Source organism: Streptomyces sp. NPDC026246, assembly GCF_055567995.1.
The window spans coordinates 107,717-155,446 of sequence record NZ_JBVHPJ010000016.1; the positions used below are offsets into that span (position 1 = coordinate 107,717).

The window sequence follows — 47,730 nt, forward strand, 5'->3', positions numbered from 1 at the left end:
GTGCGAGCGGTACTCCAGGAAGTCCCGGCCGTCGTGGGTGAAGGCGACCTCCTGACCGAAGTTGCACTTCTCGGAGCCGGGGAAGTCGTGCACGCCGGCACCCGCCCAGTTGCCGAGCAGGAAGGCGAGCGGGACGAGGTCCTTGTGGAGGTCGGACGGGATCTCGATCATGGGAACTTCCTAGACGGGGGTCAGCGCTGGCCCTGGTACAGCTTCTTCACGGTCAGTCCGGCGAAGGCGAGGACGCCGACGGCGACCAGGACCAACAGGATTTCGAAGAAAAGCTCCACGGGGTGCTCCTTGAGCGGGGGTGCGAACGGTTGCACAGGGCCGAGGCCAGCTTACGCGGGCCCTGTGCGCACTACGATTCCGGCTATGGCGAACAAGCTGGTGATCAAGGTGACGGCGGGGGCCGACGCCCCCGAGCGGTGCTCCCAGGCGTTCACGGTGGCGGCGGTGGCCGTCGCGAGCGGCGTCGAGGTCTCCCTGTGGCTGACGGGCGAGTCCGCCTGGTTCGCCCTCCCCGGCCGCGCCGCCGAGTTCGAGCTGCCGCACGCCGCCCCGCTGCCGGACCTGCTGGACTCGATCCTCGCGGCCGGCCGCGTCACGCTGTGCACGCAGTGCGCCGCCCGCCGCGACATCACGGAGAAGGACGTGCTGGAGGGCGTGCGGATCGCGGGCGCGCAGGTCTTCGTCCAGGAGGCGATGGCGGACGGCACGCAGGCCCTCGTCTACTGAGACGCCGCCCACCCGGCCACTGAGCAGACGCTCACCTCGGACGCTTCTTGCCGTCCAGTTCCTCCCACCACTCGTCGGACGTGGGATCTCCGGACGGGTCGTCCCACCAGCGGTCCTCGGGCCCGCGCCGGTTCGCGACCATGGCCGCCACGGGCGGGATGACCATCGCGACGACGCACATCCCGACGGCCACGGGGACGGACCACAGCCGCACGACACCCCAGGCCAGGACGAAGAGGCCGATGCACAGGCCCATCATCGCGAAGTACGTCCGCCGCCTCCGTGCGTACATGCCTCCAGCGTAGGTCCGGGCGCGCCGAAGGGCCGCACCCCAGGCGTCCAACCCGGTGGGTGCGGCCCCTCGAGGACCTGGCCGTCAGACGGCGATCGCGACCTCGGCCAGTCCGCCCTGCTGAGCGACGACCGTGCGGTCGGCGCTGGCGCCGGGCACGAGGGCACGGACGGTCCAGGTGCCCTCGGCCGCGTAGAAGCGGAACTGTCCGGTCGCCGAGGTCGGCACCTCCGCCGTGAACTCGCCGGTCGAGTCCAGCAGGCGGACGTAGCCCACCACGGGCTCGCCGTCCTTGGTCACCTGACCCTGGATGGTGGTCTCACCGGGCTTGATCGTCGAGGCGTCGGGGCCGCCGGCCTTCGCACCGCACATGTCGTACTCCTGAAGGGGGTCTGGAGAGGTCGGTCGGGTTCGCTTACTTCGCAGCGCCGAGCTCGATCGGCACGCCCACGAGGGAGCCGTACTCGGTCCAGGAGCCGTCGTAGTTCTTGACGTTCTGGACGCCGAGCAGCTCGTGCAGCACGAACCAGGTCAGCGCGGAGCGCTCACCGATGCGGCAGTAGGCGATGGTGTCCTTGGCCAGGTCGACGCTCTCCGCCTCGTAGAGGGCCTTGAGCTCCTCGTCCGACTTGAAGGTGCCGTCGTCGTTGGCGTTCTTCGACCACGGGATGTTCCGGGCGCTCGGCACGTGGCCGGGGCGCTGGGACTGCTCCTGCGGCAGGTGGGCCGGGGCGAGCAGCTTGCCGGAGAACTCGTCGGGCGAGCGCACGTCGACCAGGTTCTGCGCGCCGATCGCGGCCACGACGTCGTCGCGGAAGGCGCGGATGGCGGTGTTCTGGGCCTTGGCCTTGTAGTCCGTCTTCGGACGCTCGGGCACCTCGTCGCCGGGGACCAGCTCGCGGGCGTCGAGCTCCCACTTCTTGCGGCCGCCGTCCAGAAGCTTCACGTTCTCGTGGCCGTAGAGCTTGAAGTACCAGTACGCGTACGAGGCGAACCAGTTGTTGTTGCCGCCGTAGAGGACGACGGTGTGGTCGTTGGCGATGCCCTTCTCCGACAGGAGCTTCTCGAAGCCCTCCTGGTCGACGAAGTCACGGCGGACCGGGTCCTGCAGGTCCTGGGTCCAGTCGATGCGGATCGCGTTCTTGATGTGGTTCTTGTCGTACGCGGACGTGTCCTCGTCCACCTCGACGATCGCGAGGTCCGTGTCGTCCAGGTGCTCCTGAAGCCAGTCGGCGTCTACCAGGACGTCGCTGCGGCTCATGCTCTTTCTCCTCCGGGGCAGTTACGGCGGGGCGTGCGAGGTCTGCGGGCGCGCGTCCGTGTCGGGGGCGGCGCACGGGTGCCCTTGATGCAGGGCGGCGGGGATGCGCGCACCGGCGAGCAGGCCGGCGCGGTCGCTCAGAAGGTGCGACAGAGCATGGCGGCGACGCGGCACAGGTCTACTGCCCGCCGCTTCGTGAGATCCGCCTGTCGCTTCATGGCCTCGATCGTAAGGACGGCAGGGCGGCCATGTCACCGGCGTGTCGCATGCTGAGACGGGATGATCCGCCATGTGGGATCACTGAGCCGTCGAGCCGCTCGCCGCACGGGTTCCGCCCGGGCCGGTCCGTCCGGCGCATCTGCGCTGCGGACGCCGCCGTCTCGCCCACCGGACAGCCCTGGTGGGAACGGTGTGCCGGTCCGCTACCCGGCGAGCCGGACGTCGGAACCCTTCACCGAGATCTCGACGCCGTCGGGGGCGGCCTGGACCTTGTCGAGCTCGATGCCGCCGGGCAGGCCGTCGATCTTCTGCTGGAAGTCGGTGATGGTGCGCACCCGGTTCTCCGCGAGGTTCACCCCGGCGAACTTCGGCAGGCCGTCGGCCTTCACGCGCACCGTCCCGTCCACCACCGTCACCGTGCTGAGCACGGCGACCGGCTCGGGCAGCCTGGTGCCGAGGACGGTGGCCTCGACGGCCACCTTGATCTTGCCGTTGCCGCCGTCGGAGAGGCCGACGACGTTGGCGGTGACGCCCGGGGCGATCTGCGTGGGCTCGACCTTCGCGGTCTTCAGCAGTTCGTCGTAGGCGATGGTCGCGGTGCCGGTGGCGGTGGCCGCCGTGGCGGAGCTGTAGTCGCCGGAGAACTCGACGCCCTTCATGTCGGCCTGGAGGTCGTCGATGCGGATCTTGCGGCCGCCGTCGCCGGCGGCGGCCTCGTAGTTCTCGATGCCCACCTCGACGTCGTCGAGGGAGCCGCCGACGACCTGGGTGAGGAACGGGAAGCCGTTGATGCTCACGTCCGGGGTCGACGACAGATTCTCGGTCGACTTCAGGCGGTCGGCGACCTCGTCCTCGGCGAAGTTGACCGCGAGGCGGTCGGCGATCACGAACAGGCCGCCCAGGACCACGACGAAGATCAGCAGTATTCGCAGTGCGCGCATGCGGTGTTTCCCCCACCTAGGCGGTTGTGACGGCGTCCCTCGACGACCGGGCGGCCGTCCCTGGCGTGAGCGTAACTCCGCGAGCAAGGGCGGCCGCCGGATTGTCGATCATCTGTGACAGGCCGGGCGGGGCCGGTCCGGGCGGCAGATCGTGGGGGGAGGGAACCGGGGGAGGGAACCCCCCTAGCCCAGCGCCCGGCCCAGGACGTACACCGCCGGGGCCGCCGCGGCGAGCGGCAGGGCCACGCCCGCGGTGAAGTGGACGAAGCGGGAGGGGTAGTCGTAGCTCGCGGCGCGGTGCCCGATCAGCGCGCACACCGCCGCTCCCGCGCCCAGCACCGCACCCGGCGTGCCCAGGTCCGTCATCGCCCCGGCCGCCGCGCCGCCACCCGCGCCCGCGAGCAGCGCCACCACCACGGACGCCGGGGTCGGCAGCGGCAGCGCCCGCGCCAGGACGGCCACCGCCACGGCGACCGCGCCCACCGTCACGGCGTCCGCGTCGGCGGCGAGGTAGCCGCCGGCCACGATCGCCAGCGCCGAGGCCGCGACCGTCGCCATCAGCCCGTACATCCGCTCGTCGGGATCGGCGTGCGAGCGCAGTTGGAGCACCAGCGCGAGCAGCACCCACACCCCGAGCGCCCCGAGGATCGCCGCCGGCGACCGGTCCGAGGCGAGCAGCGCGGCGTCCGCCGCCAGCGCCCCGGCGAACCCGAGCGCGATGCCCTGCCGCGCCGGCCACATGCCGTTGAGCCGGAACCAGCCCGCGGCGGTCACCGCCTGCAGCACGACCAGCGGCACGAGCAGCGCGTACGTCCCGACCGCCGCCGCACCGGCCAGCAGCAGGCCCAGCAGCGCGGTCAGCGCGGCGGGCTGCATCCCCGGCTCGATGATCGGCGAGCGCCCCTCCGCGCGGGCCCGCTGCGCGTCCGTGAGGCGGGTGTTGCCGCCGACCGTGGCCGGGCCGTACTCGGGGGCGGCCTGAGCGGCGCCGCCCGGGGCTCCGGCGGCCACCGGGCCGTCGGGCGGGGCATACCCGGACTGCGCCGGGTACGCCGTCTCCGCCGGGGCCGGTGCGGACACCGGCTGCTGCGTCTGCGTCTCCCAGGTCTGCCCCTGCCACTGCTGCGTGTACTGCTGCGCGGCCTGCGGGTCGTCGTACCCCTGGTACCCCTGACCCGGCCACGCCTGGTGCTGCGGCTGCTGCTGCTGCGCCTGGTGCTGCGGCTGGTGCCCGTAGGAGTCGTAGGGCCGGTAGCCGTCCTGTCCGTCGTACCCGTCGTGTCCGTTGTACGGCTGGTCGGTCATCGTCACCCTCCTGCGAACGGCGGGAGCACCTCGACCGTGCCGCCGTCGGCCAGCCGTACCGTCTCGTGCCCGCGGGTGCCCACGGGGTCGCCGTCCACCAGGAACGAGCAGCGCAGCAGGACGCGCTCCAGCTCCCCGGGGTGCCGCTCGCGCACGCCGGCCAGGGCCTCGGCGAGCGTGGCGGCCTCGTACGGCTCCTCGGCCACTCCGGCCGCGGCCTTGGCGGCGGCCCAGTAGCGCACCGTGACCTTTGGCATCTGCTTCCTCAATCGCACAGTCGCAGCGGACTCACATCGACATTCGCACGGGTCCACCCGACGGTGAACCCCGTCAGGCTAGCCCGACCGCCGGACCGCCCATGCCGCGATCCGGTCCAGGAGCTCCTCGCCGACCGCGTTCTCGGCATGCCCCATGCCGGGCTCCAGCCACAGTTCGCCCTGGTCACCGGCCGCGGCGGCCAGCATGCGCGGGTGGTCGAGCGGGAAGTAGCCGTCGGCGTCGCCGTGCACGATCAGCAGGGGCGTGGGCGCGATCCTCGGCACCGCCTCCACCGGCGACAGCGGCACCGGGTCCCAGTCGCGGTGGTGGATGCGGGTGCGCAGCCCGTAGCGGCTCACGACGCGGCCCTCGGGGCGGGTCACCAGCCAGTGCAGCCGCCGCATCGGGGCGGTTCCCCGGTAGTACCAGCGGGCCGGGGCGCTCACCGACACCACCGCGCCGCTGTCGCCGGGATGCAGCGCCGCGTGCCGCAGCACCACCGAGCCGCCCATCGAGAACCCGACCGTCACGACACGGCGGTACCCCAGCTCCCGCGCCCAGCGCACGGCGGCCGCCAGGTCCGCCACCTCCCGGTCGCCGACGGTCGACCGCCCGCCGGAGGCGCCGTGCCCCCGGAAGGAGAAGGTGACGACCGCGCCGTACCGCGCGAAGGCCCGGGCCACCCGCCGCACGTGCGGCCGGTCCACGGCCCCGGTGAAGCCGTGCGCCACGACGAACACCAGGTGGCCGGAGGGCGTACCGGCGGCGTCGGACGCGGCGGCTCCCGGCTCGTGGAGGGCGTCGATCGTCACCCCGTCGGACGTCCGCAGAAACGTCCGCGACGGCCCGCGAACGGGTGTTCCCGCGGCCGTCTCGGGATGCGGACGATCGGTGGAACGCGCCACATGACCTGCCGGACCAGAGCTCATGTGGGCTATTCTGCTGGGCAGAGGACTCGGGCAGCGTTGCCCCCGGGTCCTTTTGTGCTTTCGGAAGCGTTGTATACGACGCGGGAAACCGCAGGTGTACGGGGCCTTCGGGATCGCAGAGCCCGTGCTGTGCCAACCAGCGTCCTCGCAGGGACCGAGGAGGAACCAGACGTATGAGTTCTCTGCTGCTCCTGACCAACGCCCTCCAGCCGTCGACGGAGGTGCTCCCCGCACTCGGCCTGCTCCTGCACAACGTGCGGGTGGCCCCCGCGGAGGGCCCCGCCCTCGTCGACACCCCCGGCGCCGACGTCATCCTCGTCGACGGCCGCCGGGACCTCCCGCAGGTCCGCAGCCTGTGCCAGCTGCTGCGCTCCACCGGGCCGGGCTGCCCGCTGGTCCTGGTCGTCACCGAGGGCGGTCTCGCCGCCGTCACCGCCGACTGGGGCATCGACGACGTCCTGCTCGACACCGCCGGGCCCGCGGAGGTCGAGGCGCGGCTGCGGCTGGCCATGGGGCGGCAGCAGATCGGCGGCGACGACTCCCCCATGGAGATCCGCAACGGCGACCTGTCGGTCGACGAGGCGACGTACTCCGCCAAGCTCAAGGGCCGGGTGCTGGACCTGACCTTCAAGGAGTTCGAGCTGCTGAAGTACCTCGCGCAGCACCCGGGCCGGGTCTTCACCCGCGCCCAGCTGCTGCAGGAGGTGTGGGGCTACGACTACTTCGGCGGCACGCGCACGGTCGACGTGCATGTACGGCGGCTGCGCGCCAAGCTCGGCCCCGAGCACGAGTCGCTGATCGGCACCGTGCGGAACGTGGGTTATCGATTCGTTACGCCGGAGAAGCCGGAGAAGCCGGAGAAGAGGGAGCGGGCCGCCGAGGAGGCGAAGGCCAAGGCCGCCACCGCCGCGAAACCGGGCAAGCCGGACGAGTCGGCCGCGCTGGACGCCGTCGAGGCACGCAGCCGGGCGTGAGGGGCGCATCCGGTCGCCGACCTGGGTCTCGTCCCGCACGAGGGCGTCGCCCGGACGGCGGTCGGGATATCGTACGGACCCTCCTTCACGCCCTGCCCGGAGCGGGTATATCCGCGTAGACTCCGCGCGTGGCCAAGGTGACTCGGGATGACGTGGCGCGGCTGGCAGGGACCTCCACTGCCGTGGTCAGCTATGTCATCAACAACGGACCCCGGCCGGTCGCCCCGGCCACGCGCGAGCGTGTCCTCGCCGCGATCAAGGAACTGGGGTACCGGCCGGACCGGGTGGCCCAGGCGATGGCGTCCCGGCGCACGGACCTCATAGGCCTGATCATCCCGGACGCCCGCCAGCCCTTCTTCGGGGAGATGGCGCACGCGGTCGAGCAGGCCGCCTCCGAGCGCGGGAAGATGGTCCTCGTCGGCAACACGGACTACGTGGCCGAGCGCGAGGTCCACTACCTGCGCGCCTTCCTGGGCATGCGGGTGTCCGGGCTCATCCTCGTCAGCCACGCGCTCAACGACCTGGCCGCCGCCGAGATCGACGCCTGGGACGCCCGGGTGGTGCTGCTGCACGAACGCCCCGAGGCCATCGACGACGTCGCCGTCACCACGGATGACCTCGGCGGCGCCGAGCTGGCCGTCAGGCACCTGCTGGAGCACGGCCACGCGTACGTCGCCTGTATGGGCGGCATAGCGGAGACGCCCGCCGTCGGTGACCCGGTCTCCGACCACGTCGAGGGCTGGCGCCGCGCGATGGACGACGCCGGGATCCCCACCGAGGGCCGCCTCTTCGAGGCCCTCTACAACCGCTACGACGCCTACCAGGCCGCCCTGAAGATCCTGTCCGGCCCCGACCGCCCGCCGGCGATCTTCTGCTCCACCGACGACCAGGCGATCGGCCTGCTGCGTGCGGCGCGCGAACTGCGCATCGACGTGCCCGGCGAGCTGGCGGTGGCCGGGTTCGACGACATCAAGGAAGCGGCACTGACCGACCCGCCCCTGACCACGATCGCCTCGGACCGTCCGGCGATGGCCCGGGCCGCGGTGGACCTCGTCCTCGACGACGGACTGCGGGTGGCGGGGTCCCGGCGCGAGCGCCTGAAGGTCTTCCCGTCGCGGCTGGTGGTCCGCCACTCCTGCGGCTGCGCGTAACCCGCCCGGCCCCACCCGCGGCGCCTTTATATCGGGCATACGCACTTCTGTCGGGCTTCTCAGTGAGCACTCAGGAAGCTCTCATGGTCGGGCTGCACGCTCGATGCCATGACCGAGAGCTTCCACCGCAGTGGCGAGTACCCGAACCCCTACGAGGGTCAGCAGCAGGCCCCGGTGAACCCCGAGTGGCCGCCCCCGCCGGCGTACGCCCCGGCGCACGCTCCGCAGAAGCGCACCCGCGGGCCCGTGGCCCTGCTCGCCGCCGTGGCGATCGTCGCGGCCGCGATAGGCGGCGGCACCGCCTACGGCATCCAGGAGCTGGCCGGCAACGACACCGTCGCCTCCAGCTCCACCAGCACCAACGTGGTGCCCTCCAGCCAGAAGGGCACGGTCGCCGGGGTCGCCAAGGCGGTCGGCCCCAGCATCGTCGAGATCAGCGCCGACTCCAACGCCGGGTCCTCCACCGGCTCCGGCGTGATCATCACCAGTGGCGGCGAGATCGTCACCAACAACCACGTCGTCTCCGGCGCCTCGAAGATCCGGGTGACGACCAGCGACGGCAAGACGTACTCCGCGAAGATCGTCGGCACCGACAGCAAGAAGGACCTGGCGCTGATCGCGGTGCAGGACGGCTCCGGCTTCAAGGCCGCCACGCTCGGCGACGCGGCCGGCGTCCAGGTCGGCGACCAGGTCGTGGCGATCGGCTCGCCCGAGGGCCTGTCCGGCACGGTGACCAGCGGCATCGTCTCGGCCCTCGACCGCGACGTCACGGTCCCGACCGAGGAGGACCAGCAGCAGCCCCAGCAGGGCGACGGTCAGTGGCCGTTCGAGTTCGGCGGGCGTCAGTTCAACGGTGACACCGGCAACGACACGACGACGTACAAGGCGCTCCAGACCGACGCGTCCCTCAACCCGGGCAACTCCGGCGGCGCGCTGATCGACATGAACGGCAACATCATCGGCATCAACTCCGCGATGTACTCGCCCACCAGTCAGGCCTCCTCGTCCTCCGACGCGGGCAGCGTGGGCCTCGGCTTCGCCATCCCGATCGACACGGTCAAGGCCGACCTCGCGAAGCTGCGGGCGGGCTCGACGGACTGATGCCTCCGCCGGACGGAGGGCGCCCGGCCCCGCGCCCAGTCGTGCGACGCTGAGAACGTCAGAGCACCCCCGCCCCACCACACCCGAGGACCCCCCGCCCATGAGCCCCGCAGACGGCGACCGTGACACCCAGCGCATCCTGATCGTCGACGACGAGCCGGCCGTACGCGAGGCGCTCCAGCGCAGCCTGGCCTTCGAGGGGTACGGCACGCAGGTCGCGGTCGACGGCGCGGACGCCCTGGAGAAGGCCGCGGCCTACCGCCCCGACCTCGTCGTCCTCGACATCCAGATGCCGCGCATGGACGGGCTGACCGCCGCGCGCCGCATCCGCGCCGCCGGCGACACGACTCCGATCCTGATGCTCACCGCCCGCGACACGGTCGGCGACCGCGTCACCGGCCTCGACGCGGGCGCCGACGACTACCTGGTCAAGCCCTTCGAACTGGACGAGCTCTTCGCCCGGATCCGCGCCCTGCTGCGCCGCAGCTCCTACGCGGCGGCCGTGGGCGCGGCCGGCCCGGCCGACGAGGACGTGCTGGCCTTCGCCGACCTGCGCATGGACCTCGCCACGCGCGAGGTCACCCGGGGCGGACGCCCGGTGGAGCTCACCCGCACGGAGTTCACGCTCCTGGAGATGTTCATGGCCCACCCGCGCCAGGTCCTCACCCGGGAGCAGATCCTCAAGGCCGTCTGGGGCTTCGACTTCGAGCCGTCGTCGAACTCCCTGGACGTGTACGTGATGTACCTGCGGCGCAAGACCGAGGCGGGTGGCGAACCGCGCCTGGTCCACACGGTGCGCGGGGTCGGCTACGTGCTCCGCCAGGGCGGCGCCGAGTGACCAGGCTCGTCCGCCGCTTCCGCTCGCTGCCGATCCGCTCGCGCCTGGCGCTGCTGGTGGCGGCGGCGGTGGCGTTCGCCGTGGCGGCGGTGTCGGTGACCTGCTGGTTCATCGTGCAGGGCAAGCTGTACGACGAGATCGACGACGACCTCAGCTCGTCGGTGGGACCGGTGCACCCGGACGAGTTCCGGGACCTCGTGGCCGCCTGCCCCCAGACCCCGTCCGACGCGCTGGGTGTGGGCTCGCGGCCCAAGAGCTACGGGCAGTTGGTCGGGGTCGACGGCAAGGTGTGCCTCTTCCCCAGCTCCACGGCCCAGGTGCAGGTCAACGGTGTCGACAAGACCGTGGCCAAGGCCCCCGACCCGAACGTGCGGCACTTCCGCGACGGTACCGACACCGACGGCGACAAGCTGCGCGTCATGACCACGTCCCTCGTCGTCAAGGACGACTCCCTGCGGCCGGGCGTGGCCGCGGACTACTCCCTGGTCGTCGCCCTGCCGCTGAAGGGCACCCAGTCCACGCTCAACGAACTGGCGCTGATCCTGCTGCTGGTGTCGGGCGTGGGGGTCCTCGGCGCGGGAGCGGCGGGGCTGGCCGTCGCCCGGGCCGGGCTGCGGCCCGTCGACAGGCTGACCGAGGCCGTCGAGCACGTGGCCCGCACCGAGGACCTGAACATCCGCATCCCCGTGGAGGACGACAGCGAGGACGAGATCGCCCGCCTGTCCCACTCCTTCAACTCGATGACCTCGGCCCTGGCCAGCTCCCGGGACCTGCAGCAGCAGCTGATCGCGGACGCCGGCCACGAACTGCGCACCCCCCTCACCTCGCTGCGCACCAACATCGAACTCCTCGGCCGCAGCGAGGAGACCGGCCGTCCCCTGCCCGAGGCCGACCGCAAGGCCCTGCTGGCCTCGGTGAAGGCCCAGATGACGGAACTGGCCGCACTCATCGGCGACTTGCAGGAGCTGTCCCGCCCGGACACCGGCCACCACTCCGGCCGGACCCGGATCGTCGCCTGGCACGACACGGTCGAGGCGGCGCTGCGGCGGGCCCGGCTGCGCGGCCCGGACCTGACGATCACGGCGGACGTCCGGCCCTGGTTCGTCCGCGCGGAACCGTCCGCCCTCGAACGGGCGGTGGTCAACATCCTGGACAACGCGGTGAAGTTCAGCCCGGAGGGCGGCGTGATCGACGTACGCCTGGCCGACGGCACCCTCACGGTCCGCGACCACGGCCCGGGCATCCCGGCCGACGAAATCCCCCACGTCTTCGACCGCTTCTGGCGCTCCCCGAGCGCACGCTCCCTGCCGGGCTCGGGCCTGGGCCTGTCGATCGTGGCCCGCACGGTGCAGCAGGCGGGCGGCGAGGTGACACTGTCCCCGGCGGAGGACGGGGGCACCGTGGCGACGGTCCGGCTGCCGGGGGCGACGGTCCCGCCGCCGGAGGACCTGCCTACCGGCTGACGTACGCGACGAACAACGCCCAGGGGCTCGCGCCGAAGACGAGGACGGGTCCGTCGGGGAGTTTGCTGTCCCGGACGGGGGTCATGCCGGGGTAGTTGTCGGCGACTTCGAGGCAGTTGGAGGCTCCCCCGTCGCTGTAGGAGGACTTGCGCCATGCGGCGGTGGTGAGGTCAAGGGCTCGGTTCATGATCTGCACTCCTCCAGAAGGCGCTTGATGAACGCCGTCGACTCCGCCGGACTCAGCGCCGCGTCCCTGACCAGATCGTAGGACAAGCGGTACGACAGAACCCGGTCCGGATCGTCGATCAACTGCCCGATCCCGTTGCCCTCCACATAGGCGACCGGATCTCCGACCCGTTGCCACAACAAGATGAGGTCACTGTTCATGAGGTCGTGCACACCGGCCGCGTAAGGCAGCACCTGGATCACGACATTCGGCCGTTCGGCGGTGTCCGTGAGGCGGGACAACTGATCCGCCCACACCCTCGCGTCGGGAACGGGCCGCCGCACGGCCCCCTCGTCGAGGATCACCCGCACACTCGGTGCTGAAGCGCGGTAGAGCAACTCCTGCCGCCCCATCCGCGCGGCCACCTGTTCCTCGACTTCCTCGCTGTTGCCTGCCGTTGTCTGGGCGCCGGACAACCCTGACAACACCACACGGGCGTACTCCTCCGTCTGCAGGAGCCCCGGCACCCGCAGCTGGAACATCCACATGACCCGTGCCGTGGCCTCCAGGTCCATGAACGCCTTGTACTTGTCCTTGATGACCTCGCGGCGCGCCTCGCGCCACTCGCGGACCAGCAGGCCACCGGACCCGTAGTAGCTGTCCAGGTCCTCCATCACCGCCCGCTTGGACAGCCGCTCCCCCTTCTCCAGCCGGCTCAGGTAGCTCTTGTCGTACCCCGTGTCCTCGGCCAACTGCCCGAGCGACTTGCCCGACTGCTCGCGCAGGAACCTCAGCGTGCGTCCCAGGACCGCCCGGCCCGACGCGTCCGTGCCGTCAACGACGTCCTCCACGTCACCCCTCCCCGTTGCCTGGGCCGCCAGACAACACCTGGCAACTTCCGCAGCCTACGGGCCGTCCGTGACGATGTGGGCACGAACGGTGATCACCGCTCGACCTCCCCCTGCCCTGCCCGAGAAGGGTCCCCTCCGTGCGTCTGCGTACCGCCGAACTCTGCGAGTGCGTCCTGCTCTTCCTCGTCCGGCTGCTGCTCCCCGCCCGGGGGCGGCACCGCGCCGCCGGGCCCGTCCGGCGGGAGCCGGCCGTGCCGCACTCCCCGCCGTCCCCGCGTCCGCCCGGGGAACCCCTCCTGATGGACACCCCCCTCGTACGGCCCTACCTCCGCGCCCTGGAGGTGTCCGCATGAGGCTGCTCCCCTGGACGGGCGCCGACGGCCAGGCCTGTTACCTCAGCACCGACGACCCGGACAGCACGCTCTCCCGCCTCGCCGACGACGTCGAGGAAGCCCAACTGGCTTGCGCGGAACAGGTTCTCGACGGCGCCAGGGCCGTACTGCGCGACGGCAAGGCCGGTGAACACGCCGTTCGCTTCGCGCTCGTCAGAGCCGTGGAGTCACTCGACGACACCCTGCGCGTCGCGGTCAGCCGAGGCCGGCGCCTCCACCCCGGCGACGAGTGACGTGTCGGTGGAGGCCGATCGTGCCAACCGAGAGAGTCCCCGCCCCCCTCGCTACGACCCCACCGACAACCCCGACCCCGACACCCGCACCCGGATGCCGTCCCGCTCCACCCGCACCTCCTGCAACCGCACGGTCCCCTGCTCCGGCTCCGGGAGTTCGAACGCCAGGGACAGCCGCTCGGCCAGGACCGGACGGGTCAGGCCGGACAGGGCGTCGAGCAGGTTCGGGTCGAGGCCGAGCCGGCGCAGCACCTGCGGGTTGTCCAGGGCAAGGTCGATGAGGTTCAGGCGCTGGGCCTGGCGCGCGAAGCGCGGGGAGCCGGTCAGCTCGGTGAGCTTGCCGTCGTCGGCCAGGGCCTCCCGCACGGTCGCCGCGGGCACCCCGAGCCGCCGCACGAGGGCGGGAACGGACAGCAGGGCCTTCGCCTTGCGGGTCTGACGGGCCAGGTCGGCGCTGCCCCGGGGCGTGAGGTGCAGGCCCTGCGCGGGACCGGTGCCGGGCCGGTAGGTGGCCAGGTCGCCGATGTCGAGCCGCATGTCGCCGATCTCGGTGGTGATGCCGCGCTCGCCCTGCCGCCGGATCCGGGCCTCGGCGTGCACCCGCAGATCGTGCCCGGCGACCGGCAGGGTGCCCTCGGCCCGCACCCGGTCACGGCCCTCGCCGGTGAACGCGACCTGGGAGGCGCCGAGTTCACGGTTGAGGTCGGCGAAGGACAGCTGCACCTCCCCGTCGAAGCGGGGGACACGCGCGCCGCGCACGGAGGTGAGGCCGTCGGCGTCCAGGCGGACGTCGTGGGCCGTGGCGGAGACCTTCGCCAGGGAGACGCGGTCGGCGGCGACGTCCGGGACGGTCACCGTCACCGACTCCAGCCGCTCGCCCGCGACTTGGGTGAGGAAGGGGAAGCCGCCGATCTCCACCTCGGGCGCGGCCGCCAGGTCGAGGCGGTCCTGGAGGGTGTCGGCGGCGCGGTGCTCGGCGTAGAGCAGGGCCCAGCGGTCGGCGAGGGCGGCGAACGCGGCGACGACGACCAGGCCGACCACCGCCTTCAGCGCGAGGGGCAGTACGGCGAAACGATTCTTCCGCCGCCGACCGCTCCGCCGGCCACCCCGTCTGCCGCCCCGCCGGTGGTCCGGCGGGGCCCAGGCGTCCTCGGCGCCCTCATCGGGCGCGTCGGGCAGGAACTCCTCCAGAGGGGTGAGCTCCAGAGGCCCGTCGTCGAGGGCGGCGAGCTCCTCGTACGGGTTGGGCCGGGGATGCGCAGCTGCGTGGTGGGGGGTACGCATCGAGCCATCCGACCATGCGCACCTGCCCCACCCGCAACTCGAACCCCGGGTATGCGACCTACTTCACGATCGTGATCCGGTCGGCCTTCGGGGGCGCGATCGGGCTGGTCGCCGAGGAGTTGGCCGTCAGGTACTGCTCCAGCGCGGTCAGGTCGTCGGCGCCCACGACGTCGCCGGTGCCCTGGCCCAGCGTCGGGAAGCCGTCGCCGCCGCCCGCGAGGAAGCTGTTCGTCGCGACGCGGTAGGTGGCCGCCGGGTCGATGGCCGAGCCGTTCAGCTTGATGCTGTCGGTGACCACCCGGTCGGCGCCGGACTTGGTGAGGTCCAGCGTGTACGTCAGACCGGACGAGACCTGGAGGATCTTCGGCGCGGCCGTGTTCGGGCCGGACACCTGCTCCTTGAGCGCCTGGATCACCTGGGCACCCGTGAAGTCCTGCAGGTTCACGGTGTTGGCGAACGGCTGGACCGTGAAGCCCTCGGCGTAGGTGACGACACCGTCGCCCTCGGCGCCCTTGGCCGCGTAGGTCAGCGGCGCGCGGATGCCGCCCGGGTTCATCAGCGCCAGGTCGGTCCCGGGGTCGAGCTGCTTGCCGTGGGCGAGCTGGGCGTCGGCGATGAGGTCGCCGAGCGGGGACTCGGTGCCGGTGTTGCCGATGTCGCCGGAGATGTAACCGATCGGCCGGTTGCCGATGGGCGCGGCCAGCGTGTTCCACTTGCCGATCAGCTCGGTCATGTCGGGCGCCTTGGGGACGTCCCGGGTGACCACGCGGTTCGCGGACTTCACGGCCGTACGGGCGATGTCGCCGGTCCTGCGGTCGTAGGTCAGCGTCGTGTCGGTGTAGAGGCGGCCGAAGGACGCGGCCGAGGTGACCATGCGGGGCTTGCCCGCCGGGTCGGCGATGCTGCACACGTACGCGTTGTGGGTGTGGCCGGTGACCAGTGCGTCCACCTGCGGCGTGACGTTCTTCGCGATGTCGACGATCGGCCCGGAGATGCCGTCGCCCGCACCCGGGGAGTCACAGTCGTAGTTGTACGACGTCGACGCCGGGAAGCCACCCTCGTGGATGAGCGCGACGATCGACTTCACGCCCTGCTTCTGCAGCACCTTGGCGTACTTGTTGATCGTCTCGGTCTCGTCCTTGAAGGACAGGCCCTTGACGCCCTCGGCGGAGACGATGTCCGGGGTGCCCTCCAGGGTCACGCCGATGAAGCCGACCTTGACGCCGTTCTTCTTCCACACCCAGTAGGGCTTGAGGATCGGCTTCTTCGTCTTCTCGTCGAGGACGTTGGCCGCGAGGTAGGGGAAGTCGGCGCCCTGGAACTTCTCGTCCGCGTAGCAGCCGTCCTTCGGGTGGCAGCCGCCGCTCTGGAGGCGGCCGAGCTCCTTGGCACCCTCGTCGAACTCGTGGTTGCCGACGGAGGTGACGTCGAGGTCGAGCTTGTTCAGCGCCTCGATGGTCGGCTCGTCGTGGAACAGGCCGGACAGCAGCGGGGAGGCGCCGACCATGTCGCCGCCGGCCGCGGTGATGGAGTACTTCTCGCCCTTGCGGGCCTGCCGCAGGTGGGTGGCGAGGTACTCGACGCCGCCCGCGTCGACGGTCTTGGTGGTGCCGTCGGGCTGCGTCTCGGTGACGCGGCCGGAGGAACCGGCCGGGGGCTCCAGGTTGCCGTGCAGGTCGTTGAAGGACAGCAGCTGCACGTCCTGGTAGCGGCCGTGCCCGTGCCCGCCCTTGCGGTGGTCCTCACCGGCGCTCGCGGAGCCGGGCAGCGCCGCGGCGGCCAGCGCGCCGACGGTGACGACACCGGCGGTGAGCGCGAGGAAACGGTTCGTACGGCGTTTCCGGCGCTCCGGATGCGCCGGTGAAGTGGCTGGCATTCGCCCCCCTGTGGGTCTGCGGTGACGGTGATGTCGTCGCGCGCAGCCTAAAGTCAACGCGCGTAGCGCGACAGGCCTTTCATGGTTACGAGTGGGTTGCTTCTTTGCCGCCGATTTGCCGGTGCCGCCCCGTACCCTCGTACGCATGACCAGCGACGACACCGTACGGCCCGGCCACCCCCGCTCGATCGAGACCCTTGCCGCCCTCTCCGCGGAGCAGACCGATGCCGTGCTCGGACTGCTCGACGAGGCGGCCCGGACCGACGGTCAGCAGGCGGTGTCCGAACAGGGCCGGTTGCAGCTGCGGGGCGGGGAGCGCGACGGCGTGTCCCACCTGCTCCTCACCGTGGACGGGCAGCTTGTCGGATACGCCCAGTTGGAGGACACCGACGAGGTCGAGCCGCCCGCCGCCGAGCTGGTGGTGCATCCGGGGCATCGCGGACACGGGCACGGGCGGGCCCTCGGCTCGGCCCTGCTGGCCGCCTCCGGCAAGCGACTTCGCGTGTGGGCGCACGGCGGGCACTCCGCCGCCCGGCACCTCGCCCAGGTCCTCGGCCTCACGCTGTTCCGCGAACTTCGCCAGATGCGCCGCCCCCTGACGGGCTTCGACGCCCCGGAGCCCGTGCTGCCCGAGGGTGTCACCGTGCGCCCCTTCGTGCCCGGCCGGGACGACGCGGCCTGGCTCGCCGTCAACGCCGCCGCCTTCGCCCACCATCCCGAGCAGGGCTCGCTCACCCAGCGCGACCTGGACGACCGCAAGGCCGAGCCGTGGTTCGACCCGGCGGGCTTCTTCCTCGCGTTCCGCGGCGACGAACTCGTCGGCTTCCACTGGACGAAGGTGCACGAGCGCGAGGGCCTCGGCGAGGTGTACGTCCTCGGCGTCGCCCCGGGCGCGCAGGGCGGCGGCCTCGGCAAGTCCCTCACGACGATCGGCCTGCGCCACCTGGCGGACCGGGGCCTGCCGACCGCGATGCTGTACGTCGACGCCGACAACAAGGCGGCGGTCACGGTCTACGAACGCCTGGGCTTCACCACGCACGAGGTGGACCTCATGTACCGCACGGAGACCTGAGCCGTGTCCCGGGCGCCCGATCTGCGCTTCCGCCCGGCCGGTGAGGGCGACCTGGCGGCCCTCGTCCGCCTGCGCGACGACGCGGCCCGCTGGATGCCGGCCCACGGCATCACCGGTCAGTGGCGCCCGGGCGAGCTGGGCCGGGAGCACTTCCGCCGGGCCATGGCGGCCGGCGAGGTCCGGCCGGCCGAGTCCGAGGGGCGCCTGACCGGCGCCTGGGAGCTGTGGTGGCAGGACGAGGACGCCTGGGGCCCGCAGCCGCCGGTGGCCGGGTACGTGCACCGGCTGATGGTGAACCGGGCGGCCGCCCCGCCCGGGACCGGCCGGCTGCTGCTGCGGGCCGCCGAGCGCCGCGTGGCCGGGACGGGCCGGACCTATGTGCGGCTGGACTGCCCGGCGGCCAACGCCCGGCTCAACGCCTGCTACGAGGACGCCGGTTACCGGACCATGGGCCGCAAGGAGGGCAAGCCGCAGCCGGGCGGGGAGCCCAAGTCCTTCACGCTGAGGGAGAAGCGGCTCCCGTAGGTGTGGGCCGGGCCCAGGCCGGGCGCCAGGTCTCCCCCTGCGGCGGGAGGGGACGGGTCGCCATGAGGTGGTCCTGGAGCGCGGCCAGACCGGGGTGCCGGTTGTCCGTGCGCCGCAGCAGGGAGTGCGGGTAGACCGGGACCGGGTCCCGCAGCGGCACCAGCCGCAGGTCGTGGCCGGCCGGCCAGACGTGCGGGGTCCGTTCGCTGAGGACGGTCGCCACGGTCGGGGAACCGGCGACCGTGTCGAGCAGCGCCTCCAGGCCGAAGTTGGGCCCGACGGTGTCGACGGCCGGCCCGAACTCCGCGGCGAACGCCTCGTAGTACGCGTGCCACTCGGTCCCCGGCACGTTCCCCGGCATCCAGATGCGGTGCCCGGCCAGTTGCGCGGGCGTCACCCAGGGCGCCCGGGCGAAGACGTGCCCGGGGCCGACGCACAGGTGCAGCGGCTCGTCCAGGACCGGGACGGCCGCGACGCCGTCGGGGAGCCGGTGCCCGGGCATCGTGACGGCCCGGAAGGTGGCGTCGACGGCTCCGTCCCGCACCGCCGCCGTCGCCGTGTCCGCGTCGAACAGCGTGACGACGTCCAGGGCGATCCCCGGGTGCGCCCGGTGGAAGTCCTGCACGAGCCCGCCGACGGCGCTCCGGCGCCCCACCACGTCCACCCGCAGCGCCCGGTCCCCGGGCCGCACCGCGGCGGCGGCCCGCTCCTCCGCCCGCAGCAGGACCCGGGCGTGCGGCAGCAGCGCCTGGCCGTCGATGGTCGGCTCCGCGCCCCGCGGCGTACGCACCAGCAGCCGCACTCCGAGGTCCTTCTCCAGCGCGGCGATCCGCTTGGAGACGGCCTGCTGGGTGAGGCCGAGGTCGACGGCGGCCCGCTGGAACTGCCCGGAATCGGCGATGGCGACGAAGGCGCGCACGGCTTTGAGATCCACGGTGGGAGCCTAGCGGCACGCCATGTGGTTGTGCCGGGGGAGGCCTCTCGGACAGCGGAACAACCCTGGTGAGCATCTGCACAACCATTGGTTGTTCCGACAGCGACGCGGGCCGGGACCGGCCAACATCCCAGCCGCGCCCCCGCTTGACTTCCGCCGGAGTCTTCCACCACCCTTTCACTACTCAATTAGTGAAAGGGTGGTTCAGGCAGTGGTCGAATACCGCATCGACCGGCGCAGCGGCGTGGCCACCTACGTCCAGATCGTCCAGCAGACCAAGCAGGCCCTGCGCCTGGGCCTGCTTGAGCCGGGCGACCGGCTCCCCACGGCCCGCGAGGTCGTGGAGGCCACCGCCATCAACCCGAACACCGTGCTCAAGGCCTACCGGGAGCTGGAGCGCGAGGGCCTGGTCGAGGCCCGTCGCGGACTCGGCACCTTCGTACGCCGGTCCCTGGGCGCCGCCCCCGTCGACTCCCCGCTGCGCGCGGAGCTGGACGCCTGGGCGGCCCGGGCCCGTGAGGCCGGCCTGGAGCGCGAGGACGTGGCCGCCCTTTTCGCTTCCGTACTCGACACGCAGTTCACACAGACCAAGGGGGACGCATGACCGACACCGCCATCGAGGCGGCCGGACTGGGCAGGAGGTACGGGCTCCGCCGCCGGCCGGCGCTGGACGGGTGCTCCCTCCGGCTCCCGGCCGGCCGCGTCTGCGCCCTCGTGGGCCCCAACGGCGCCGGCAAGTCCACCCTGCTGGCCCTCGCGGCCGGGCTGCTGCGCCCCACCGAGGGCACCGTCACCGTGCTCGGCACCACCCCGGCGGCGGCCCGTGAGCGCCTCGCGTACGTCGCCCAGAACAAGCCGCTGTACCCCCAGCTCACCGTCGCGGGCACGCTGCGGCTGGGCCGGGACCTCAACCCGAGGCGCTGGCACGCCCGGACCGCCGAGCGGATCGTGGCCGAGGGCGACCTCGACCCCGGCGCCCGGATCCGCTCCCTCTCCGGCGGCCAACGCACCCGGGTCGCCCTCGCCCTGGCCCTCGGGAAGCGTCCCGAGCTGCTGCTCCTGGACGAGCCGATGGCCGACCTCGACCCGCTCGCGCGGCACCAGCTGATGGCCACGCTCATGGCCGACGCCGCCGACCACGGCACCACGGTTGTCATGTCCTCGCATGTCGTCGCGGAGCTGGCGGGCTCGTGCGACCACCTGCTGCTGCTCGGCCGCGGCCGGGTCCGGCTGGCCGGGCCGCTGGACGACCTGCTCGCCGCGCACACCCTGGTCACGGCCCGGGCGGGCGACTCCCTGGCCCCGCACACCGTGGTCGAGTCCCGCACCACCGGCCGCCAGCTGACCGCCCTGGTCCGGCCCGCGGGTGCCCTCGGCGACGCACGGCACGGCGACCGCCCCTCCCTGGAGGAGGTCGTCCTGGCCCACCTGCGTTCCCCTGACTCCCCTTCGCTGCTGCTCGACCCGCAGGAGGCCGCCGTATGACCGCCGTGACGGACGCGACCCCGGTCGCCGCCCCCCGGTTCCCTGGGTCGCGCGGGCTGTTCCTCGCCGGGCTGCGCGTGCACCGCTCGGCGCTGGTCTTCTGGATCGGGCTGGTCGCGGTGGCCGCGGGGGCGCTGCTGTGGGCGCTCGGCCCGGGGGCGGACGCCGCGTGGGCCGAGTACCGGCAGATGGGCTGCACCAAGGGCAGCCCGACCCTGGGCTGCGACATTCCCGGACCCGCCATGTTCCGGTACGAGACCGTGATGACGGTCGCCGAGGGCCTGTTCTCCCTGGTGCCGGTGTTCACCGGCGCCTGGGCGGGCGGGCTGGTCGGCCGCGAGCTGGAGGACGGCACCGCCCGCCTGGCCTGGACCCAGTCCGTCACCCCGGCCCGCTGGCTCGCCGCCAAGCTGGCCGTCCCGGCCCTGCTGCTGGTGCCGGGCACCCTCGCGCTGACCCTGCTGCACCGCACCCTGTGGGCCTCGGACCACCACCTGATCCGGGCCATCGGCTGGTACGAGTGGCACGACGACAGCGTCTTCGAGGCCAACGGCGTCCTCGCCACCGTCCACCCCCTGGCCGCCCTCGCCCTGGGCGTCCTCGCGGGCGTGGTCCTGCGCCGCGCCCTGCCCGCCCTCGGTGCCGCCGTCCTGGCCGTTGCGGCTCTGATCTGGGCGCTCGACGAGGTGCGCCCGCATCTGTGGCCGACCCCGCCCGGGACGCCTTCGCTGATGCACAAGCACCCGGCGTCCCACTTCTGGCCCCTGCAACTGGTCGAGACGTCCCTGGTGCTGGCCGTCGCCGCCCTGGCCGCCACCGCCGCGTTCGCCCTGCTGGCCCGGCGCCTGCCCTGAGCCCGGTCCGCGCGTCCGTCCACGGGGGGACGGACGCGCGGGCCGACACCTCCGCACGCCCCGACCGCCCCACCCGCCCCTCTCGCACCCCGGCGGGCCGCCCCCCGGTGTCCCGCACGTCATGTCTCCGTAACCGTCGATTCAGACGGGCTTGCGACGCTCGGCCAATGAATCCCGCCGTGCCAGAGCCGTCGCCGCCCCCGATGGGGCTCGCGGGGAACGGGAGCGCTCATGAGACTCCGCCGCTCGCGCCCGCGCCGTCCGACGCGCCCGTGATGCTCGCGGCGCGGAAGAATGGGTCCATGAGCCAGCCGAACACCCAGGCACAGGTCCAGCACCCGCAACCCTCCGTGGGCTCCATCGCGGCCCACCGCCCGCACACCGTCGCCGCCGTCGTGTCCGACCTGGAACCCGACATCGACGCCGACCTCGACGCCTACGAGGAGTCGCCGTACGACGGGCCCCAGCTGCCCCAGGGCCGGTTCCTCGACCGGGAGCGCAGCTGGCTCGCGTTCAACGAGCGGGTGCTCGAACTCGCCGAGGACCCGAACACGCCCCTGCTGGAGCGGGCCAACTTCCTCGCGATCTTCGCCAGCAACCTGGACGAGTTCTTCATGGTCCGGGTCGCCGGCCTCAAGCGCCGCATCGCCACCGGCGTGGCCACCCGCTCCGCCTCCGGCCTGCAGCCCCGCGAGGTGCTGGAGATGATCTGGGCGCGCTCCCGCGAGCTCATGGCCCGCCACGCCGCCTGCTACCACGAGGACGTCGCCCCCGCACTCGCGGAGGAGGGCATCCACCTGGTCCGCTGGAGCGAGCTGCAGGAGAAGGAGCAGGCCCGCCTGTTCACCCTGTTCCGGCACCAGATCTTCCCCGTGCTGACCCCGCTGGCGGTCGACCCGGCGCACCCCTTCCCGTACATCTCCGGCCTGTCGCTGAACCTGGCCGTCGTCGTGCGCAACCCGGTCACCGGCCACAAGCACTTCGCCCGGGTCAAGGTGCCGCCGCTGCTGTCCCGCTTCCTGGAGAGCTCCCCCGGCCGCTACGTCCCCATCGAGGACGTCATCGCCGCGCACCTGGAGGAGCTGTTCCCGGGCATGGAGGTGCTGGAGCACCACGCCTTCCGCCTCACCCGCAACGAGGACCTGGAGGTCGAGGAGGACGACACCGAGAACCTGCTCCAGGCCCTGGAGAAGGAACTCATGCGGCGCCGCTTCGGCCCGCCGGTGCGCCTGGAGGTCGAGGAGTCCATCGACCGCGATGTCCTGGACCTGCTGGTGCGCGAGCTGAAGATCAGCGAGGCCGAGGTGTACCCGCTGCCGGGCCCGCTGGACCTCACCGGCCTCTTCCGCATCGCCTCGCTGGACCGGCCCGAGCTGAAGTACCGCAAGTTCGTCGCCGGCACCCACCGCGACCTCGCCGAGGTCGAGTCGGCGTCCGCGCCGGACATCTTCGCCGCGCTGCGCGAACGGGACGTGCTGCTGCACCACCCGTACGACTCCTTCTCCACCTCCGTGCAGGCCTTCCTGGAACAGGCCGCCGGGGACCCCGACGTGCTCGCCATCAAGCAGACCCTGTACCGCACCTCGGGCGACTCCCCGATAGTCGACGCGCTCATCGAGGCCGCCGAGTCCGGCAAGCAGGTCCTGGTCCTGGTCGAGATCAAGGCCCGCTTCGACGAGCACGCCAACATCAAGTGGGCCCGCAAGCTGGAGGAGTCCGGCTGCCACGTGGTCTACGGCCTGGTCGGGCTGAAGACCCACTGCAAGCTGTCGCTGGTGGTCCGCCAGGAAGGCGAGACGCTGCGCCGCTACAGCCACGTCGGCACCGGCAACTACCACCCGAAGACGGCCCGCCTCTACGAGGACCTCGGCCTGCTCACGGCCGACCCGCAGGTCGGGGCGGACCTCTCCGACCTGTTCAACCGGCTCTCCGGCTACTCCCGCCGCGAGACCTACCGCAGGCTGCTCGTCGCCCCCAAGTCCCTGCGCGACGGGCTGGTCTCGCGGATCACCAAGGAGATACAGCACCACCGCGCGGGGCGTCCCGCGTACGTCCGCATCAAGGTCAACTCGATGGTCGACGAGGCCGTCATCGACGCCTGCTACCGCGCCGCCCAGGCCGGGGTGCCGGTGGACATCTGGGTGCGCGGCATCTGCGCCGTGCGCCCGGGCGTCGCCGGCCTGTCGGAGAACATCCGGGTCCGCTCCATCCTGGGCCGGTTCCTGGAGCACTCCCGGGTCTTCGCCTTCGGCAACGGCGGCGAGCCCGAGGTGTGGATCGGCAGCGCCGACATGATGCACCGCAACCTCGACCGCCGGATAGAGGCCCTGGTCCGCGTCACCGACCCGGCCCACCGGGCGGCCCTGAACCGGCTGCTGGAGACCGGCATGTCCGACTCCACCGCCTCCTGGCACCTCGGCCCGGACGGCGAGTGGACCCGGCACGCCACCGACGCGGACGGCCAGCCCCTGCGCAACGTCCAGGAGATGCTCATAGACGCCCGGAGGCGCCGGCGTGGCACAGCGACACCTTGACCCGACGGGCCCCCGGCCCGGGACCGCCGCGCCCCTGGCGGACTCCCGCCCGGGGGCCGTCGCGACCGCCCCGACCGGTGACGCCCTCGCGGGCTATCTGCGGGCCCAGGCCACGGAGTTCCTCCGGGCCCTGCGCCTGCACCGCGAGACGGGGGCGGGGGCGAACGGCTCGGAGGGTTCGGCCGAAGCGGCCCGTGCCCTGCGCCGCTCGGCCCGCCGGATCAGCGCGAGCCTGCACACCTTCCAGCCCCTGCTGGACACCGACTGGTGCGAGGCGGTGCGCCCCGAACTGGCCTGGGTGTCGGGCACCCTGGCGATGGAGCACGCCTGCACGGCCCGCCTGGAACGCCTGCTGGCCGCCCTGCACCGCCTGTCGGGTTCCACCGCCTTCCCGGGCGCGGCCGGCCCGCCTCCCGGCGGCCGGGCCCCCGGTGCGGCGCCCGTCCCGGCCGGGGCGGCTCCCCGGGGCGCCACCGCGGCCCCGGAACGCGGCAACCTCACCGTCGGGGCGGCGAAGGCGGGCGCCCTGCTCGACCGCCAGCTCACCCTCGCCCGCACCCGCGCCCACTCCACCGCCCTGCAGGCCCTGGGCAGCAGCCGCTTCCACGCCGTCGCCGACAAGGTCGCCGTGCTGGCCAGCGAGGTCCCCCTCACCGGCCCGGCCGCCACGAGCGACCTGCGCCCCCTCGCCGTGGCGGCCGAGGACCGGCTCACCGACGCCGTGAGCGCCCTGCCCCTGGTCACCGCGGGCAGCCCCTACAACGCCGCGGCCCTCGTCCACGGGCTGTCCCCCGACACCGTGGCGCACCCCCAGGACGCCCCCTGGCACCAGGTCCGTCTGCTGCTGCGCCTGCACCGCTACGCCCGTGAGACGGTCAGCGGCCCCCGCGGCAACGCCGTCGTCGACCTGCGCCTGCTCGCCGCGGGCCAGGCGCTGAACCTGCACCGGGACGCCTCGGAGGCGGCAGCGGCGGCGGCCCAGGCGGCCCGTACGCCGCGGATCGCCCCGGCCACGGCGTACGCGCTCGGCGTGCTCCACGCCGATCAGCGGCACGAGGTGGAGGCGGCACGTTTCGCTTTCCAGCAGGCCTGGCAGAAGGAGACCGTCGGCGCGTCATGACAACCGTCGGCGCGTCATGACCGGGCCGGGCGACAGGAGGCGGTGAACGGCGTGAGCACTCCCGGGGACGGCACGGTCCTGGCGGCCGGCTGTGTGCTGTGGCGCCGCTCCCCCGCCGGCGGCGAGCTGCGGCTCTGCCTGGTCCACCGGCCGAAATACGACGACTGGTCGTGGCCGAAGGGGAAGCTCAAGCGCGGCGAGGAGGCCCTCGCCGGCGCACTGCGCGAGGTCGCGGAGGAGACGGGCTGCCGGGCCGTGCCGGGCCCGGAGCTGTCCACCCTGCGTTACCTGGCGGGCGGCCGTCCCAAGCAGGTCCGGTACTGGGCCGCCGAGGCCGTGTCCGGCGCGTTCACCCCGTCGGACGAGGTCGACCGGGTGCTGTGGCTGGCTCCCGGCGCGGCCCGGGACCGGCTCACCCGGCCCCAGGACCGGCTCCTGGTCGACGAGTTGCTCACCGCGCTGCGGCTGCCCGGCACCGCAGGCTGACAAGACCGCCGGCTGACCGACCCGTCGACCGACCGAACCGTCGACTGACCGGAACGTCCGTTTTCGTCCGCCGGAACGGCATGCCGGCGTGCCCTCCCCGTGAGCATTCCGTTACCTCACCAGGCCTTAGACAGGGGTTCACCCCTCGTTCATGTGCGGCCATCGGCTCCTTCACCTGATCTGCCTAATTTCGGCCTTACCGACGCGAGCCGCGCCAAGCGAGCGGGTCCGCGTCCGCGTCACTCAGACTTCGCACGCCGCCGAATTCAGGACGGCGGCTCCCGGAAGGAACTCAAGTGAAGCTTCAGCGCATGAACCGGCGGGCCCTCGCTCTCGGTGCTCTCGCCGTCTCCGGCGCCCTGGCCCTCACGGCGTGCGGCTCCGACGACACCGGCGGCAACAGCGACGGCGGCGGCTCCTCCAACGCCGCGGCGCCGAGCAACGTCAAGTGCGACGACGCCAAGGGGCAGCTGCTCGCCGACGGCTCCTCCGCGCAGAAGAACGCCATCGACGCCTGGGTGAAGCAGTTCACCGCCGCCTGCCAGGGCCTGCAGATCAACTACAAGGGCGGCGGCTCCGGCGCCGGCGTCACCGCGTTCACCCAGGGCCAGGTGGCCTTCGCCGGTTCCGACTCGGCGCTGAAGCCCGACGAGGTCACCGCCTCCAAGAAGGTCTGCTCCGGCGGCCAGGGCATCGACCTGCCGATGGTCGGCGGCCCGATCGCGGTCGGCTACAACGTCAACGGCGTGGACAACCTCGTCCTGGACGCCCCGACCCTGGCGAAGATCTTCAACAACCAGATCACCAACTGGAACGACAAGGCGATCCAGAAGCTGAACCCCGACGCGAAGCTTCCGGACCTCAAGATCCAGGCGTTCCACCGCTCGGACGACTCCGGCACCACGGACAACTTCACCAAGTACCTGATGGCCACCGCCAAGAGCGACTGGCCCTACGACGGCGGCAAGACCTGGCAGGCCAAGGGCGGCCAGTCCGCCTCCGGCTCCTCCGGTGTCGCCCAGCAGGTGAAGCAGACCAACGGCGCCATCGGCTACTTCGAGCTGTCCTACGCCAAGGACGGCCTGAAGACCGTCGACCTCGACACGGGCGCCGCCCAGCCGGTGAAGGCCACCGTCGAGAACGCCACGAAGGCCATCTCCGAGGCCAAGGTCGTCGGCACCGGCAAGGACCTCGCCCTGGACCTGAACTACGCCACCAAGGCCGAGGGCGCCTACCCGATGGTCCTGGTCACCTACGAGATCGTCTGCGACAAGGGCAACAAGTCCGACACGCTGCCCGGCACCAAGGCGTTCCTGCGCTACATCGCCTCCGAGGACGGCCAGAAGATCCTCGCCGAGAACGACTACGCGCCGATCCCCGACGACATCATCGCCCAGGTCCGCACCACCATCGAGAGCCTGAGCTGACCCGCGTGCGGCCCGGCCCCCACCCCGGGACCGGGCCGCACCGTCCGGTGCACCGCCGCCAGTGGCCGTACCCCGCGTACGGCTCCGCAGACCGGAGAACCCGATGGGCACACCCACACAGATAACCGACGCACCTCCCCCCGCCTCACAACCGGCGATCGACAAGCGCGCCACGCGCGGCGCCACCCGGCCCGGAGACCGGATCTTCCTCGGCCTCTCCCGCGGCTCCGGCATCCTGCTGCTGGTGGTCATGGCCGCGATCGCGGTCTTCCTCACCTACCGGGCGACCCTCGCCATCAGCAAGGACGAGGGCAACTTCCTCACCACCTTCCAGTGGGACACCAACCTCGTCCCGCCGAACTTCGGCATCGCCGTCCTGGCCTTCGGCACGGTGGTCTCCTCGATCATCGCCATGGTCATCGCGGTCCCGGTCGCCGTCGCCATCGCCCTGTTCCTCACCCACTACGCCCCCCGCCGGCTGCGCGGCCCGATCGCCTACGTGATCGACCTGCTCGCCGCCGTGCCGTCGATCGTCTACGGCCTGTGGGGCGCCCTGGTCCTCGTCCCGCACATGAACGGCCTGTTCGGCTGGCTGGACGACTACCTCGGCTGGACCGGCGTCTTCTCCTGGGAGGGCGGCGCGCCCCGCTCGATGCTGACCGTCGGCATCCTGCTCGCGATCATGATCCTGCCGATCATCACCAACGTGAGCCGCGAGGTCTTCCGCCAGGTCCCGCAGATGCACGAGGAGGCCGCGCTGGCGCTCGGCGCCACCCGCTGGGAGGTGATCCGCATGGCGGTCATCCCCTTCGGCCGCTCCGGCGTCATCTCCGCCTCGATGCTCGGCCTCGGCCGCGCCCTCGGCGAGACCATGGCCGTCGCCACGGTGCTCTCCCCGACCTTCGACATCCAGGCCAGCCTGCTGGACCCGGGCGGCGGCACGTTCGCCCAGAACATCGCCAGCAAGTTCGGTGAGGCCACCGAGTTCGGCCGCGACGCGCTGATCGCCTCCGGCCTGGTCCTGTTCGTCATCACCCTGCTGGTCAACGGCGCGGCCCGCGCGATCATCGCCCGCCGCAAGGAGTACTCGGGGGCCAACGCATGAGCACCGCAACCCTGACCCCCAAGGGCCCCAGCACCCTGCGCGGCGCCCGCCTGCCCAAGTGGTCGCCCTACGCCATCGCCGGCGGCTCGATCGCCCTCGCGATCGGCATCGGCCTCGCCGCCGGACTGCACAGCCGCGTCCAGTGGGGCCTGATCGCCGCCATCCTCTACGTCGTCGGCACATACGCCATCGCCACGGCCGTCGAGGGCAAGCGGCAGGCCAAGGACCGCATCGCCACCTCCCTGGTCTGGGTCGCCTTCCTGCTCGCCGTCGTGCCGCTGGCCTCGCTGGTCTGGTCGACCGTCGTGCGCGGCGTGAAGGTCCTCGACGTCTACTTCCTGACGCACTCCATGGGCGTCGTGGCCGACACCGAACCCGGCGGCGGCATCTACCACGCCATCCTCGGCACCCTGCAGCAGGTCGGACTCGCCACGGTGATCGCCGCGCCGATCGGCGTGCTCACGGCGATCTACCTCGTCGAGTACGGCCGGGGCAACCTCTCCAAGGCCATCACGTTCTTCGTCGACGTCATGACCGGCATCCCGTCGATCGTCGCGGGCCTGTTCATCCTCAGCCTCATGCTGATGTTCGACATGCAGCCCTTCGGCTTCGCCGGCTCGCTGGCCCTGGCCATCCTGATGATGCCGGTGGTCGTCCGCTCCACGGAGGAAATGCTCAAGCTCGTCCCGAACGAGCTGCGCGAGGCCTCCCTGGCGCTCGGCGTCCCCAAGTGGCGCACCATCCTGAAGGTGGTCCTGCCGACCTCCATCGGCGGCATCACGACCGGCATCATGCTCGCCATCGCCCGCATCACCGGCGAGACCGCCCCGGTGCTGCTGCTGGTCTGGGGCAACGCGTTCATCAACGCCAACCCCTTCGAGGGCGCGCAGGCCTCGCTGCCGCTGTACATCTACCAGCAGTACGCGAACAGCGCGGGCTCCGGTGCGGCGTACGACCGCGCCTGGGCGGCCTCGCTGACCCTCATCGCCTTCGTGATGCTCCTGAACCTGGTGGCCCGCGGCATCGCCCGCTGGAAGGCCCCGAGCACCGGTCGCTGAAGCGTCAATCTGCGGCTACCACCGCGCGGGGCCACACAGCGACCCCCAGACACTTGGAAGTGAAGAAGCAATGGCCAAGCGAATCGACGTCAGCGGACTGACCGCCTACTACGGCTCCCACAAGGCGATCGAGGACATCTCGATGACCGTCGAGCCGCGCTCGGTGACGGCGTTCATCGGCCCCTCCGGCTGCGGCAAGTCGACGTTCCTGCGCACCCTGAACCGCATGCACGAGGTCACCTCGGGCGGCCGCGTCGAGGGCAAGGTGCTCCTGGACGACGAGGACCTCTACGGCACGGGCATCGACCCGGTGTCGGTCCGCCGCGAGGTCGGCATGGTGTTCCAGCGGCCGAACCCGTTCCCCACGATGTCGATCTTCGACAACGTCGCGGCGGGCCTGCGGCTGAACGGCAACTACAAGAAGAGCGAGCTCGCCGACATCGTCGAGCGCTCCCTCAAGGGCGCGAACCTCTGGAACGAGGTCAAGGACCGCCTGAACAAGCCCGGCTCGGGTCTGTCCGGCGGCCAGCAGCAGCGCCTGTGCATCGCCCGCGCCATCGCGGTCGAGCCGAACGTCCTGCTCATGGACGAGCCCTGCTCGGCCCTCGACCCCATCTCCACGCTGGCGATCGAGGACCTGATCGGCGAGCTCAAGGAGCGCTTCACGATCGTCATCGTGACGCACAACATGCAGCAGGCGGCCCGCGTCTCGGACCGCACGGCGTTCTTCAACCTCGCGGCGGTCGGCCAGCCCGGCCGGCTCATCGAGATCGACGAGACGGAGCGCATCTTCTCCAACCCGTCGGTCCAGGCCACCGAGGACTACATCTCCGGCCGCTTCGGCTGACCGCCCCCCTGCTCCTCGCGGTGCTGCATGGCGGTGCCACCGCGAGGCCGAAAAAGGGCCCGCCCCCACTCCCGGGGGCGGGCCCTCTCGCGTCGTACGGGCGGTGCAGGCGTCCTACAGGAACGCCAGGTTCACGATCCCGAAGGACGCCGCGGCCACCAGGGCGGCGGCCGGCATCGTGATGAACCAGCCCAGGATGATGTTCTTGGCGACTCCCCAGCGCACCGCGTTCACGCGCTTGGTGGCGCCCACGCCCATGATGGCGGAGGTGATCACGTGGGTGGTGGAGATGGGCGCCTTGAACAGGAACGCCGTGGTGAACATGATCGAGGCGCCGGTGGTCTCCGCGGCGAAGCCCTGCGGCGGGTCCAGCTCGATGATCTTGCGGCCCAGGGTCCGCATGATGCGCCAGCCGCCCGCGTAGGTGCCCAGCGACAGCATCACCGCACAGACGATCTTGACCCACACCGGGATCGGGTCGCCGTAGTCCTCGACGTCGGCGATGACGAGGGCCATCACCACGATGCCCATGGTCTTCTGCGCGTCCTGCAGACCGTGGCCGAGGGCCATGCCGGCCGCGGACACCGTCTGGGCTATGCGGAAACCGCGCTTGGCCTTGTGCGGGTTGGAGCGCCGGAACAGCCACAGGATGGCCGTCATCACCAGGTAACCGGCGATCAGGCCGACCACCGGCGAGATGAACATCGGGATGACGACCTTGTCCAGCACGCCGTGCCAGTAGACCGTCGTGCCGCCGGCCAGCGCCGCGCCCACCATGCCGCCGAACAGCGCGTGGGAGGACGAGGAGGGCAGGCCGAAGTACCAGGTGACGAGGTTCCAGGTGATCGCGCCGACGAGCGCGGCGAAGAGGATGCCCATCCCCTTCGAGCCCTCGGGCGTCTGGATCAGCCCCTCGCTGACGGTCTTGGCGACTCCCGAGCCCAGGAAGGCGCCGGCCAGGTTCATCACGGCGGCCATCGCCAGCGCGGCCTTCGGCGTCAGCGCCCGCGTGGACACGGACGTGGCGATGGCGTTCGCCGAGTCGTGGAAGCCGTTGGTGTACGTGAAGAAGAGCGCGACCCCGATGGTCGCGATCAGCGCGAAGGTGTCCATGAAGGGCTCAGGACTCCTTGACGGCGATGGTCTCCACCGTGTTCGCCACGTGCTCGAACGCGTCCGCCGCTTCCTCCAGCACGTCCACGATCTGCTTCAGCTTCAGCACGTCCATGGCGTCGTACTTGCCGTTGAAGAGATGCGCGAGCAGCTTGCGGTGGATCTGGTCGGCCTGGTTCTCCAGACGGTTGACCTCGATCCAGTACTCCGTGAGGTTCTCCATCGTCCGCAGGTGCGGCATCGCCTCGGCGGTCAGCTCCGCCGCGCGCGCCAGCACCTCGATCTGCTGGTCGACGCCCTTGGGCAGTTCCTCGACGTTGTAGAGGACGACCAGGTCGACGGCCTCCTCCATGAAGTCCATGATGTCGTCGAGGGACGAGGCGAGGGAGTAGATGTCCTCGCGGTCGAACGGCGTGATGAACGAGGAGTTCAGCTGGTGGAAGATCGCGTGCGTGGCGTCGTCACCTGCGTGTTCCGCGGCCCGCATACGCTCTGCGATCTCGGCCCGGGCGGAAGAGTCCGCCCCGAGCAGTTCCATCAGGAGCTTCGAGCCCGTGACGATGTTGTCCGCGGAGGCGGCGAACATGTCGTAGAAGCTCGTCTCCCTGGGGGTCAGACGAAAGCGCACGTGGGGTCCTCGGGGTGCTTCGGTTTCGGTCAGGCTGATGCTAGGCGCAACATCCGGCCACGGCTATCGGGCCGCCCACCAGTGTCGCCCATCGGGCACAGTGCTGAGCACGGGGGCGGCCCCAGGCCCGTATACCCGGGAAACTTCGGTACCATATACCCAGTAGGGGTATATGTCGGCGCACTGCCCACCAGGAGGACGCGATGACCGACGTGACCGACACGACAGATGTCGCGCATGTCACCCACGGCACCGCCGACACCACCGGCGCGGACGCCGTGACCGACCACGACCACGGGGTGCACGGGTACCACAAGCAGAAGGACGAGCACCTCAAGCGGCTGCGCCGCATCGAGGGCCAGATCCGCGGCCTGCAGCGCATGGTCGACGAGGACGTCTACTGCATCGACATACTCACGCAGGTCTCCGCCTCCACCAAGGCCCTGCAGTCCTTCGCGCTGCAACTGCTGGAGGAGCACCTGCGGCACTGCGTGGCCGACGCGGCCCTCAAGGGCGGTGACGAGATCGACGCCAAGGTGAAGGAGGCGACCCAGGCGATCGCCCGCATGCTGCGGACCTGACCCGGGCCCTGCCGTTCAGCGCCCGGAGGCTGCGCGCTCCTCGGCCACGTTCAGCACCTCGTCGATGCTCTCCAGGCTGAGCCGCTCCTGCGCGGCCGAGGCGGCGATGATGAGCTCGCCGCACAGCTCGATCTCGGCGAGGGCCACGTGGTCCTGAACTGCCGTACCGCCGACCGGAGCCACGCGCGTCACCTCGTCTCTGCCGTTACCGACTTCCTAGAGTAGGGAGCGGCGCACACACCGCGCATGGCACGGACGGGCTAGTTCGCGCCGGTCACTGCTCGGCGATCCGGCCCGCGTAGATGTCGCCGCCCTCCGGCAGCCGGACACGCGCCGGAGCGCCGAAATCGTAGAGCAGCGTGGTCGAGGCGACGGCCACCGGGTTCTTCTGCTGCCCGTTCAGGAAGCTGAAGCGGTGGCGGACCTTGCGGACGCGCCCCTCGTCGTCGAGGTAGACGTCGAAGGGGACCTCCGCCGTGGCGAACCCCTTGCCCGCCGCGCGCAGCGAGCCCGCGCTGCCGTCGGAGGCCCGCCGGGCCGCGGCGCCGAGGTCGGCCGTCCCCCGGTAGTGCCGCACCGCCGTGCCCGCGACCTCGCTCTCGCCCACGTACGTCGCCGTCCGCGTCCCGCGCAGGACCTCCGCCGCCGTGAACGGATCGGTGGCCCCGCCGGTGACGAGGTTGCCGTCGGTCAGGGTCCGGGTGTCCACCCGCACCCACTTGTCCGGCGGGACACCGGCGCCCCGGTTCTTCATGTACAGCGCGCCCGGCGCGAGCAGCTCGGTGATGGGCCGCCTCCCGGTGGGCTGCGCCGGGTCCGGCGGCAGCAGCACCGTCAGCCGGCCCGTGTGGTGGCGGAAGTCGTACACCCCGGCGCCCCGGATCGTCACCCGCGTCCCGCCGGCCGCCATCTCCATCGACGTCCGGGTCCGGGCGCTGCCCGCGTCCACCAGCCGGTCGGCGGCCCCGCGCAGCACGGCCACCGCGTCCCCGCCCCGGGAATCCCCGGCGACGGCGTCCCCGCCCGCGCACCCGCCCGCACCCAGCCCCGTCGCGGCCGCGATCCCGGCCGCGACGAGAGCCGCTCCCGTCCGCCCGCGCCACCGATCCCGCTGCCGCCCAGTCATCGCCTGCCTACCCCCAGCCGGTACGTCCGTCACGGGCCCCCTGTTGTTCCGGTTAACGACGGGTATGTGCCCTCGTCACGCGGGCGCCCACCGCCCGGCACCCGAGCACGTCACCCGGGGTGGGTAACGTGGTCGGCGTGGCGCAGCAGGACGGGCCGGAGCCCGACCCCGATCTCCTCGAACACCGCACGACGACCCAGGAGAAAGGCCGCTTCTGCATGGCCCGGTGCACCTGCGGCTGGTACGGCCCGGCACGACGGGCCCGCAGCCAGGCCCGCACGGACGCGGAACGCCACGCGACGGGCTGAAGCTCACGGCTGCCCCCCGCCACCCGCGCAACGCGCCCTGCCTGTGCGCTGTGCGCTGTGCGCTGTGCGCTGTGCGCTGTGCGCTGTGCGCTGTGCGCTGTGCGCTCCGGCATGGAACCCCCGCCGCCCTCCCCCCGTCTCCCACGGAGGAACCACCGGGAGGCCCCATGGAACGGCGCACAGTCCTCACCGCCGGCACCGCGGCGATCGCCGCCGCCGCGACCCCTTTCAGCACCGCCTGCACCCCGTCGGGCCCCCGCTCCGGGCCCCCGGCCGCCACCCCGCGCACCACCACGGCCTCGAAGTCCACCGCGGCCGACTGGTCCGCGCTGGCCCGCGATCTGGACGGCCCCCTGGTGCGCCCGGGCGACGCGGCCTGGAAGACGGCCCGTCAGCTGTACAACACCCGCTTCGACTCCCTGCGCCCCGCAGCCGTCGCCTACGTCTCCCACACGGACGACATCCGCACGGCCCTGGCCTACGCCCGGGTCCACTCCCTGCGCGTGGCGATCCGCAACGGCGGCCACTCCTACGGCGGCTGGTCCTCCGGCGACGGCCGGCTGATCCTCGACGTGTCGAAGCTCAACCGCGTGCGCGCCTCCGGCGACAGCGCGGTCGTCGGCGCCGGCGCCAAACTCATCGACGTCTACCGCGCCCTCGCCGCGAAGGGCGTCACCATCCCCGCGGGCTCCTGCCCCACGGTCGGGGTCTCCGGGCTGACCCTCGGCGGCGGTCACGGCGTGGTCTCCCGGGCCTACGGCCTGACCTGCGACAGCCTCACCCGGGCCACACTGATCACCGCGGACGGCAAGCAGCTCACCGCGGACTCCCGTGAGAACAAGGACCTGTTCTGGGCCCTGCGGGGAGCGGGCAACGGCAACTTCGGCGTGGTGACCGAGCTGCACTTCAAGACCCACCCGGCGCCCCAGGGTGTCTCGGCGTACCTGTCGTGGCCCTGGTCGAGGGCGGCGGCGGTGGTGCGGGCCTGGCAGGAGTGGGGCCCCGCGCAGCCCGACGAGATCTGGTCGTCCCTGCACCTGGCCAACGCCGCCGGGGGCACGCCCACCGTCTCGGTGGCCGCCTTCTCCCTGGGCACCTACGGCGAGTTGAAGAACGCCGTGGACCGTCTCGCGGACCGGGTCGGTGCCCCGGCGCGCAGCGTCTCCCTGAAGCGCCGCTCGTACGAGGAGTCGATGGAGGTGTACGCGGGCTGCTCCTCGTTCCCGACGGACGCGCAGTGCCATCTGCCCGGGACGACGCCGGGCCGCTCACCGCAGGGGGCTCTGGGTCGCGAGACGTACGCGGCGGCCTCGGACTTCTTCGACCGCTCGCTGTCCGCGGCCGGCATCCGCACGCTGCTGGACGGGATCGCGTCCGTGCGCGGCGGCACCGGCAGCATCGCCCTCACGGCCCTGGGCGGCGCGGTGAACCGCGTCTCCCCCACCGCCACGGCGTTCGTGCACCGCCGTTCGCGGATGCTGGCCCAGTACATCGGCGCCTGGCGGGCCGGGACGAGCGGCACGACCGCCCGCGACTGGCTGGCGTCGGCCCACCGGGCGATGCGCCCGCACGCCTCCGGCGCGGCCTACCAGAACTACACGGACCCGACGCTCACCGACTGGCGCACGGCGTACTACGGGGACGCGGCGACCCGGCTGACCAAGCTGAAGAAGCAGTACGACCCGGACCGCTTCTTCACCCACCCCCAGGCACTGTGACCCCGGGCCCCGCCCGGGGCCGCCTCTAGGCGGCCAGGTCGCGTTCGGAGGTGCGGTCGGTGCGCGCCTCCGGGATCACGGTGTCCCGGCCGGACGCCCCTCCCCGGGCCCGCACCAGCCACCCCGCGCGGGGCGACCGCTCGACCGCCTTCACCAGCGGCGTCAGCAGGGCCATGGCGACGGGCGACAGCAGCAGGGCCACGGCCGTGCCGAGCGCGAAACCGCCCACCACGTCCGTCGGGTAGTGCACTCCCATGTAGACCCGGATGAACCCGCCGAACAGCGCGAGCACCAGTCCGACGAGCCCGAACCTGCGGTTGGCGACGAAGAGTCCGACCGCCAGGGCCATCACGAGCGTGGCGTGGTCGCTGACGAACGAGTAGTCGGTCTTGCCCTGGACGAGCACCTCGAGGCCCTGGTGGTCCAGGAAGGGCCGGGGCCGTTCGACGAAGCCCCGTATCGGCACGTTCACCAGCACCGCGACGCCCGCGGCCAGCGGCGCCCAGACCAGCGCGGCGACCGTGGAGGCCGCGTCCTCGCCGCCGCGCCGCCGCACGGACCACCAGCAGCCGAGCACGAGCGCGACGATGGCGAGCAGCAGCCCGTACTCACCGACGTACTCCATGACCCGGTCGAACCACGGTGGGGCGGCCTTGGCCAGGCCGTTGATGTCGTAGAGCAGGTCGACGTCGGGGTTCGACCCGGAATCGGCGAGTCCAGCCATGGTGCTGCGGCCCCTTCGTCGTCTTGGCGGCGCACCCGTGCGTGCGCCGTGCCTTGCCACCCCCGTGGGTTGTAGATCCGCTTCCGCTGCACGCGTGCGTGACACGCGCTTCCTGACGTCTGCTCGGCTACGACATCAGGAACGCATGGTCCTCGTTGATACGTTCCACACTCCACCGAATGATCACGCAGACGTTATCGAAGAGAGATACGTCGTCGCAGCTCAGGGGGTGGGTTCACGCTCGGTTCACACCGCGGTGGGCAGCGCTTTCGCGCCATCTTCGGTGACGCGGGTGGCCCCGAAGTAGTCGGGCGTGTCGATCGGGTCGAACCGGATGACCGCACCGGTCCGCGGCGCGTCGATCATGTACCCACCGCCGACATAAATGCCGACATGCCGGATGGCCCGGGAATTGGTCAGGTCGTCCGAGAAGAACACCAGGTCGCCGGGGAGCAGTTCGTCCCGCGCGGGGTGCGGCCCCGCGTTGTACTGGTCGTTGGCCACCCGTGGCAGCTTGACGCCGACGCTGGCGTACGCGGCCTGGGTGAGCCCGGAGCAGTCGAAGCGTCCGCCCTGCTCAGGGGTGCCGGTGCCGCCCCAGAGGTACAGCGTGCCGAGCTTCTTCTGCGCGTACTCGATCGCACCCGCGGCCTGCTGCGAGGGATCGACCCGGCCCACGGGCGCGGCGAAGCTCTCGGAGAGGGTGGTGATCCGCTTCACGTAGTTCCGCGTCTCGCTGTACGGCGGCACGCCCCCGTACTTGATGACCGCGTACGCCCCCGCGTTGTAGGCGGCCAGCATGTTTTCGGTCGGATTTCCGCCAACCTTCTTCACGTACGAGGCGAGTTCGCAGTCGTAGGAGGCCGCCGAGGGAATCGCGTCCGCCGGGTCCCACACATCACGGTCCCCGTCCCCGTCGCCGTCGATGCCGTGACTGGCCCAGGTGCCGGGGATGAACTGCGCTATGCCCTGCGCGGCGGCGTGGCTCTGCGCCCGGGGGTTGAAGCCGCTCTCCTGGTACAGCTGCGCCGCGAGCAGCGCGGGGCTGATGGCGGGGCAGAGGTTGCCCCACTGCCGCACGAGGGGCTCGTACGCGGCGGGCACCGACCCCTTGGCCAGCGCTTTCGCCCCGCCGCCCAGGCCGTTGACGACGTTTCCGGCGACGAGGTAGACGCCGATCACGAGCAGCATCACGAAGGCGAGGGCGGAACTGATGGCGACGCCCGCCAGGATCCATGCCTTACGCACCGTCAACCGCCCCTCACAGCCCAGGAGTCCGCGAGCCAGTGTAGAGGCGGGCGCCCCGCACAGGAATGATCACGGGGAGGGGAGTCGGGGCGGACGGGGGAACGGCCGGCGCGGCCGGTACGGGCCGCGGCACGAGCGGCACGGCGGGGGCGCGCACGGCGCATCAAGACGGCACGGACGGCCCGCCGCCGTCCGATGTACGTCAGACGCTCCCCTGGCGCTCCCCACCGGGCAGCGGGTAGCGCGTGCCCGTCAGGTCCTCCGAGACGGTCCACAGCCGCCGGGCCGTCAGCGGGTCGCCGGCCGCGCGGGAGCGGCCGACCAGGGTGGGGGCGCCGCGCATCTCGCCGAGTCCGTCGGGGCCGACGTAGCTCGCGCCGGGCAGGTCCTGGGTCGCGGCGTACAGGGTGGGCAGGGCGCCCGCCCTGTCGTCCTGGGCGAGGAACCGGTTGCCCAGCCGCAGCAGGGCCCGGACCGCCGGGTTGGCCGTTCCGTTCTGGAGATTGGTGGAGGCGTAGCCCGGGTGCGCGGCCAGGGCGCGGACCGCGGAGCCCGACGCGGTCAGCCGGCGCTGGAGCTCCAGGGTGAACAGCAGGTTGGCCAGCTTGGACTGGGCGTAGGCGCGCTGCGGGGTGTAGCGCGACGCCAGGTTCAGGTCGTCGAACTCGATCCGGGCGCGGCCCCAGCGGTGGGCGCCGGAGGAGACGGTGACGACCCGGCCGGTGAGGTGCGGCAGCAGCAGGTTGGTCAGGGCGAAGTGCCCGAGGTGGTTCGTGCCGAACTGCGTCTCGAAGCCGTCTATGGTGCGCTGCTGCGGGAGCATCATCACGCCGGCGTTGTTGACGAGCAGGTGCAGCGGATCCCGCCAGGCCTCGGCGAAGGCCCGCACGGAGGACAGGTCGGCCAGGTCCAGCCGGCGCACCTCGGTGCTGCCCCGGACGGTGGCGGCGGCGGCCCGTCCGCGGTCGGTGTCCCGCACCGCGAGCACGACGTGCGCCCCCGCCCGGGCCAGCGCGTCGGCCGTGGTGAGCCCGATGCCGCTGTTGGCGCCGGTGACGACGGCGGTCCGCCCGGACAGGTCCGGGAGGCGGTCCGCGCGAAAGGTCTCGTTGCTCTGGAGGTCCGTCTTCTCAGCCATGAATCGAATGTAGGCGCCGTCAACAATGCTGTCAATGACAACAATGTCGACGCCGCCAACATCGAGTTACGATGGCGCACATGCCAGACAGCCGCCCCTATCACCACGGAGACCTGCGCTCCACCCTGCTCGCCGGCGCGGAACGCACCCTGCGGGAGAAGGGGGCCGGGGCGCTGTCCCTGCGCGAACTGGCCCGGGAGGCCGGCGTCAGCCACGCCGCGCCCGGCCGCCACTTCAAGGACAAGCAGGCCCTGCTCAACGCCCTGGCACTGACCGGCTACGACCGGCTCGGCCAGGCCCTGGAGAGCGCCGACGACCCGGCGCTCCCGCTGGAGCGGCGGCTGACCGTCCTGGCGCGGGCCTACCTCGCCTTCGCGATCGACCACGGCGAGCTGCTGGAGCTGATGTACGCCCGCAAGCACGAGCCGGACGCCTCCGAGCAGCTGACCGCGGCCGTCGACCGGACCGTGGGCTCCCTGGAGCGGGTCATCGCCGACGCCCAGGAACGCGGCGAGATCGTCGCGGGCGACCCGCACCACATCACCCTGCTGACCGGCGCCACCCTCCAGGGCATCGCCTCCTACGCATCGAGCGGCATGCTCGACCCCGCGAGCGCGCTCGACGGCATCGAGGAGCTCGTCCACCTCCTGCTGCACGGCCTCAAGCCCCGCTGACCCCGGGCGGCCGCATCACGCCGACGGACCACGGCACCACCGCCGCCCGGAGTACACCCACGGGGCCACCGACCCACCCCCGGCCCGCCCGCCGCTCCGTGACGCACCGTCACGGCCACATGCCGAGCCGGGCCGTGGCGGGTAGCCTTCATCCGGGAAGCACCGGCGCGACCCTCACCCGATCAGCCGTCAGAAACCGTCCGTGAAGGTGAGCAAGGCCGCAGGAGGGCACAACGACGGAACCACACACCAGGTTCCGCTCCCACCTCATTGCCCGGGGTGACCCGCCGTGATACACAGAGTGACCATACGATCCTTCGTACACCGTTCGCCGTCCCCCTCCCGGGCCGGCACCGAAACGGTGGCAAGGTTTTCGTACGAAACCCGTCCATCAATGACGCCAAGTCGACATACGACGGCATCATTGTCGGCGAGAATGATGCCTGACCTCTGCATGCCCGCAGGGGATGCGGAACTACCCACCAGGGGCGGTGACTTACATGCTCTTTGCGGCCGACAAGGGAGACATCAACACCATCATCGGCGGGATCGCTCCGGACTGGGGCCCCTTCGGCAGCCTGGGCACCGAGGCGAAGACGATGGTCCAGGTCGTGATGGCGTTCGCCATCCTGATCTGTCTCGGCATCGCCGTCTGGGGCGCCGCCAAGCAGCGCATCGGGGCGACGGCCCTGCGGGACACCTTCAGCGCGGAGCAGGGCAAGGGCCTCATCATCGCGGGCCTGACCGGCGTCTTCATCATCGGTTCCCTGGGCACGCTGTTCACGATCGTGTACGGCATGGCCGTGTAGGCCGGGCACCGTCCGTCCCGGCCGGCACGCCCGGCTCCCCCGCCCACCCCACCCGCCCGTCGTGCCCACCGGCTGAGGTTGCGTTTCCCTGATGTCGAGTCACCACACCGCGCCCGCGCGGGAACCAGCACGGCTACCGTCGTACGTGGAGTACGTGCACTGCGACCGGTACGAAGTGTTTCCGCACGACGTCGAGGGGGCGTACGCGGCATGAGTCTCGGTGACGAACGGGAGTCCTCCGGGGGCTACGGCGGCACGGGCCAGACCCGCACCCGCCTGCCCGACACGGACTCCGACCCCTACGGCACGCCGCGCCGCGGCCCCCGCTCCTCGTCCCGCAGCCTGGTCACGGTCGTCGGCGTGGTGGTCCTCCTGATCGCCGCGATCGCGTTCGCCAACCGGGGCGACGGCGACGCGTCGGACGCCGACGGCAGCACGGACAAACCGGAAACAGCGGCAACGGCCCCTTCGGGGAAGCGACCCGTCGAGACCAAATCGGCCGAGGGAATCCCGTCCGGCTTCGCACAGGACCAGGAGGGGGCCGAGAGCGCCGCCGCGAACTACGCCGTGGTCCTGGTGTCCGCCGACATCCTCAAGCCCGCGCGGCGGCCCGGGATCGTACGCCAGGTCTTCGACGCCGGGAAGGCCGCCGAGCTGCAGAGCACCCTCGACCGGGTCTACGACAAGGCGTTCCTCACCAAGGTCGGCCTGGACGAGAACGGCGACGCGCCCAAGGGCAGCACCTATGTCTCCCGCACCATGCCGGTCGGCACCAGGACCACCGACTACTCCGGTGGCACCGCCACCGTCGAAGTCTGGTGCACGGGCGTCTACGGAATGACCGGGGAAGCCTCGCAGACCCCCGTCACCAGCGACTGGTTCACCATGACCCTCCAACTGCGCTGGAAGGACAGCGACTGGAAGGTCGACAGCTTCGCCCAGAAGGACGGCCCCGCGCCGGTCAACGGCGACAACAAGGTGTCGACGTCGGACGCCATCTCCAAGGCCACCGAGGAGTTCGGAGGGTTCACATATGCCCGGTAGCCCGCGCCGTGCAGTGAAGGTCGCCGCAACCCTCACCGCCGTCCAGACCGCCCTGGTCCTGTTCGCCGCCCGGGCGGCCGCCGCCCCCACGCCGACACCCAGCCCCAGCAGCGACAACTGCTCCCTGCTCTCCGGCAGGGCCCGCGAGATCTGCGAAGGCGACACCGGGAGCGGTGGAGGCGGGGGTGGGGGGACCAACCGGATCAACCCCACCTCGGCCCTCGACCCCCTCTCCTCCCTCGCCAAAGGCTGTGCCGACGCCGCCTCCTGGACCGTCGACAAGCTCAGCGACGCCGTACAGGAGACCGCCAACGTCGACTTCACCAACCCCAAGTTCCTCCAGCAGTACGCCGTCGTCTTCGCCGCCTCGACGATCCTCACCCTCGTGCTGTGGATCCTGGCCGTCGCCAAGCGCGCGGTACGCGGCGTCCCCCTCGGCACCGCCCTGTCCGAAGCCGTCGGCTTCCTCTGGCTGACCGTCCTCGCCTCCGCCTTCACCCCGCTGATCCTCTACACCGTCGTCTCGGCCACCGACGGCATCACCCAGGTGCTCGCGAAGGCGACCGGCGACCAGACCGACGCCTTCTTCGGCACCTTCTCCGAAGCCCTGAAGAAGGGCGAGGACATCGGCGGCGGCCCGATCATGCTGATCGTCGTCTCCCTGGTCAGCATCCTCGCCGCCGGAGTGCTCTGGCTGGAACTCGTCATCCGCGCGGCCCTGCTGTACGTCGGCGCCCTCCTCGGCACCGTCGTCTACGCCGGCCTCGTCGACAAGAACCTCTGGGGCCACGTCCGCCGCTGGGCGGGCATCATGATCGCGGTGATCCTCGTCAAGCCCGTCATCGTGATCGTGCTCGGCCTCGCCGGCGCGCTCTCCGCCGACGACGGCCCCGACGCCTTCTCCGCCGTCGTCTCCGGCCTGGCCATCATCCTGCTCGCCATCTTCGCCAGCGCGATGATCTACCGCTTCGTCCCCGGCTTCGGCGACGAGATCGCCGGCTCCCGCAACAACCGCATCATGCAGGGCGCCGAGAGCAAGGCCGCGGCCGTCATCAGCTCCCCCGCGTCCCTGGTCGCGCAGGGCATCAAGACCCACAGCACCCGCGCCGACCACCACGGCGGAGGCGGCCAGTCCGCCGCCCCCCGCCCCAGCAACCCCGCATCCGGCGGGGTCGCCGCGCACAGCACGCGCCCCTCGAACGGCGGCGGCGGAACTGTCCCCTCCGCCGCACCCGCACCCCGTTCGGGCAGCCCCGTCAACACACCCCACGCAGGCAACACCCGCAACAGCAGTACCAACCGCACGGGAGGTGAAGGGCGTTGACGACCGAGTCCCACATGTCCCATCCGGTCACGCCCCGCCGTACGTATCTGATCGGCCGCGCCCGGCCGAACGCGATCATCGGCCGCAACCGCGAGACGGGCGAGATCGCCCTCATCGTCGTGGGCGCGTTCCTCGGCATGATGTGCGGGCTCCTCGTCCCCGTGCTGTCCCTGCGCATCGTGCTGCTCGCCGGCTTCCCGATGCTGGCGCTGGCCGCGGTGTACGTGCCGTACAAGCACCGCACGTTCTACAAGTGGTTCGAGATCAACCGCAGCTACAAGCGGACCCTGAAGCGCAACTCCAGCTACCGCTCCACCGCCGTCGAGGCCGGCACCCGCCTCGACGGACGCGAGATCGAGGTCGGCCCGCCCCCCGGCATCGGCCGCATCACCTGGCTGTCCGCCCCCTTCGGGCCCGACGAGATCGCCGTCCTGCTGCACGCCGACCGCAAGACCGTCACCGCCGCCATCGAGATCGAGGGCCCCGGCGTCGGCCTGCGCGACAGCGAGGACCAGGAGGCCCTGGTCGACCGCTTCGGCACCCTGCTCAAGCACGTGGCCAACGGCGACGGCTTCGTCACCCGCCTGCAGATGCTCGCCCGCACCCTCCCCGCCGACCCCGACGCCCACGCCAAGGACGTCGCCGTCCGCGGGGACGACAGGTCCCTGCCCTGGCTGCAGGAGTCCTACGACCAGCTCCAGTCCATGGTGTCGACCAGCAGCGAGCAGCACCGCGCCTACCTGGTCGCCTGCATGCACTACAACCGCGAGCTCGCCGCCGAGGCCAACGCCATGGCCCGGGCCGCCCGCGCCCACGGCGGCAAGGTCGACCGCGACGCCGGACTCGCCGTCGTCATGGCCCGCGAGCTCACCGACATCTGCTCGCGCCTGCAGGAGGCCGACATCCGCGTCCGCCAGCCGCTCGGCCAGAGCCGGCTGTCCTCGCTGATCCACTCCATGTACGACCCGGACCACCCCATCGACCACATCCAGGCGATGACCAAGCGCAACGCCTGGCCCGCCGAACTGGACGCCACCGAGCCCACCTACCTCCAGGCCAAGACCCGCGAGTCCTCCACCCGCGCCCCCTGGTGCCACGCCACGGCCTGGGTGAAGGAGTGGCCGATGACCCCCGTCGGCGTCAATTTCCTCGCCCCGCTGCTCGTCCACACCCCGGACGTGATCCGCACGGTCGCCGTCACCATGGACCTCGAACCCACCGAGGTCGCCATCGAGCGCATGCTCACCGAGAAGACCAACGACGCGGCCGAGGCGTCCCGTGCCGCCAAGATGAACCGCACGGTCGACCCGCGCGACGTCGCCGCCCACTCCCGGCTCGACCAGCGCGGCGAGGACCTCGCCAGCGGCGCCGCCGGCGTCAACCTCGTCGGCTACATCACCGTCTCCTCCCGTTCCCCCGACGCCCTCGCCCGCGACAAGCGGACGATAAGGGCCTCGGCCGGAAAGTCGTACCTCAAGCTCGAATGGTGCGACCGCGAGCACCACCGCGCCTTCGTGAACACCCTTCCCTTCGCCACCGGCATCCGGAGGTAGGACCTGATGCGGGATCCGCTGTCCGTCCTCACCGAGGCCTTCACGTCCTTCCTCTTCGGGAAGGTCGAGACGACCCGGCTCCCGGTGCGCACGTCCACGGGCCAGGCCCAGGCGGTCTACCTCCCGACCGCCGCCCCCGGCCTCGGCGACTCCGGCGTCATCATCGGCCGCGAGGTCTACTCGGGCAAGGGCTACATCTACGACCCCTTCCAGCTCTACGGCCAGCAGCTGCCCGCCCCCCACTGGCTGGTCCTCGGCGAGTCCGGCAACGGCAAGTCGGCGCTGGAGAAGACGTACGTCCTGCGCCAGCTCCGCTTCCGCGACCGCCAGGTCGTCGTCCTGGACGCCCAGGGCGAGGACGGCGTCGGCGAGTGGAACCTCATCGCGCAGGAGCTGGGGATAACTCCCATCCGCCTGGACCCGACGGCGGCCCTGGACATGGGCATCCGCCTCAACCCGCTCGACCCCGCGATCACCACCACGGGCCAGCTGGCCCTGCTCCGGACGATCATCGAGGTCGCCATGGGCCACGGCCTGGACGAACGCTCCGGCTTCGCCCTCAAGGTCGCCCACGCCTACGTCAACGAGACGATCACCGACCGCCAGCCGGTCCTCACCGACATCGTCGAGCAACTGCGCCACCCCGAGCCCAAGTCCGCCGAGGCCATGAACGTCGCCATAGACGACGTCCGCGCCTGGGGCCTGGACGTGGCGCTCGTCCTGGACCGGCTCGTCGACGGTGACCTGCGCGGCATGTTCGACGGCCCCACCACGGTCGGCATCGACCTGGACGCGCCGCTGATCGTCTTCGACCTGTCCCACATCGACCGCAACTCCATCGCCATGCCCATCCTCATGGCGATCGTCGGCGTGTGGCTGGAGCACACCTGGATCCGCCCCGACCGGAAGAAGCGCATCTTCCTCGTCGAGGAGGCCTGGCACATCATCAACAGCCCCTTCGTGGCACAGCTGTTCCAGCGCCTGCTGAAGTTCGGCCGACGGCTGGGTCTGTCGTTCGTCGCGGTCGTCCACCACCTGTCCGACGTCGTCGACGGCGCCGCCGCCAAGGAGGCCGCGGCGATCCTCAAGATGGCCTCGACCAGGACGATCTACGCCCAGAAGGCCGACGAGGCCAGAGCCACCGGCCGTGTCCTCGGCCTGCCCCGCTGGGCCGTCGAGATCATCCCGAGCCTCACCCCGGGCATCGCCGTCTGGGACGTCAACGGCAACGTCCAGGTCGTCAAACACCTGATCACCGAGACCGAACGCCCCCTGGTCTTCACCGACCGTGCGATGACCGAGTCCTCCATCGACCACGCGGACGACGCCCTGCGCGCCGCCGAGCGCGAGGCGGAGGCACGGGCCGCGGCCTTCGTGGAACACCACTTGGGCGACTCCGAATCGACGGTGGCGTAAGGGGCGGCGCGTGAGACCGGACGACCCCCGCAGCCGGCGGGACACCCAGGGCGGCATCCCCGACGGCCTGCTGATCGGCATACTCGCGCTGCTCCTCGGCACGACCCTGCTGGTGTGGACGGCCACGGGCCTCGCCGGCCTGTTCGCCCACGGCTCCTGGCCGTCCGGAGTCACCTTCACGCGCACGCCCCTGGCCATGCGCGAACTCATCGCCCACCCCCAGGACATCACCGGCGCCTGGCCCGCCACGCCCCCCGGCGACCTCTCCGGCTACGGCCTCTTCTGGGGCCTGTTCATCGGCCAGCTGATGCTGCTGTTCGTCCTGACCGTCTTCGCGATGGGCACTCTGGCCCGCTGGAGAGCGGTCCGCGCCCAACGCCGCCACGACGAGGCGAGGGCGGCGGACGACCGGTACGAGGCGACACCCCCGGCCCACCACGACGTACCGGCGACGCCCCGGCCCGGCGCCCCGGCCGCAGGACACGACGTACCGGCGGCCCACACCGCCCCGGCACAGCACGACGTACCCGACGCGGCCCGGCACGGCGTCCCGGGCGCCCCGGCCCACGACCTGCCGGCGACCGTCCCGCACCTGTCACCCACCCCGGCACCCACCGCCACCGACCTGCCGGCCCCGGCGGCGCAACCCGCCACCACCCCGGCCCCGGCCGCCCAGACCGGCCCCCACGACCTGCCCCCACCGCGCCGGGCCACGGCCCCCACCGCCCCGGCGCCGCTGTTCGCCCGCGGAGGACCCGGAGGAGGGCCCGGCGCGGGGCCCGGCGGATGGACGAAGGTCTTCGTGGCCCCCAGGGAAACCCGCCGCACCACCGCCGCCCAGGCCGTACGCGACGCCGAGGGCCCCGCCCTGGTCGTCACCTCCGACCCCGCCCTCTGGCAGGAGACGAAGGACGCCAGGTCGAAACTCGGCCCCACCCACCTCTACGACCCGGCCCACCTCTGCGACACCCCGGCCCGCCTGCACTGGTCCCCCACCACCGGCTGCGAGGACCGGGACACGGCAGCCGCACGGGCCACCGCTCTCCTCACCCCCGTCCGCCCCACCGCCAAGCTCGACCAGGCGGTCAGCGACACGGCCGCCACCCTGCTGCGGAGCTACCTGCACGCCGCCGCCATCGACGGCCGCACCGTCCGCCACGTCCACCGCTGGTCCCAGGGCACCCAGATCCAGGACGCCGTACGCATCCTGCGCACCAGCCCCAAGGCGGCCCCCGGCTCCGCCGGCGAACTCGAAGGGGCCCTCACCGCCCACCCCGAACGCCGCGACGTGGCCCAGCAGCTGACGACCCGTGCCCTGGCGGCCCTCTCCACGGTCAATATCCGCGAGGCCTGCACTCCCAACCGAAATGATGCCCTCGCCTTGGATTCCTTCGTCCACGAAGGGGGAACGCTTTACGTGGTGGGGGAATCCATCGAGGACCCCAGGACGAACCCGGGCGCGATGCCCTTCCTGACGGCCCTCGTCTCAAGCGTGGTCGAGCGCGGCCGGCACATGGCCGAACGGTCATCGGCCGGTCGCCTCGACCCACCAATGACGCTCGTCCTCGACGACGTCGCCGCCGTGGCCCCGCTCCCCCAGCTCCCGGAGCTGCTGGCCACCGGAGCGGACCGGGGCCTGCCGACCCTGGCCCTGCTCCGGTCCGCCGAACAGGGCAGGTCCCGCTGGCCCCACGACGAACTGCCGGTGTAGCGACCCGGCCGGGCCGGCACCGGACCGGCCCCCGGGCACACCGTCCCCTCACTCCCGCGAGGGTCACTCCCGCTCGAGCACGAACTCCAACTCCCGCTCCCCGGCGTCCCCGAGCGGCACCGTGAGCCCGCTCGGCGAGAACCCGGCCCGCCGGTAGAACCGCTGCGCCCGCCCGTTGTCCTCGTGCACGATGAGCCGCACCCGTTCCAGACCCCGCCCCCACGCCCACTCGAGGGCCGCGTCGAACAGCACCTCGGTCAGCCCGCTCCCCCGCTCCTCGGGCCGTACGAAGACCGCGACGACATGCCCCTGTTTCCGCTCCACCGGAAACCCGGCCCAGTCGGTCGTCCCGGGCTCCTCCACCAGCACGGTCAGCGTCCCGACCCACCGCCCGTCCGGCGCCTCGGCGATGATCTGCTGTGCCCGGTCGGCCCCCTCGGCGGCCCCCGCCGTCCGCTCCCGCCAGAACGCGTCCGGCTTGGCCGCGGCCTCCTCGTACGTCTCCAGGAAGGCCAGGTGCGCCACCGGGTCCCGGAGCGCCGCGAGCCGCAGCTCCTTGGCCGCGGGCCACTCATCAGCACGAACGGACCGGATCACATAGCTCATACGGCCACGGTAGTACCCGGGTACGACACCCCTCACCCGGATTACCGCCGCCGGTCCGACGACCGCGGCCCCCACCCGGACGAGCATCGCGCGGTGGCGACCGGTGAGGCCGGTCGTGGCCCGCAGCCCCACGCGCCGCCTGCCCTGACCGACCGGGAACGAGCGATCCTCGCGAAACTGATGGAGCAGTCCTGAAACGCAGAAAACCCCCGCATCTTTCGATGCGGGGGTTTTCCCAACAATTGTTCGGCGGCGTCCTACTCTCCCACAGGGTCCCCCCTGCAGTACCA

52 protein-coding genes (1 of these 52 running past the window's edge) are annotated in these 47,730 nt (G+C 71.9%); 30 read left to right on the forward strand and 22 right to left on the reverse strand.

Features of this window, described 5'->3' with window-relative positions; translation table 11 throughout:
* Positions 1-171, reverse strand: partial view of a heme-binding beta-barrel domain-containing protein gene (locus tag ACZ4M5_RS30870; RefSeq protein ID WP_398110848.1) — the 5' end (the start) only. 405 nt of this gene lie to the left of the window's left edge; the window shows 171 of its 576 coding nt (coding positions 1-171); the start codon lies at positions 169-171; the stop codon falls past the left edge of the window.
* A gap of 204 nt (positions 172-375) precedes the next feature.
* Between ACZ4M5_RS30870 and ACZ4M5_RS30875 the strand changes: the two genes are divergently transcribed.
* Complete coding sequence (locus ACZ4M5_RS30875) at positions 376-738, forward strand: DsrE family protein (RefSeq protein ID WP_333935212.1); 363 nt, start codon at positions 376-378, stop codon at positions 736-738.
* Between the two features lie 31 nt (positions 739-769).
* Here the strand turns inward: ACZ4M5_RS30875 and ACZ4M5_RS30880 are convergent, their stop codons facing one another.
* The 8 genes from ACZ4M5_RS30880 to ACZ4M5_RS30915 form a co-directional block, all read right to left on the reverse strand.
* Positions 770-1,030: a DUF3099 domain-containing protein gene (locus tag ACZ4M5_RS30880; RefSeq protein WP_467741702.1), complete on the reverse strand. Its 261-nt coding sequence runs from the start codon at positions 1,028-1,030 to the stop codon at positions 770-772.
* 84 nt (positions 1,031-1,114) lie between these two features.
* The gene (locus ACZ4M5_RS30885; RefSeq protein ID WP_398110846.1) at positions 1,115-1,402 is read right to left on the reverse strand and encodes a DUF1416 domain-containing protein; all 288 of its coding nucleotides are present in this window, start codon (positions 1,400-1,402) and stop codon (positions 1,115-1,117) included.
* A 43-nt stretch (positions 1,403-1,445) separates the two neighbouring features.
* Positions 1,446-2,291 carry a sulfurtransferase gene (locus ACZ4M5_RS30890; protein ID WP_467741704.1) on the reverse strand — a complete coding sequence of 282 codons (846 nt, stop codon included), beginning with the start codon at positions 2,289-2,291 and terminating at the stop codon, positions 1,446-1,448.
* Between the two features lie 137 nt (positions 2,292-2,428).
* Entirely contained in the window at positions 2,429-2,509 is an 81-nt protein-coding gene (locus ACZ4M5_RS30895; protein WP_350310325.1) for a putative leader peptide, read from the reverse strand.
* Positions 2,510-2,713: 204 nt separating this feature from the next.
* Positions 2,714-3,451 (reverse strand): LmeA family phospholipid-binding protein, encoded by a 738-nt coding sequence (locus ACZ4M5_RS30900; protein WP_467741706.1) that lies wholly within the window; start codon positions 3,449-3,451, stop codon positions 2,714-2,716.
* Between the two features lie 183 nt (positions 3,452-3,634).
* Complete coding sequence (locus ACZ4M5_RS30905) at positions 3,635-4,756, reverse strand: hypothetical protein (RefSeq protein WP_467741708.1); 1,122 nt, start codon at positions 4,754-4,756, stop codon at positions 3,635-3,637.
* 2 nt (positions 4,757-4,758) lie between these two features.
* Positions 4,759-5,013, reverse strand: coding sequence for a MoaD/ThiS family protein (locus ACZ4M5_RS30910; RefSeq protein ID WP_107456736.1), 255 nt, complete (start codon positions 5,011-5,013; stop codon positions 4,759-4,761).
* A gap of 78 nt (positions 5,014-5,091) precedes the next feature.
* On the reverse strand, positions 5,092-5,943 hold the full coding sequence (locus tag ACZ4M5_RS30915) for an alpha/beta hydrolase (RefSeq protein WP_467741711.1): 852 nt from the start codon (positions 5,941-5,943) through the stop codon (positions 5,092-5,094).
* 173 nt (positions 5,944-6,116) lie between these two features.
* Here ACZ4M5_RS30915 and ACZ4M5_RS30920 point away from each other — a divergent pair, with 173 nt between their 5' ends.
* The 5 genes from ACZ4M5_RS30920 (at position 6,117) to ACZ4M5_RS30940 (ending at position 11,470) form a co-directional block, all read left to right on the forward strand.
* Positions 6,117-6,917 (forward strand): response regulator transcription factor, encoded by an 801-nt coding sequence (locus ACZ4M5_RS30920; RefSeq protein ID WP_467741713.1) that lies wholly within the window; start codon positions 6,117-6,119, stop codon positions 6,915-6,917.
* 128 nt (positions 6,918-7,045) lie between these two features.
* Positions 7,046-8,068, forward strand: a complete 1,023-nt coding sequence (locus tag ACZ4M5_RS30925; RefSeq protein WP_398110840.1) for a LacI family DNA-binding transcriptional regulator — start codon at positions 7,046-7,048, stop codon at positions 8,066-8,068.
* 108 nt (positions 8,069-8,176) lie between these two features.
* Complete coding sequence (locus tag ACZ4M5_RS30930; protein WP_467741715.1) at positions 8,177-9,169, forward strand: S1C family serine protease; 993 nt, start codon at positions 8,177-8,179, stop codon at positions 9,167-9,169.
* Between the two features lie 100 nt (positions 9,170-9,269).
* Positions 9,270-10,007, forward strand: coding sequence for a response regulator transcription factor (locus ACZ4M5_RS30935; RefSeq protein ID WP_467741717.1), 738 nt, complete (start codon positions 9,270-9,272; stop codon positions 10,005-10,007).
* Positions 10,004-11,470 carry a sensor histidine kinase gene (locus ACZ4M5_RS30940; RefSeq protein WP_467741719.1) on the forward strand — a complete coding sequence of 489 codons (1,467 nt, stop codon included), beginning with the start codon at positions 10,004-10,006 and terminating at the stop codon, positions 11,468-11,470. The genes ACZ4M5_RS30935 and ACZ4M5_RS30940 overlap by 4 nt, the downstream gene beginning before the upstream one ends.
* Here ACZ4M5_RS30940 and ACZ4M5_RS30945 read toward each other — a convergent pair.
* Entirely contained in the window at positions 11,460-11,657 is a 198-nt protein-coding gene (locus ACZ4M5_RS30945) for a DUF397 domain-containing protein (RefSeq protein ID WP_467741720.1), read from the reverse strand. The two genes, ACZ4M5_RS30940 and ACZ4M5_RS30945, sit on opposite strands and share 11 nt — an antisense overlap.
* Entirely contained in the window at positions 11,654-12,487 is an 834-nt protein-coding gene (locus ACZ4M5_RS30950) for a helix-turn-helix domain-containing protein (protein WP_467741721.1), read from the reverse strand. Before ACZ4M5_RS30950 ends, ACZ4M5_RS30945 begins: the two co-directional genes overlap by 4 nt.
* 137 nt (positions 12,488-12,624) lie before the next feature.
* On the opposite strand from ACZ4M5_RS30950, the gene ACZ4M5_RS30955 reads away from it, so the two are divergent.
* Positions 12,625-12,840, forward strand: a complete 216-nt coding sequence (locus tag ACZ4M5_RS30955) for a hypothetical protein (RefSeq protein WP_467741722.1) — start codon at positions 12,625-12,627, stop codon at positions 12,838-12,840.
* On the forward strand, positions 12,837-13,112 hold the full coding sequence (locus ACZ4M5_RS30960; protein WP_467741723.1) for a hypothetical protein: 276 nt from the start codon (positions 12,837-12,839) through the stop codon (positions 13,110-13,112). The genes ACZ4M5_RS30955 and ACZ4M5_RS30960 overlap by 4 nt, the downstream gene beginning before the upstream one ends.
* 51 nt (positions 13,113-13,163) lie before the next feature.
* Here ACZ4M5_RS30960 and ACZ4M5_RS30965 read toward each other — a convergent pair whose 3' ends face one another.
* Together ACZ4M5_RS30965 and ACZ4M5_RS30970 are read right to left on the reverse strand one after the other, a co-directional pair.
* Positions 13,164-14,396 carry an LmeA family phospholipid-binding protein gene (locus tag ACZ4M5_RS30965; protein ID WP_467741725.1) on the reverse strand — a complete coding sequence of 411 codons (1,233 nt, stop codon included), beginning with the start codon at positions 14,394-14,396 and terminating at the stop codon, positions 13,164-13,166.
* A 58-nt stretch (positions 14,397-14,454) separates the two neighbouring features.
* Complete coding sequence (locus ACZ4M5_RS30970; RefSeq protein WP_467741727.1) at positions 14,455-16,272, reverse strand: bifunctional metallophosphatase/5'-nucleotidase; 1,818 nt, start codon at positions 16,270-16,272, stop codon at positions 14,455-14,457.
* 145 nt (positions 16,273-16,417) lie between these two features.
* Here ACZ4M5_RS30970 and mshD point away from each other — a divergent pair, with 145 nt between their 5' ends.
* Positions 16,418-17,344: a mycothiol synthase gene (mshD, locus tag ACZ4M5_RS30975; protein WP_467741729.1), complete on the forward strand. Its 927-nt coding sequence runs from the start codon at positions 16,418-16,420 to the stop codon at positions 17,342-17,344.
* A gap of 3 nt (positions 17,345-17,347) precedes the next feature.
* Positions 17,348-17,869: a GNAT family N-acetyltransferase gene (locus tag ACZ4M5_RS30980; protein WP_467741731.1), complete on the forward strand. Its 522-nt coding sequence runs from the start codon at positions 17,348-17,350 to the stop codon at positions 17,867-17,869.
* Here ACZ4M5_RS30980 and ACZ4M5_RS30985 read toward each other — a convergent pair.
* On the reverse strand, positions 17,841-18,803 hold the full coding sequence (locus ACZ4M5_RS30985; protein ID WP_467741733.1) for a LysR family transcriptional regulator: 963 nt from the start codon (positions 18,801-18,803) through the stop codon (positions 17,841-17,843). The two genes, ACZ4M5_RS30980 and ACZ4M5_RS30985, sit on opposite strands and share 29 nt — an antisense overlap.
* Before the next feature lie 211 nt (positions 18,804-19,014).
* Here ACZ4M5_RS30985 and ACZ4M5_RS30990 point away from each other — a divergent pair, with 211 nt between their 5' ends.
* The 10 genes from ACZ4M5_RS30990 to pstB all read left to right on the forward strand — a co-directional run bounded on the left by ACZ4M5_RS30990 (position 19,015) and on the right by pstB (position 29,719).
* On the forward strand, positions 19,015-19,407 hold the full coding sequence (locus ACZ4M5_RS30990) for a GntR family transcriptional regulator (RefSeq protein WP_467741735.1): 393 nt from the start codon (positions 19,015-19,017) through the stop codon (positions 19,405-19,407).
* Positions 19,404-20,288: an ABC transporter ATP-binding protein gene (locus tag ACZ4M5_RS30995; protein ID WP_467741737.1), complete on the forward strand. Its 885-nt coding sequence runs from the start codon at positions 19,404-19,406 to the stop codon at positions 20,286-20,288. Before ACZ4M5_RS30990 ends, ACZ4M5_RS30995 begins: the two co-directional genes overlap by 4 nt.
* Complete coding sequence (locus ACZ4M5_RS31000; RefSeq protein WP_467741739.1) at positions 20,285-21,142, forward strand: ABC transporter permease; 858 nt, start codon at positions 20,285-20,287, stop codon at positions 21,140-21,142. Before ACZ4M5_RS30995 ends, ACZ4M5_RS31000 begins: the two co-directional genes overlap by 4 nt.
* A 167-nt stretch (positions 21,143-21,309) precedes the next feature.
* Positions 21,310-23,676, forward strand: coding sequence for an RNA degradosome polyphosphate kinase (locus ACZ4M5_RS31005; RefSeq protein ID WP_467741741.1), 2,367 nt, complete (start codon positions 21,310-21,312; stop codon positions 23,674-23,676).
* Entirely contained in the window at positions 23,657-24,796 is a 1,140-nt protein-coding gene (locus tag ACZ4M5_RS31010; RefSeq protein WP_467741743.1) for a CHAD domain-containing protein, read from the forward strand. The genes ACZ4M5_RS31005 and ACZ4M5_RS31010 overlap by 20 nt, the downstream gene beginning before the upstream one ends.
* A 51-nt stretch (positions 24,797-24,847) precedes the next feature.
* Positions 24,848-25,282, forward strand: a complete 435-nt coding sequence (locus tag ACZ4M5_RS31015; protein WP_467741745.1) for an NUDIX hydrolase — start codon at positions 24,848-24,850, stop codon at positions 25,280-25,282.
* 296 nt (positions 25,283-25,578) lie between these two features.
* On the forward strand, positions 25,579-26,709 hold the full coding sequence (gene pstS / locus ACZ4M5_RS31020; RefSeq protein ID WP_467741747.1) for a phosphate ABC transporter substrate-binding protein PstS: 1,131 nt from the start codon (positions 25,579-25,581) through the stop codon (positions 26,707-26,709).
* Positions 26,710-26,812: 103 nt separating this feature from the next.
* On the forward strand, positions 26,813-27,814 hold the full coding sequence (pstC, locus tag ACZ4M5_RS31025) for a phosphate ABC transporter permease subunit PstC (protein WP_467741748.1): 1,002 nt from the start codon (positions 26,813-26,815) through the stop codon (positions 27,812-27,814).
* Complete coding sequence (gene pstA / locus ACZ4M5_RS31030; protein ID WP_467741750.1) at positions 27,811-28,872, forward strand: phosphate ABC transporter permease PstA; 1,062 nt, start codon at positions 27,811-27,813, stop codon at positions 28,870-28,872. Before pstC ends, pstA begins: the two co-directional genes overlap by 4 nt.
* Positions 28,873-28,942: 70 nt before the next feature.
* Positions 28,943-29,719 (forward strand): phosphate ABC transporter ATP-binding protein PstB, encoded by a 777-nt coding sequence (pstB, locus tag ACZ4M5_RS31035; protein ID WP_467741752.1) that lies wholly within the window; start codon positions 28,943-28,945, stop codon positions 29,717-29,719.
* Positions 29,720-29,833: 114 nt separating this feature from the next.
* Here the strand turns inward: pstB and ACZ4M5_RS31040 are convergent, their stop codons facing one another.
* Complete coding sequence (locus ACZ4M5_RS31040; RefSeq protein ID WP_369194740.1) at positions 29,834-30,832, reverse strand: inorganic phosphate transporter; 999 nt, start codon at positions 30,830-30,832, stop codon at positions 29,834-29,836.
* Between the two features lie 7 nt (positions 30,833-30,839).
* On the reverse strand, positions 30,840-31,460 hold the full coding sequence (locus tag ACZ4M5_RS31045; protein ID WP_362235767.1) for a DUF47 domain-containing protein: 621 nt from the start codon (positions 31,458-31,460) through the stop codon (positions 30,840-30,842).
* Positions 31,461-31,663: 203 nt separating this feature from the next.
* Between ACZ4M5_RS31045 and ACZ4M5_RS31050 the strand changes: the two genes are divergently transcribed.
* A complete protein-coding gene (locus tag ACZ4M5_RS31050) occupies positions 31,664-32,041 on the forward strand; it encodes a metal-sensitive transcriptional regulator (RefSeq protein ID WP_451876850.1) in 378 nt (125 codons plus the stop codon).
* 15 nt (positions 32,042-32,056) lie between these two features.
* On the opposite strand, the gene ACZ4M5_RS31055 is transcribed toward ACZ4M5_RS31050, so the two are convergent.
* Together ACZ4M5_RS31055 and ACZ4M5_RS31060 are read right to left on the reverse strand one after the other, a co-directional pair.
* A complete protein-coding gene (locus ACZ4M5_RS31055) occupies positions 32,057-32,224 on the reverse strand; it encodes a hypothetical protein (protein WP_369194770.1) in 168 nt (55 codons plus the stop codon).
* A gap of 91 nt (positions 32,225-32,315) precedes the next feature.
* Positions 32,316-33,167: an SCO4651 family lipoprotein gene (locus ACZ4M5_RS31060; RefSeq protein WP_467741756.1), complete on the reverse strand. Its 852-nt coding sequence runs from the start codon at positions 33,165-33,167 to the stop codon at positions 32,316-32,318.
* Positions 33,168-33,304: 137 nt separating this feature from the next.
* On the opposite strand from ACZ4M5_RS31060, the gene ACZ4M5_RS31065 reads away from it, so the two are divergent.
* Together ACZ4M5_RS31065 and ACZ4M5_RS31070 are read left to right on the forward strand one after the other, a co-directional pair.
* A complete protein-coding gene (locus tag ACZ4M5_RS31065) occupies positions 33,305-33,475 on the forward strand; it encodes a hypothetical protein (protein WP_467741758.1) in 171 nt (56 codons plus the stop codon).
* Between the two features lie 167 nt (positions 33,476-33,642).
* Positions 33,643-35,193, forward strand: coding sequence for an FAD-binding oxidoreductase (locus ACZ4M5_RS31070; RefSeq protein ID WP_467741760.1), 1,551 nt, complete (start codon positions 33,643-33,645; stop codon positions 35,191-35,193).
* A gap of 25 nt (positions 35,194-35,218) precedes the next feature.
* On the opposite strand, the gene ACZ4M5_RS31075 is transcribed toward ACZ4M5_RS31070, so the two are convergent.
* From ACZ4M5_RS31075 to ACZ4M5_RS31085, 3 genes are all read right to left on the reverse strand, one after another.
* Positions 35,219-35,917, reverse strand: coding sequence for a phosphatase PAP2 family protein (locus tag ACZ4M5_RS31075; protein WP_467741762.1), 699 nt, complete (start codon positions 35,915-35,917; stop codon positions 35,219-35,221).
* 246 nt (positions 35,918-36,163) lie between these two features.
* Positions 36,164-37,165 carry a bifunctional lytic transglycosylase/C40 family peptidase gene (locus ACZ4M5_RS31080; RefSeq protein ID WP_467741764.1) on the reverse strand — a complete coding sequence of 334 codons (1,002 nt, stop codon included), beginning with the start codon at positions 37,163-37,165 and terminating at the stop codon, positions 36,164-36,166.
* A 202-nt stretch (positions 37,166-37,367) separates the two neighbouring features.
* Positions 37,368-38,303: an oxidoreductase gene (locus ACZ4M5_RS31085; RefSeq protein ID WP_467741766.1), complete on the reverse strand. Its 936-nt coding sequence runs from the start codon at positions 38,301-38,303 to the stop codon at positions 37,368-37,370.
* A 71-nt stretch (positions 38,304-38,374) separates the two neighbouring features.
* On the opposite strand from ACZ4M5_RS31085, the gene ACZ4M5_RS31090 reads away from it, so the two are divergent.
* The 7 genes from ACZ4M5_RS31090 to ACZ4M5_RS31120 all read left to right on the forward strand — a co-directional run bounded on the left by ACZ4M5_RS31090 (position 38,375) and on the right by ACZ4M5_RS31120 (position 46,834).
* Entirely contained in the window at positions 38,375-38,977 is a 603-nt protein-coding gene (locus tag ACZ4M5_RS31090; RefSeq protein WP_467741768.1) for a TetR/AcrR family transcriptional regulator, read from the forward strand.
* A 500-nt stretch (positions 38,978-39,477) separates the two neighbouring features.
* Positions 39,478-39,786 carry a hypothetical protein gene (locus tag ACZ4M5_RS31095; protein ID WP_333935173.1) on the forward strand — a complete coding sequence of 103 codons (309 nt, stop codon included), beginning with the start codon at positions 39,478-39,480 and terminating at the stop codon, positions 39,784-39,786.
* 210 nt (positions 39,787-39,996) lie between these two features.
* Positions 39,997-40,830, forward strand: coding sequence for a DUF8175 domain-containg protein (locus tag ACZ4M5_RS31100; protein ID WP_467741770.1), 834 nt, complete (start codon positions 39,997-39,999; stop codon positions 40,828-40,830).
* On the forward strand, positions 40,820-42,154 hold the full coding sequence (locus tag ACZ4M5_RS31105) for a hypothetical protein (protein ID WP_467741772.1): 1,335 nt from the start codon (positions 40,820-40,822) through the stop codon (positions 42,152-42,154). Before ACZ4M5_RS31100 ends, ACZ4M5_RS31105 begins: the two co-directional genes overlap by 11 nt.
* A gap of 14 nt (positions 42,155-42,168) precedes the next feature.
* Positions 42,169-43,707, forward strand: coding sequence for an SCO6880 family protein (locus ACZ4M5_RS31110; protein WP_467741784.1), 1,539 nt, complete (start codon positions 42,169-42,171; stop codon positions 43,705-43,707).
* Positions 43,708-43,713: 6 nt separating this feature from the next.
* Complete coding sequence (locus tag ACZ4M5_RS31115; protein ID WP_467741774.1) at positions 43,714-45,123, forward strand: ATP-binding protein; 1,410 nt, start codon at positions 43,714-43,716, stop codon at positions 45,121-45,123.
* A 10-nt stretch (positions 45,124-45,133) separates the two neighbouring features.
* Complete coding sequence (locus ACZ4M5_RS31120) at positions 45,134-46,834, forward strand: type IV secretory system conjugative DNA transfer family protein (protein WP_467741776.1); 1,701 nt, start codon at positions 45,134-45,136, stop codon at positions 46,832-46,834.
* Positions 46,835-46,897: 63 nt separating this feature from the next.
* On the opposite strand, the gene ACZ4M5_RS31125 is transcribed toward ACZ4M5_RS31120, so the two are convergent.
* Positions 46,898-47,440, reverse strand: coding sequence for a GNAT family N-acetyltransferase (locus ACZ4M5_RS31125; protein WP_467741778.1), 543 nt, complete (start codon positions 47,438-47,440; stop codon positions 46,898-46,900).
* Positions 47,441-47,730 lie beyond the last annotated feature (290 nt).

Bases quoted from the DNA above. Each gene is read 5' to 3' on its own strand.
- ACZ4M5_RS30995 (WP_467741737.1), top strand. From the start codon at position 19,404: ATGACCGACACCGCCATCGAGGCGGCCGGACTGGGCAGGAGGTACGGG.
- ACZ4M5_RS31040 (WP_369194740.1), bottom strand. From the start codon at position 30,832: ATGGACACCTTCGCGCTGATCGCGACCATCGGGGTCGCGCTCTTCTTC.
- ACZ4M5_RS31125 (WP_467741778.1), bottom strand. From the start codon at position 47,440: ATGAGCTATGTGATCCGGTCCGTTCGTGCTGATGAGTGGCCCGCGGCC.
- ACZ4M5_RS31050 (WP_451876850.1), top strand. From the start codon at position 31,664: ATGACCGACGTGACCGACACGACAGATGTCGCGCATGTCACCCACGGC.
- pstA (WP_467741750.1), top strand. From the start codon at position 27,811: ATGAGCACCGCAACCCTGACCCCCAAGGGCCCCAGCACCCTGCGCGGC.
- ACZ4M5_RS30970 (WP_467741727.1), bottom strand. From the start codon at position 16,272: ATGCCAGCCACTTCACCGGCGCATCCGGAGCGCCGGAAACGCCGTACG.
- ACZ4M5_RS31105 (WP_467741772.1), top strand. From the start codon at position 40,820: ATGCCCGGTAGCCCGCGCCGTGCAGTGAAGGTCGCCGCAACCCTCACC.
- ACZ4M5_RS31095 (WP_333935173.1), top strand. From the start codon at position 39,478: ATGCTCTTTGCGGCCGACAAGGGAGACATCAACACCATCATCGGCGGG.
- ACZ4M5_RS31115 (WP_467741774.1), top strand. From the start codon at position 43,714: ATGCGGGATCCGCTGTCCGTCCTCACCGAGGCCTTCACGTCCTTCCTC.
- ACZ4M5_RS31060 (WP_467741756.1), bottom strand. From the start codon at position 33,167: ATGACTGGGCGGCAGCGGGATCGGTGGCGCGGGCGGACGGGAGCGGCT.
- ACZ4M5_RS30920 (WP_467741713.1), top strand. From the start codon at position 6,117: ATGAGTTCTCTGCTGCTCCTGACCAACGCCCTCCAGCCGTCGACGGAG.
- ACZ4M5_RS30895 (WP_350310325.1), bottom strand. From the start codon at position 2,509: ATGAAGCGACAGGCGGATCTCACGAAGCGGCGGGCAGTAGACCTGTGC.
- ACZ4M5_RS30885 (WP_398110846.1), bottom strand. From the start codon at position 1,402: ATGTGCGGTGCGAAGGCCGGCGGCCCCGACGCCTCGACGATCAAGCCC.
- ACZ4M5_RS30890 (WP_467741704.1), bottom strand. From the start codon at position 2,291: ATGAGCCGCAGCGACGTCCTGGTAGACGCCGACTGGCTTCAGGAGCAC.
- ACZ4M5_RS30930 (WP_467741715.1), top strand. From the start codon at position 8,177: ATGACCGAGAGCTTCCACCGCAGTGGCGAGTACCCGAACCCCTACGAG.
- ACZ4M5_RS30965 (WP_467741725.1), bottom strand. From the start codon at position 14,396: ATGCGTACCCCCCACCACGCAGCTGCGCATCCCCGGCCCAACCCGTAC.
- ACZ4M5_RS30945 (WP_467741720.1), bottom strand. From the start codon at position 11,657: ATGAACCGAGCCCTTGACCTCACCACCGCCGCATGGCGCAAGTCCTCC.
- ACZ4M5_RS31075 (WP_467741762.1), bottom strand. From the start codon at position 35,917: ATGGCTGGACTCGCCGATTCCGGGTCGAACCCCGACGTCGACCTGCTC.
- pstC (WP_467741748.1), top strand. From the start codon at position 26,813: ATGGGCACACCCACACAGATAACCGACGCACCTCCCCCCGCCTCACAA.
- ACZ4M5_RS31090 (WP_467741768.1), top strand. From the start codon at position 38,375: ATGGCGCACATGCCAGACAGCCGCCCCTATCACCACGGAGACCTGCGC.
- ACZ4M5_RS31110 (WP_467741784.1), top strand. From the start codon at position 42,169: ATGTCCCATCCGGTCACGCCCCGCCGTACGTATCTGATCGGCCGCGCC.
- ACZ4M5_RS30875 (WP_333935212.1), top strand. From the start codon at position 376: ATGGCGAACAAGCTGGTGATCAAGGTGACGGCGGGGGCCGACGCCCCC.
- ACZ4M5_RS31085 (WP_467741766.1), bottom strand. From the start codon at position 38,303: ATGGCTGAGAAGACGGACCTCCAGAGCAACGAGACCTTTCGCGCGGAC.
- pstB (WP_467741752.1), top strand. From the start codon at position 28,943: ATGGCCAAGCGAATCGACGTCAGCGGACTGACCGCCTACTACGGCTCC.
- ACZ4M5_RS31100 (WP_467741770.1), top strand. From the start codon at position 39,997: ATGAGTCTCGGTGACGAACGGGAGTCCTCCGGGGGCTACGGCGGCACG.
- ACZ4M5_RS31005 (WP_467741741.1), top strand. From the start codon at position 21,310: ATGAATCCCGCCGTGCCAGAGCCGTCGCCGCCCCCGATGGGGCTCGCG.
- ACZ4M5_RS30880 (WP_467741702.1), bottom strand. From the start codon at position 1,030: ATGTACGCACGGAGGCGGCGGACGTACTTCGCGATGATGGGCCTGTGC.
- ACZ4M5_RS30935 (WP_467741717.1), top strand. From the start codon at position 9,270: ATGAGCCCCGCAGACGGCGACCGTGACACCCAGCGCATCCTGATCGTC.
- ACZ4M5_RS30915 (WP_467741711.1), bottom strand. From the start codon at position 5,943: ATGAGCTCTGGTCCGGCAGGTCATGTGGCGCGTTCCACCGATCGTCCG.
- mshD (WP_467741729.1), top strand. From the start codon at position 16,418: ATGACCAGCGACGACACCGTACGGCCCGGCCACCCCCGCTCGATCGAG.
- ACZ4M5_RS31000 (WP_467741739.1), top strand. From the start codon at position 20,285: ATGACCGCCGTGACGGACGCGACCCCGGTCGCCGCCCCCCGGTTCCCT.
- ACZ4M5_RS30900 (WP_467741706.1), bottom strand. From the start codon at position 3,451: ATGCGCGCACTGCGAATACTGCTGATCTTCGTCGTGGTCCTGGGCGGC.
- ACZ4M5_RS30905 (WP_467741708.1), bottom strand. From the start codon at position 4,756: ATGACCGACCAGCCGTACAACGGACACGACGGGTACGACGGACAGGAC.
- ACZ4M5_RS30910 (WP_107456736.1), bottom strand. From the start codon at position 5,013: ATGCCAAAGGTCACGGTGCGCTACTGGGCCGCCGCCAAGGCCGCGGCC.
- ACZ4M5_RS30960 (WP_467741723.1), top strand. From the start codon at position 12,837: ATGAGGCTGCTCCCCTGGACGGGCGCCGACGGCCAGGCCTGTTACCTC.
- ACZ4M5_RS31070 (WP_467741760.1), top strand. From the start codon at position 33,643: ATGGAACGGCGCACAGTCCTCACCGCCGGCACCGCGGCGATCGCCGCC.